We start from the raw sequence: 56,893 nt of genomic DNA, 5'->3' as shown, positions 1-56,893 counted from the left end.
TCACCGCTGTTCTGCAGAGTAAGAATATCTTCTGGGCGGATCCCAAAGACCACGGCTTTACGCTGATACCCTGCGGCATGCAGTGACGCGAGCTTGTCTTCCGGGATCGCCAGACGCAGCGTTTCCGTGACGAAATAGCGGTCGTCGATAGCGCCACGAACAAAGTTCATGGCCGGCGAGCCGATGAACCCCGCGACAAACATATTTGCCGGTTCGTTGTATACCTGCTTCGGTGCGCCGACCTGCTGAATAATGCCGTCTTTTAAGATCACGATGCGGGTCGCCATCGTCATGGCTTCCGTTTGATCGTGGGTTACGTAAATCATCGTGGTGTTGAGCTTCTGGTGCAGCTTGCTGATTTCAGCCCGCATCTGCACGCGAAGCTTGGCATCAAGGTTGGAGAGCGGTTCATCCATCAGGAACACGCCCGCTTCCCGCACTATCGCCCTGCCCAGCGCCACGCGCTGACGCTGACCGCCGGACAGCGCGCCTGGCTTGCGCTTAAGGTACTCGCGTAACCCGAGGATCTGTGCCGCCCAGTTAACGCGTTCTTCGATAACCGCAGGCGCAATCTTTTGCATCTTCAGGCCAAACGCCATGTTGTCGTAGACCGTCATATGCGGGTAAAGCGCATAGTTCTGGAACACCATGGCGATATCGCGAGATTTGGCGGGCACGTCGTTCATGCAAACCCCGTCAATAACCAGTTCCCCCGCGCTGATCTCCTCCAGACCGGCAATCATGCGCAGCGTTGTGGACTTACCGCAGCCAGAAGGCCCGACGAAGACGATAAACTCCTTATCGTCGATTTCGAGATTGAAATCCTTCACCACGTGGACCTGGTTATCATAGATTTTCTGAATGTGTTTCAGAGACAGTTGAGCCATTGTTAATTCCTTATCAATACGCCCGGGATGCCCAAAACTCGGTCAGGCGTGTCCAGGTCAGTTCCCGCGTTGAATGAAGTTGTAATCCCGCATGTTTCAAGCCAGATCCAATCCCAACCGATAGCATTCCCGCGGCGTTGATCGCCTCGACGCCCGCAGGGGCATCTTCGATGCCGATAGCCTCTTCAGGACGGACATTCAGGCCTGCACAGGCGGCAAGGAAGATCTCCGGATCTGGCTTCGAACAGATAATGAGGGACGCATCGGCGCAAAAATCAAAAGCGTGCTGAATGCCAAGGGCACGCAATATGCCGGGGGCATTCAGGGAAACGGAGGCGAGCCCAATTTTGACGTTCGCCGCACGTATATCTGCCAGGAGGTTGCGAATGCCTGGCAGCAGTGAATCCTCCGTCAGTGACGCCAGAGACTGCACATAGCGCGCGTTTTTTTTCGTCGCCAGCGCGAGGCGCTGCTCATCGCTGAGCATCCCCTCTTTCCCGCCATGCTTCAGGATGCGCTGCAGGGAATCCATGCGGCTAATGCCCTTCAGCTGCTCGTTAAACACCTCGTCGATGGTGATGCCGATTTCCTCCGCCACCGCGCGCCAGGCCAGAAAATGGAGGTGTGCGGTGTCGGTGATCACACCGTCCAGATCGAATACAACGGCTTTAAGCGTCATGGCGCCCCTCCGTGGTAGCGGTCCCATTTATGGGTGCAAGAAAGTCCTTATAAGCGCAAACCTGATGTCCCGAGACGCGTAGCGTTTTGCCCCACAGCGTCAGCGTGACCGGAGCCGACGTCACAATGGTTAGCACCTCGCGTTCACAGGTGAAGCGCAGCGTTGCGTTCCGCCAGCGCAGGGGGAACGCCAGTCTTCGCCAGTGGGCTGGCAACCGTGGGGAAAGATGCAGCTCCCCTTCCACTATCTGCATGCCGGCAAAGCCCTGAATGACGCCGGACCAGATTGCGCCGGTCGCAGCGGCGTGAATTCCGTCATCGCAGCTGTGGGGATCGTCTCCAAGGTCAATGGCGACGCCATCACGCCAGAAGGCGTAGGCACCTTCGGTGTCACCACAGCGGGCGGTGACAATCCCGTGAATGGCCTTGCTCAGCGAAGAGTCGTGGATCGTGCGGGGCTCGTAGAACGCCAGATTGGCGGCGCACTGCTGCGGCGTAAACCGCTCCGGCAGCAGATAGGTCAGCATCACCACGTCAGCCTGCTTAAGGATCTGCATGTCGTTCACTTCCGCACGGGAATAATCGAGCAGAATGGTCTGCTTGCCCGCCTTCGCTTTATAGCGGCTCAGGTCAATGGCAGGCTTCGCCATGAAGGTATCATCCTGCGGGATCACGCCGTCTGAACCGGCTTCCGGCAGCCACAGGCGCGTCAGGAACCGTGTGGCATTCTGCGTAAAACCAACATCCTCCCGCCCAAACATCGCCATAAACCGGCGGGCGCAGGCAACGTTATGCCAGGCCAGGTAGTTGGTGTAAGCGTTGTTGTTCACATGCTCGGTGTATTCGTCCGGTCCGATGACGTCATGGATTTCGAGACGATCGTTGATTTCCGTTGCGCGGCCCATCCAGAACGTAGCGGTTTCCATCAGCAGCGTCAGGCCTTCATTGCGCATAAAGGCATCATCGTGCGTCGCCTGCCAGTAAGCGACGACGGCCCAGGCAATGTCCGCCACGATGTGGTGTTCCGCCAGCGCGGAGGCCACCTTCTGACGCGTGCCGGTGCGGATGTTGATAGCCGCGAACTCTGGCGTCTCTTCCTGACCGCTGGCGGCGCTTTCCCAGGGGAACAACGCGCCGGGCCAGCCGTTGCGACGGGCTTTTTCCCGCGCCCCGGCCAGGTTGAGCCAGCGATAGCGCAGCAGGCTTCGGGCGGTTTGGGGACGCGTGAAGAGATGGAAAGGCAGCAGGAAAATTTCGGTATCCCAGAAGACGTGGCCTTTGTACCCTTCTCCCGTTAGCCCTTTGGCGGCGATGCTGCTTCGCTCATCATGGGCAGGCGTCATGGCCGTCAAATGCCAGACGGCGTAGTCCAGCGCTATCTGATCCTGATGATCAAAAGAGTCCACCTCAACCCGCGCGTCACGCCAGACATCTTTCCAGGCATACGATGAGCTCTCAAGCAGCGCGTCATAGCCTCTTGCCGCACAGACCTTAAGATCGGCAAGCGCGTTGTGAGCGAAAGACGCCTGCGACAGCGCTTTATCACTGCGGTGGGTCACCCAAACGATTTTCTCAAGCGTGACGGTGTCACCCTTCGCGATCGTAAGCGAATGATGAACGCTGAGACGACGGTTTTTGGCGGTGAAGCAGCTGTCGCTCTTCGCGGAGAGCTGACAAAATGCCGAAATCACAACGTCTGACGCACGGTCCTGCGTTTCATACACGCCCTGCATGTACTGCTGGTCAAACACTCTGACCGATATTTCATCCAGATGCTGTCTGCCGCTGTTCGTTTGCGTGGCATCAATGCCGGTTTTCAGCACGGCCTGCGTGGCAGCATCAAGCGGGGTGATCGAAAGCTGCATGGCCACCAGGGGTAGCTGGTCCAGCGACACAAAACGTCGGCTCTCCAGCCGATACCGTTTTCCGTCAGGCGCGCGCCAGACGACGCTGCGACGAAGTTCGCCATTGGCAAACGCCAGCTCGCGCTGCCACTCAAGAATATCGCCTGACAGGAGCGTGAAGTTGACGCCATCCAGCTCAACATCCATACCGATGATATCCGGTAGATTGATGAGCTCAGTGGTCTCGTTACGCCCCGCCCGGTGATAGAGCCCCGCAAGATACATGCCTCTGGTTTGCCGGGTGTAATCTTCTTCGTGCGCAGCGCGGATCCCCATGTAGCCGTTACCGCAGGCCATAATGGAGCCGTATTTATCCAGGCTGTGTGGACAAAAGCCCGGGTCGGTTAATACAGACACGTTTAGCATAACGTCACGCTTTCCCCTGTTTCTGCTGATTCATACAGCGCGGCGACAAGCTGCTGGATAACCAGCCCCTGCTCTGCATCGGCGATCGTGACGGGCTCGCCCTGAACATGGCGCACGAAGGCATCCATGCTGCGCCTGTGACGCTGGTCGTCAGCCTCTTCACGCTGCGAGAGGGTGACTAAAGTTCCGGCTTCGTCGTGGTAGATGTGCGCCGGGAACAGCGTCGCCCCCGCCTTTTCCCCGCAGAACGCGACGTTCATGATCGACTGCTCGCGGATGTGGAGCGCAAACGACGTGTCGAGGCGCAGAATGCCGCCGTTGCAAAATTCAATCGTGCCAAACAGGGCATCCTCAACGGTAAACTGCGTCGGGTCCCATTCGCCAAACTGGCCGCTGCTTTTTCGGTTGCCCAGCCTTTGAAAGCTGTGTGCCGTCACCCGCTTAACCGCCGGGAACCCCAGCACGTACATCGCGGCATCGAGCATATGGATGCCGATATCAATCAGCGGCCCACCGCCCTGGAGCGTTTTGTTGGTAAAGACGCCCCAGCCGGGAACCCCGCAGCGCCGCAACGCCTGCGCCGAGGTGTAATAAATCTCCCCCAGCGCTCCCTTCATCACGGCCTCGCGCAGCAGTTGCGTATCGAGAGCAAAGCGATGGTGAAAATCATACGCCAGCACTTTCCCTGCCCTGCGTGCGGCCATGCGCATCCGGTCGGCCTCCTGCGGCGTCATCGCTGGTGGTTTTTCACACATCACGTGGCAGCCGGCTTCCAGCGCGGCCATGACGTGCTCGAAATGGAACCGGTTAGGCGAACAGACGCTCACCAGATCCGGCTTCGCCGCCTCGAGCATGTCTCGCGCATCCTGCCATACCGAGGGAATACCATGACGTTCCGCAAACGCCCGAGCCTGTTCAGGGTGGCTGTCCATGACGGCCACCATCTGAACATCACTGCGCGTGGCGTAATACGAGGCGTGCACTTTATCCGCGACCTGCCCGGCGCCAATGATGGCAACGCGCAGAGGCGAAGGTGTAGAAGCACTCATCACGCTCGTCATCCTTAGCATTTACGCAGATAGGTGAGTGAATCCCGGTATGCCCGAGCCGGATCCTCGGCGCGAACGCGGCACTCATACACCACGTAACCCTGGTAATTATCCGCACGCAGCCGATCGAACAGGCTGGCAAAATCGAGGCTGCCGCTGCCCGGCTGATAGCGGTGGTTATCCGCGATGTGCACATGGCCCAGCAGATCGCGATGCTGATGCAGCGCGTCCGTCAGCGAATCTTCTTCGATGTTCATATGATAGAAATCGCCGATGGTCTGCACGTGCTTGAGATGGTTCTCTTCAATGTAGCGACGCGCGTCTGCCAGGGTGTTAATCATGTGGTCCTGATAGCGGTTCAGCGGCTCCAGGTAGACGGTGGTGCCGGTGCGCGCGGCCACCTCATCCAGCCAGCGCAGCGACGCACTCACCGCTTTGCGGTCTCCTTCGAGACTGCGTGGTGAGGTCATTGGCGGCAAACGGAAGGTAAACATTCCCCAGGCTGCAGGCACGATAATGCCCTTGCCGCCCACTTCCGCCAGGGCTTCCAGAATGCGTTCAATCTGCTTTAACCCGTTCAGACGGCGCTCTTCGATGAAGTCGCCGATCCAGCCATCGTATCCGCCGCAGGCCGTCGTTACCGGCAGACCGGTGGCCTTAATCGCCGCCTTCACCTCGGCGAGGTTTTCCACCAGCAGCCTGCCGTCAATTTCATAGCCATCAAAACCCATCGCTTTGATGTACTCGAATTTTTCCATGATGTTGGCCGGGAAAAAGGCCTGGTTCTGTGTTGCAATTTTCATGATTTGCTCTCCTTAGCTTAAAAAGTGACGCCCATTTTGATGCTCAGTTCCGGATGCCGATCGACATATTTCATATAGCTTTCAGCGCAGGTAGAGAAGGTCACGACCGGGTCGATCAGATCGTCACAATTCAGATAACCGTTCATCAGCAGTTCCCAGCAGGTCTCTTCAATACGCTTGCGGCTCCAGCGCGGGTAGTCCGGGTTTGGCTCGCTGCACGCGCGGGAGAAGACAATCTTCGCGTTGTTAAAGTGCGCTTCGCGCCCCAGATTGAAGCCTTCCGCGAACGGTTTCGCGAACGCAACGTAGGAGATGGTGCCGCCGTAGGCGAGGCCGCGCAGCGCGGACTGGAGGGCATCTGCAAAGCCGCTAGTCTCGATGATCACGTCCGCGCCCTGCTTCCCGGTCAGCTTTTTGATTTCCAGACCGACGTCCGTGCCGATAGGGTTCAGGCAGTGGTCCGCACCATGACGGCGGGCGATCTCACAGCGGTGTTCGATAGGATCGACGCCGATGACGACTGACGCACCGGCTTTTTTCGCCAGCTGGATCGCTATCTGTCCGATGGCCCCCAGACCGACCACCACCACAAAGTCGCCCACGCGGACGTTGGCATCGCGCACGCCGCTCATGGCGAACTGCGCCGGATCGTAGCAAACGGCGTTTTTCCAGGAGGCGCCCTGCGGCATTTTGCGCAGCTTGTAGTTGTTCACCCCGTTGACGATAACCGTCTCCTGCAGCGGGCCATAGCAGCAGACGCGATCGCCGGGCTGGTATTCCATGACGTCAGCACCGCATTCAATAATGTCGCCGACGATCATGTTCCCGAGCTGGAACTTACCGAATTCGATCCCGCGCGCGGCGCCCTCTTCACGCGGGGTAAACATCTGCCACTCCGCGTTGAACTCTTCATCGATAAACGGACTGGCGGCGCGGAAATCCACCACTTCGGTACCGTGTTTCGGCGCGCCGAAGCGGGCGCGAATTTTCACTTCATGACCAGCAACCGGACGATCTTCATATTCCACCAGCGCCGCCACGCGCGGCGCTGTCGCAACTAACTTTTTCATGACTGACTCCTTGTTAAAATTGGCCGCCTCAGCCCTTCACGCCCCCGGCGGTCAAACCACTTTTAATAAAACGTTCAGACAGGGCGTACATGATGACCACCGGAAGTGCCGTCACCAGCGATGCCGCCATCATGCGACCCCAGATATAATCAGGTGTGCTAAAGAGCGTGTTCAGCCCGACCGGCAAGGTGAAATTGCTGGCGCTGGACAGGAAAATGGACGCAAACAGGTAGTCGTTCCACGCCACCATGAAGCAGTAGACAAACACCGATACCAGCCCGGAAATCGCCAGCGGTACGGTGATGCGAAAGATGATTTGCAGGCGGTTCAGGCCGTCCATCATCGCGGCTTCTTCGATTTCGTCCGGGATGGTGTCGAAATAGCTGCGCAGCATGAACACCGCTGTCGGTAACGTTTGGGTCACCATGGTGATAATCAGCGCCAGCTCGGTGTCGTAGATCCCAAGGGCAGTGATGATTTTGAACAGCGGCACCACCAGCAATATCCCGGAGAACATGTAGACGGTATAAAAACTCGCGTTGATCGTCGTGCGCCCCTTAAACCGCAGTTTGGACAGAGCGTAAGCCCCCAGCGTGCCGAGAAACACGGCAATCACCGAGGAGGTCAGCGACACCACCATGCTGTTTCTGAAATAGTCCACAAACGGAAAAATCAGCGGATTAAAGATGTCGACGTAATGCTGCAGCGTCCACGCCTGCGGCAAAATGGTCGGGCTAAGCGATATCGCCTCTTTCGCACTCTTAAACGACGTCATGAGCATCACGAAGAACGGAAACAGCGTGATGACCAGAAACACCGCCAGCCCCAGATAAAAACCAATACGGTTGAGGACGCGTTTATTTGTTGCCATTGAGGTTTACCCTTTTTCTGGTCAGCAGGATCACCGCGAAGATGATCACGAACAGCACCACAGAGATCGCCGCTGCTTTGCCTAAATCGTTGAACGCGAACGCGGTTTTGTAGAGATAGACGCCCAAAATATCGACCTTGGTCGTCAACAGATAGACATCCGCAAACATGTAGAACATCCAGATGGTTCGCAGCGTCACCACCGTTGCCAGCACCGGCATGATGGCGGGCAGCGTAACGATCCGAAAACGCTGCCAGGCGTTTGCCCCGTCCATTTCCGCCGCTTCGTAGAGTGACTTATCAATGGTCTGCAAAATCGCCAGGAATGAAATGAACGCGTACGGAAAGTAACGCCAGATCGCGAACAGCACCACCAGCACAAAGCTGCTGCCAGGATTGTCGAACCACAGCGGCGCCTGGTCATACAGATGCAGCAGATCGACGCCCAGATAGTTCACGATGCCGTAGCCGTTGTTGAACATGTATTTCCATGCAAACACCAGCGAAATGGACGGGGTGACGTAGGACAAAATCACCAGCGAACGCGCCGTTTTCCGCATGCGGAATTCACGGTTAAAGAAGATCGCCACCGCGAGCCCCAACCCCGTGCTGCCGATGACCACCAGCGCGGTGTACCAGAAGGTCATCCACAGCGAGTGCCAGAACGCGGCATCCCCGAGAATGCGGATGTAGTTATCCAGCCCGACGAACACCGCATCAATACGCGGGTTAAGCGGCAAACGTAAGAAACTGATTTCAATATTGGAAATCATTGGCCACGCCACCAGGCCCCCCAGCAAAATCAGGCTGGGGGCCAACAGCAGCATGGCGAAAGGCATATCTGAACGACCAGAAAACAACGTCTTCATAATTTCCTTCCGCAGAGCGCTCCTATCGTTGTGACATCAGGTCAGTCAGACGCTTCTGGCTGTCGCTAAGCGTGGCGCTGAGATCGTGTTTTCCCACCGTGACGTTATGCACCATCGAACTAATAATGCCGGACCCGGTGACATCGCCCATGCGCGTGAAGTTTTTGTCGCCCACGGCGCCAAACACCTGAACGTTCGGGAACTGCGCAATAAGTTCGTAAGGCAGTTGCCCAAACGCTTTAATGACCTCATTGTTTTTCCAGGTATCGGTGCCCACCACGAGCTTGTTCACCGGCAGTGCCGCGCCGGGCGACATCATGACCCAGTCGGTTGCGTTCTGAGCCTGTTCCATCCAGGTCACAAATTTTTCAGCCGCCTGAGTTTCCTCTTCGTTTTGACCCGTGGTAATCGTCAGCGACGTGACCATGCCGTAAACAGCGGAAGATGTTTCTGTTGGGACGACGAACCCCAGGTTGGCTGGGTTTCCATCCTGGAATACCGCCGGCAGGATGTAGGTTGAGTAAACCGCCATCGGCGCAGAGCCGTTCATGAAGGCATCTTTGATCTCCATGACGTCGTTTGAGCCCGGCATGGTGGTCGCGGCCAGAGCTTTATAAAACGCCAGGGCTTTTGCCATTTCAGGGGTATTGATGTCGACGTTCCCTTGGGCATCAAACACGTTCGCCCCGCCGGAAAGCGCAAACTGGGAGAATGCCTGCTCGGTCATCACGCTTTCCGCAGTGGGCAGCGCAATGCCGTAATGTTTTTTGGCCGGATCGTTCAGGCGCTGGCTGGCTTGCAGCAGCTGCTCCCAGTTATGCGGCTCCTGAATACCGGCGGCAGCAAGCACATCCTTGTGGTACCAGACGCCGGATAGCCAGGCGCTGACGGGTACCCCCGTCCAGGCAGAACCGTCTTCCGTGCGAACAACACGCAATATGCCGTCATAGAAGGTATTCTCCCCGACCGCTTTAATGGCTTCGCCAATCGCCTTGCGATCCAGCAGCTGTTCCTTATCCATGACTTTCGCGTAGTCATGGCTGACTTCAATCACCTCAGGCAGCGCGCCCGTTCTGGCGAGCGTAATGACCTTGGTGTTGTAGGCATCCTCTTCTACCGGCACCTGTTTCACCGTGATGCCAGGGTTCTCTTTCTCGAATTTTTCGATCAGCTTCGTGATAACCGCCTGACGCTCCTGCTCAACCGATGAATGCATAAACTCAATGGTGACAGCCGATTTTTTGTCATCCTTGCAGCCTGACAGCAAGGCGCACGAAACCAGTGCTGATATCAGCACAATTCGGGGCATTTTCATTTTTAAGGTCCTTTTTAGTTTTCTTTAATCCACAGCACCTGCCACGGATGTAGGGTCAGCGTTTTATCTGTAATATTTTTTCCCGTAATCAACTCCGTTCCGGATTGAATATCGGACTCCACCGTTTGAATGCCATCACTGAAATTAAACAGCGCCGTTATTTTTTCGCCACCATTCGCTACGCGAACGATTTTTAAAACATGGTCCCCCGAGGCGCTAAAATAAGCCTCGCTGGCAGGATGAAATGCTTTCTCCGCCCGACGCAGCGTGATTAACCGGCTTAATGAGGAATAAACCTGAGAACGCAGGCTATGTCTATCCTCAAGCGCGCTATCAATTTCTCCTGCCGCGTATTTCTCACGATTAATCGCGCGGTTGTATCCCAGGCGTTCAACACCGGCATAATCATTACGGGAACCGAGAATACTCTGGATATAAATCGCAGGCACGCCGGGGAAACTTAACAGAACGGCATGGGCCAGAATAAACCGGGCGATCCGATCGCTATCAAGACTGTCGCGCGTACTTAATGCATCCAGATAGGTCACATTAATTTCATAAGGGCTGCGCGTACCATCCGGGTTATTTTTCCAGTTAACCAGTGCCCCTTCAGCCTGAAGTTTCTCGACCAGCGAAAGGATGTCCGACTCGGGTAAAATGCCGCGTAACGGATTCAGCCCAATCCCGTCATGCGAGGCCAGGAAGTTAAACCAGGTGGTTTTTGTGGAAGGCAACGCAAGCGACGCGGCCCACTGGCTCAGCGTCCGAACGTCCTGAGAATGCACCGCATGCAGCACCAGCGGGGGCAATGAGAACTGATAAACCATCTGCGCTTCATTTTGACCGTCACCGAAGTAAGAGACGTTATCTTTATGCGGCACGTTCGTCTCGGTGATGATTACCGTTCCCGGCGCGACAGCCTCGGTAATGGCACGGAAAAGCTGGATGAGCCGATGGGTTTGCTCAAGGTGGATGCAGCTGGTTCCGGGTATTTTCCACATGAAGCCCACTGCATCCAGGCGAATGTATCGCGCCCCTTCAATCAGGTAATGCAGCAGCACGTCGACCATTGCGATCAGCACCTGCGGAGAGGCGAAGTTGAGATCAATCTGGTCCTCGCTGAAGGTGGTCCACAGGTGTCGCACGCTGCCATCATGCATCGTAAAAGGCGTAAGCAGCGGTAAGGCACGCGGACGCGTTACTGCGGATAAGTCTGTTTCAGGGTCGACAGAAATAAAGAAATCGTCATACCCAGGCGTTTGATTCAGGTAATTAGCAAACCATTTGCTTTTGGCCGACATGTGGTTGCACACGAAATCAAACATCAAACTGGCTGACTGTTTTAATTCAGCAATATCTCGCCACGTTCCGGTTTCCGGTGCAACCTCATGATAATCGATGACAGAAAAGCCATCATCTGAAGACCACGGATAAAAAGGCAAAAGATGGACATGCGAAAAAGAATGAGAAAGCCATTTGTTATAAAAACGGGTAAAAACCGGCAGCGCCTTCTCGCCTTTCGCGGAAAACTGATCGGCATAGGTAATCAGAACAACATCTTTTTCATCCCAGCCTGCTTTACGTTTTTCAGTAATAACAGACGCGGCCTTTCCAATATTTTCCAACAGCACATTGAGTTGGGCTTCAGAAAACGTTTTTCCATAAACAAGATTAATGAGTGCTTTAATTTTTTCGTTCACTTTATTTTCCATGGTAGCGGTCCCACGGAGTGGCAATCTACTCCCATGAAAAATATCTGTCAACGGACCGGGCAGGAGAAAAATGCGATAGCAAAGCAGCTCAGTACAATAGTGTGAGCTGCCGCAAAGAAAGGACGGGGAAAAGAAAAATAAGGTTAAGGGCCAGCCCCTCTCCCGGAGGGGAAAGGGCTAGCGCCAGCGGGGATCATTGGGATAAGTAGCGGCGAGAAAGCCGCTTTGCCACCTTTTGCAACAGCGGTTCGAGCGCCACGGCCAGCACCATTCTGACCGGCTTGCGGGCAACGGATTTTATCGCCCAACCCGCCACGCCTGCCGGGCCGAAACGTAACGCGGTCAGCAGGACCAGTTTACCTGCGATTTTCAGGCCGGGTTTTACCTTCTGACCGGCCTGTTGCCAGTGTTGTTTCATCTCATTTCTCTCTTAAAGCTGACGGAAACGACTTCTCAGCGTAAAGGTATCGGATGTGACATAGCGTTCCATTTCCCGTAGCCGCTTCTCACCGGCGGCGAGTTGTTCATCGACGGCATTGAGAAGATCGCTGCTGGTGGGGGCACCTTCCGCAGTCAGTTCCCCTTCCGGCATCGGATCCAGAACAAACGACAGGACGATATATGCCACCAGGGTAATAAAGGCCAGACCAAAGAAGATCGACAGCACCGTCACCACCCGCACCAGCTTAACCGGGACATCAAGATAATGCGCCAGCCCGGCACAAACGCCGCGCACCATGCCCTGCTGGGGAATACGCCACAGCTTTTTGTTCAGATTCAGTCCAGACATTAGCGGTCCCTCCAGTTTGGATGCTCAGCATCCAGGATAGCTTCCAGCGCCTGAATGCGTTCGCGCATTTTGTTCGCCTCATCGGAGAGCTGTACCAGACGCTGTTGTTCACTCTGGGAAAGTTCGCCCCGTGAAGAACGGCTGCTGTAGTGCAGCCATAGCCAAATCGGCAAAACGAACAGCACGAAAATTGTCAGGGGAATGGCCAGAAAAAGCGCGCTCATGTGTACTCCTTGTCTTACGATGCGGCACGCTCAGGTGCCGCAGGCATTATTATTGGTTGTCTTGCTTCATTTTGGCTTTCAGGGCCGCCAGCTGTTCGCTGATTTCATCATCGGCCTTCAGATCGGCAAACTGCTGATCCAGCGACTTCTGCTTGCCGATGCCGTGGCTCTCGGCTTCCGCTTCCATCTGGTCGATGCGACGTTCAAATGATTCAAAACGCGCCATCGCTTCATCAAGCTTACCGCTGTCCAGCTGACGACGCACGTCGCGGGATGAGCTTGCCGCCTGGTGACGCAGGGTCAGCGCCTGCTGACGCGCGCGGGTTTCGCTCAGCTTGTTCTCCAGCTCGCCAATCTCTTTCTTCATGCGAGTGAGCGTATCGTCCACCAGCGTCACTTCATGTTCCAGCGTCGCGACCATATCCGCCAGCTTCTGTTTTTCGATTAGCGCCGCGCGGGCCAGATCCTCTTTATCTTTGCGCAGCGCAAGCTCCGCTTTTTCCTGCCATTCGTTCAGCTGAGCGGTGGCCTGTTCAATACGACGCGTAAGCTGTTTTTTCTCCGCCAGCGCGCGGGCGGAGGTAGAACGCACTTCAACCAGCGTGTCTTCCATCTCCTGAATCATCAGGCGTACCAGCTTCTGCGGATCTTCCGCTTTCTCAAGCAGCGAGTTGATGTTGGCGTTCACGATGTCGGCAAAACGAGAAAAAATACCCATAATCAAATCCTCATAGTTCTGTTATCGGGCGATGCCCTGCTGAACAGATTATACAAACATCATGCCAACTTTTTATCTTATTGATTTCAATGGGTCTGATTGATTTTCAGGCAATGAAGAACTATTCTTGCCTGGTGAATATCGCTAAGGAGTGGTTAATTTCATCATGCCTGGATACAAAGACAATTTACTCGGCGAAGCGAACAGCTTTCTCGAAGTGCTGGAACAGGTTTCTCGCCTGGCGCCGCTCAATAAGCCGGTGCTAATCATCGGCGAGCGCGGTACGGGGAAAGAGCTGATAGCCAACCGCCTGCATTACCTATCCGGGCGCTGGGACGGTCCCTTCATTTCCCTCAACTGCGCGGCGCTGAATGAAAACCTGCTCGACACCGAGCTGTTCGGCCATGAAGCGGGCGCCTTTACCGGCGCCCAGAAACGCCATCCCGGACGCTTTGAGCGCGCCGACGGCGGGACGCTGTTTCTTGATGAACTGGCCACCGCGCCCATGCTGGTGCAGGAAAAACTGCTGCGCGTGATTGAGTACGGCGAGCTGGAGCGCGTCGGCGGCAGCCAGCCGCTGCAGGTCAACGTGCGCCTGGTGTGCGCCACGAACGCCAACCTGCCGGAAATGGTGGCACAGGAGAAATTCCGTGCCGACCTGCTCGACCGCCTGGCCTTTGACGTCGTGCAGCTTCCTCCGCTGCGCGAGCGAAAAAGCGACATCATGCTGCTGGCAGACCAGTTTGCCATTCAGATGTGCCGCGAGCTTGGCCTGCCTCTGTTCCCCGGCTTTAGCGATTATGCGCGGGAGACGCTGCTGGCTTACCACTGGCCGGGCAATATCCGCGAGCTAAAAAACGTCGTGGAGCGTTCCGTCTATCGCCACGGCAGCAGCGATACCGAGCTGGACAACATCATTATCGATCCTTTTCAGCGCAGCGCATCGCCGCCGTCCGCCCCTGCGTCTTCTGGCGACGCCCCCACTCTCCCCCTTGATTTGCGCCAGTTCCAGCACGACCAGGAGAAACAGCTGCTGGAGCAAAGCCTTAAGATCGCGAAATATAACCAGAAACGGGCGGCTGAACTGCTGGGTCTGACCTACCATCAGTTAAGGGCATTGCTCAAAAAGCATCAAATGCGCTGACAATATCAGCACTTACCCGCAGACATTTTTACGAAGCAGGCGTAAGTGCGATACACTTTGCAGATCGAACCTAAAAACCTTAAAAATTATGCGTCTGGTTTTATCGTCCTTTTTTGCACTCGGTCTGTTTAGCAGCCTGGCCTTCGCCGCGCCCGGGCAAACGCCGCAGCCTGATATTCGTGACAGCGGCTTCGTCTATTGCGTAAGCGGCCAGGTAGATACCTTCAACCCGCAAAAAGCGGGCAGCGGCCTGATCGTGGATACCCTGGCCGCACAGCTTTACGATCGCCTGCTTGACGTTGACCCGTACACCTACCGCCTGGTACCCGAGCTTGCGGAAAGCTGGGAAGTCCTGGATAACGGCGCAACCTACCGTTTTCACCTGCGCGATGACGTTGCGTTTCAGCGCACGCCGTGGTTTACCCCCACGCGCAAGCTAAACGCGGACGACGTGGTCTTTACCTTCCAGCGCATCTTCAACCGCAATCACCCGTGGCATAACGTTAACGGCAGCAACTTCCCCTATTTCGACAGCCTGCAGTTTGCCGATACCGTCAAGAGCGTGCGCAAGCTGGATAGCCGGACGGTAGAATTTACGCTGACGCGAGCGGATGCCTCCTTCCTCTGGCACCTTGCGACCCACTATGCGTCGGTCATGTCTGCGGAATATGCGGCGAACCTGACGAAAAAGGATCGTCAGGAGCTGCTCGATCGTCAGCCTGTCGGCACCGGGCCGTTCCAGCTGGCTGAATACCGCGCCGGGCAATATATTCGTTTGCAGCGTCATGAGCATTTCTGGCGCGGCACCCCGCTGATGCCGCAGGTGGTGGTCGATCTCGGTTCGGGCGGAACGGGACGCCTGTCGAAACTGCTTACCGGCGAATGCGACGTGCTTGCCTGGCCCGCCGCCAGCCAGCTCACCATTTTGCGCGACGATCCGCGTCTGCGCCTGACGTTACGCCCCGGCATGAATATCGCTTATCTGGCCTTTAACACGGATAAGCCGCCGCTGAATAACCCTGCCGTTCGTCATGCGCTGGCGCTGGCGATCAACAACCAGCGCCTGATGCAGTCGATTTATTACGGCACGGCGGAAACCGCCGCCTCAATTTTACCGCGCGCCTCGTGGGCCTATGACGGTGAGGCTAAAATTACGGAATACAATCCGGCGAAAGCGCGTGAACAGCTGAAGGCGCTGGGGGCGGAAAACCTGACGCTGCAGCTTTGGGTGCCGACCAGCTCCCAGGCGTGGAACCCGAGCCCGCTCAAGACCGCCGAACTGCTGCAGGCGGACATGGCGCAGGTGGGCGTTAAGGTGATTATCGTACCGGTTGAGGGCCGTTTCCAGGAGGCGCGCCTGATGGACATGAATCATGATTTGACCCTGACCGGCTGGGCCACGGACAGTAACGATCCGGACAGCTTCTTCCGACCGCTGCTGAGCTGCGCGGCGATAAACTCGCAGACCAACTACGCCCACTGGTGTAATCGGGAGTTTGACGCCGTGCTGCAAAAAGCGCTGTCTTCCCAACAGCTGGCCTCACGCATCGACGCCTATGATGAAGCGCAGAAGATCCTCGCCGAGGAGCTGCCCGTGCTGCCGCTGGCCTCTTCCCTGCGTCTTCAGGCGTATCGTTATGATATTAAAGGCCTGGTGCTGAGCCCGTTCGGCAACGCTTCGTTCGCCGGCGTGTCGCGTGAAAAAGAACAAGAGGTGAAAAAACCATGATTATTTTTACCTTACGTCGGCTCCTTTTACTGCTGGTGACGCTCTTTTTCCTGAACTTTGTCGGCTTTAGCCTGAGCTACTTCACGCCCCATGCGCCGCTCCAGGGGTCGTCGCTGTGGGATGCCTGGCTCTTCTGGTTTAACGGGCTGCTGCACTGGGACTTCGGCGTGTCCAGCATTAACGGGCAGCTGATTTCTGACCAGCTGAAAGAGGTTTTTCCGGCAACGATGGAGCTGTGCATTCTGGCGTTCGGCTTTGCCCTGATGGTCGGGATCCCCGTGGGCATGCTGGCCGGGATCTATCGCAATAAATGGCAGGATAAGTTTATCAGCGCCCTCGCCCTGTTCGGCTTCTCCATCCCGGTATTCTGGCTGGCGCTCCTGCTGACGCTGTTCTTCTCCCTGACGTTGGGCTGGCTGCCGGTGTCTGGCCGTTTTGACCTGCTCTACACGGTTAAATCGGTGACCGGCTTTGCCATCATTGACGCATGGCTGTCCGATTCGGTATGGCGGCATGAGATGATCGTCAGCGCCCTGCGCCATATGGTGCTGCCGGTGCTGACGCTGGCGGTTGCGCCGACGACAGAAGTGATCCGCCTGATGCGCCTGAGCACCATCGAGGTGTTTGAGCAGAACTATATCAAAGCCGCCGCCACGCGCGGACTGTCGCGCCTGACCATACTGCGCCGCAACGTCCTGCACAACGCGCTGCCGCCGGTTATTCCCCGTCTGGGATTACAGTTTTCCACCATGCTGACGCTGGCCATGATCACCGAGATGGTCTTTAGCTGGCCCGGCCTGGGACGCTGGCTGATTAACGCCATTCGCCAGCAGGACTACGCCGCGATTTCCGCAGGCGTGATGGTGATTGGTTCGCTGGTGATTATTGTTAACGTGTTGTCCGATATTCTGGGTGCCATGGCTAACCCATTGAAGCATAAGGAATGGTATGCCTTACGATAGCGTATACAATGAAAAGCGCACGCCCGGTGTGCTGCGTACCGTGTGGCGTAAATTCTATGGCGATACCACGGCGATGATCGGCCTTTATGGCTGCGCCGGCCTGGTGTTGCTGTGCGTCTTTGGCTCGTGGTTTGCGCCGTATGGCATTGACCAGCAGTTCCTTGGCTATCAGCTGCTGCCGCCGTCCTGGTCCCGCTACGGAGAAGTCTCTTTCTTCCTGGGCACGGACGACCTCGGGCGTGACGTGCTGAGCCGCCTGCTGAGCGGTGCTGCCCCGACGGTGGGCGGCGCGTTTGTGGTGACGCTCGCGGCAACGATCTGCGGGCTGGCGCTCGGCATTTTTGCAGGCTCCACGCATGGCCTGCGCTCGGCGGTGCTTAACCACATTCTGGATACGCTGCTGTCGATTCCGTCTCTGCTGCTGGCGATCGTTGTGGTTGCCTTTGCCGGTCCGCATCTTTCGCATGCCATGTTTGCCGTCTGGCTGGCTATCCTGCCCCGCATCGTGCGTTCGGTTTACAGCATGGTGCATGATGAGCTGGAAAAAGAGTACGTTGTTGCCGCCCGTCTGGACGGCGCGACGACCTTCAACATTCTGTGGTTTGCCGTGCTGCCGAACATCGCGGCCGGGCTGGTCACCGAGATCACCCGCGCCCTGTCGATGGCGATTCTGGACATCGCGGCGCTCGGCTTCCTCGACCTTGGCGCGCAGCTGCCGTCGCCTGAATGGGGCGCTATGCTCGGCGACGCGCTGGAACTTATCTACGTCGCGCCGTGGACGGTTATGCTGCCGGGTGCGGCCATTATGGTGAGCGTGCTGCTGATTAACCTGTTGGGCGACGGTATTCGCCGTGCAATTAACGCGGGGGTGCAATAATGCCGCTTCTTGATATTCGCAACCTCACCATTGAATTTAAAACCGGCGAAGGCTGGGTTAAGGCCGTCGACCGCATCAGCATCACCCTCGCGGAGGGGGAGATACGCGGGCTGGTGGGGGAATCCGGCTCGGGAAAAAGCCTGATTGCCAAAGCCATCTGCGGCGTGGCGAAAGACAACTGGCGCGTTACCGCAGACCGCATGCGCTTCGACGATATCGACCTGCTGCGCCTCTCCCCCCGCGAGCGGCGCAAGCTGGTCGGGCATAACGTCTCGATGATTTTCCAGGAGCCTCAGTCCTGTCTCGACCCGTCCGAACGCGTGGGCAAACAGCTGATGCAGAACATCCCCGGCTGGACCTATAAAGGCCGCTGGTGGCAGCGTTTCGGCTGGCGCAAACGTCGCGCCATCGAGCTTTTGCACCGCGTTGGCATCAAAGATCACAAAGATGCGATGCGCAGCTTCCCGTATGAGCTGACCGACGGTGAATGCCAGAAGGTGATGATTGCCATCGCGCTGGCCAATCAGCCGCGTTTGCTGATTGCAGATGAACCGACGAACGCGATGGAACCTACCACGCAGGCGCAAATTTTCCGCCTGCTGTCGCGTCTCAACCAGAATAACAACACCACCATTTTGCTCATCAGCCATGACCTGCAGATGCTCAGCAAATGGGCGGATAAGATTGACGTGATGTACTGCGGGCAAACGGTCGAAACCGCGCCGAGTGAAGATCTGGTCACCGCGCCGCATCATCCGTACACTCAGGCGCTTATCCGCGCCATTCCGGATTTTGGCAGCGCGATGCCGCATAAGAGCCGCCTGAATACCCTGCCAGGGGCAATTCCGCTGCTGGAATCTTTGCCGATAGGCTGCCGTCTGGGGCCGCGATGCCCCTATGCGCAGCGTAAGTGTATCGAGACGCCGCGCCTGACCGGAGCCAAAAATCATCTTTACGCCTGTCATTTCCCGCTGAACATGGAGAGAGAGTGAAATGGTCGAAACCTTGCTTGAAGTCCGCAACCTGAGTAAGACCTTTCGCTACCGCACGGGGCTGTTTCATCGTCAGACCGTCGACGCGGTGAAACCGCTGAGCTTTACGCTGCGCGAAAAACAGACCCTGGCGATCATCGGCGAGAACGGCTCAGGGAAATCCACCCTGGCGAAAATGCTCGCCGGCATGGTTGAACCGACCGCAGGGGAAGTATTGATTGACGATCATCCTCTGACGTTCGGCGATTACTCTTTCCGCAGCCAGCGTATTCGCATGATCTTCCAGGATCCGTCTACCTCGCTCAATCCACGCCAGCGCATCTCGCAGATCCTCGATTTTCCGCTGCGTCTGAACACCGACCTGGAGCCAGAGGCGCGCCGTAAGCGCGTAGTTGAAACCCTGCGCATGGTGGGTCTGTTACCGGATCACGAAAGCTACTACCCGCATATGCTGGCCCCTGGCCAGAAACAGCGTCTGGGTCTGGCGCGTGCATTAATCTTGCGGCCAAAAGTGATCGTTGCGGATGAAGCGCTTGCCTCGCTGGATATGTCTATGCGCTCACAGCTGATTAACCTGATGCTGGAACTGCAGGAAAAACAGGGGATTTCGTATATTTACGTAACCCAGCATCTGGGCATGATGAAACACATCAGCGATCAGGTGATGGTCATGCACCAGGGCGAAGTGGTCGAGCGCGGCAGCACCGCGGATGTGATGGCTTCCCCGCTTCATGAACTGACCAAACGATTGATCGCCGGTCATTTCGGTGAAGCATTGACCGCCGACGCATGGCGAAAAGATCGGTAAACAAACGCTGCATCGTTCAATAAGGATTAAATAGTCTTTATGCGCTGTTTAATCCTTTACTTTTTTATCTCCATCCCTGCTCCATATTTCACGCAATATCAATCAACAGTTCTTCTCCAGAATAACCGGACATTACGGAGGAGAAGAAATGAACACCACCACTTACGTTCTAAAATATACAGAGTATCTCATCAGAAGATGCCGCTCATTGCTAATAACTGACCTGCACTTTCATACCGAGAGGCTTAAGAAAGCATCCGGGAAAATGCCTGACATCAAATCGCCCACGACGTTGAGCGAGAAAATATGTCATCGTCTGGTCTATGACCATAATAACTTCTACACGATGCTTGCCGATAAACTCGCCGTTCGGGCATATGTTTCCGCCAGAACAACGCGCGTGAAAACGGTGCCATTAATTGGCGTTTATGCGAAGACGTCGCAGATTGATTTTTCAGCCCTCCCGGACAAATTTGTCCTTAAGTGCAACCATGACAGCGGCAGCACTGTAATATGTACTCATAAAGCTCAGTTTAATGTCAGAGAAGCGTGTAAAAAACTGAGTCTCGCGTTAAAGAAAAATTTGTACTACACCACGCGTGAATGGCAGTACAAAAACATTACGCCAAGTATACTTTGCGAGCCGTATATCGATCTCTTTGATGACGCAGACAGGAACTCAACCCCCGAAATGCTGAGGATCCATTGCTTTCATGGCGTCGCGCACTATGTTGAAGCGGATTTTACGGATGATAACGGCAACGGTTTCATCAACGTTTACGACAGACACTGGAATTTACAGCCCTTCCGGATGGAATATCCGAATACGACAGCCGTTGCAGCCGAGCCGCTCTTATTCCGACAGGCATTGTTGGCCTCCCAGGAGCTGGCTGAAGGAATCGACTACTGCCGCGTCGACCTGATGCTAAAAAAGGATGAGATCTATTTCAGTGAGATAACCTTAAGCCCGAAACGCGGTAAGCTGACGATTACCCCGCAGGAATGGGATGCCAGGTTAGGAAAAATGTGGCATTTATCGCCGGCAGGCGCATTTGACCTGCCGCTGAACCTCACGAGTCGGGCCAGGTGAGTTTAAATATCGAGTGGTTTTGCGTCGATAAGGTATAGGTAACATCGCCACCATGCGCCAGCATGATGGCTTTTACCACCGACAAGCCCAACCCACAGCCTTCCGGGTTTAGCTGTCTGGCCCCCGTGTCGCGCTGAAAGGGCTGAAATAAGAAATCATGAAACTCTCTGGGGATGCCCGGCCCCTCGTCCTGAATAAGAATAAAATTGCCGCTATCCGAAACGCCATTTTTCACGATGAGTTTGCGCGAGGTGGAATAGTGTAAGGCATTGTCAAATAACACGGTCAGGCACTGATTGATGCGTAACGGATCGAATACGCATTGCTGCTCCCTTAGGTCTGCACTGACGGTAAAGGCCTTACGGTTGAATTCTGGCATAAATGTATCGAGCGCATCCTGTATTGCCCCTTTTAGATCCCTTCTCGACGGATGGAGCGTGTATCCCGCTCCACCGTCCGAACTTATGACCCGCAGATCTTCAATCAGACGGGTTAACCCTTCCGTCTGTTTAAGAAGATTATGAAACAGAACCGGGTCCGGGGTAAAAACACCGTCAACCAGTCCCTGAAGCCGTCCGCGTAAGATCGTGACCGGGGTTCTCAGTTCATGTGCAATAGCGGCATTCCAGGTTTTCCTGTGCATATCCAGCGTCTGTAATTTTTCCGCCATTTCATTGAAATCCGTGACAAGGTGGTTGATCTCACCCAGCCGGGAACTGGCGCAGAACGCCCGTGCGTCCAGATCGCCCTGAGAAATCTTTTTCAGGCTGGACGCGACCGCGTTTAGCGGGGTGAGTATCCGCGACGAGAGTTTGACGGTGAAAAAGAGGGCAATAAACAGGCTGATCGTCGTCGCGGTGCCAATCCATACCCAGTCCCACATCGTCATCTGCTCGTCATCGCTCGAAATCGTCCCGCCCGGAAGGTGATCCAGAATGAAGGAGTAAAATAGCCAGGAGCCCAGTACGGCGATGGCAATTATCGTAAACGTCAGCAGCAGCATATACGTTAAGATCTGGCGACTCAGGACAGACTCTTTGTTCATTTCTTTTCCCCAAGCCGATAACCCATGCCTCTGATACTTTCGGGCACGCCGTAAAGACCGGCAAGCTCCAGTTTTTTTCGCAGCTTGCTCATATGGCTATCGACCGTTCTGTCGAGCGTATCACCTTCCGGCAGACACGCGTTGAGTAACTCTTCCCGGGAACAGACCTTTCGCGGATATCTCACCAGGTAAGTCAGTAATTTAAATTCGGTCGTCGTTAATACCGGGGAAATCGCCTCTGCGCCCACGGTGACTTCTACGTAAAAATCATCCGGATAGACCGTGATAAATGGCGTTCTGAGCGGCAGGGAACTCGCCTGCTGAAGCGCGGGTTTGGTTCTGCGCAGCACCGCCTCAACCCGTGCCACAACTTCAGACGGGTTGAAGGGTTTGATCACGTAATCATCCGCACCCAGTCTCAGCCCCATGAGCTTATCGACATCCTGATCGAGAGCGGAAACCATAATGACGGGGACAGTGCTTTCCTGACGAAGCGTGGTAAGTACGCTCCAGCCGTCACATACGGGGAGGTGAATGTCCAGCAAGATGAGATCCGGCTTATGGAGACGATTGAGCGTTATGGCCTGCTCGCCCTGCCTGGCCCTGAGCGTTTTCATTCCCGAGCGCTCTAAGTAGCTCATCAGTATATCGGCGATTTCGTCTTCATCTTCAACAACAAGGATCAGCGTATTTTTGTGCATGTTATCTCCGCGGGTGAAATCCCTTTAAGCACGCTATCAGATATCTTTAGCACAATAAGACATAGCCTCCGGGAAAAAGTGCCGTGGAAATGAAAATTTCCCGCCTGAATTTAATGCCCGGTTATTTCTCCATACAGTCTACACATTCAGTCAATAAAGACTCGACAATGTCCGTTCAAAATCGCTATTCAGGCACAAACCCCTTTCGCTGAGAGTGACTTATTAACACCGTCCCATCAAGACGCTCTGACGTTGGCTGAGATAACGATCATGGAACTTTCTAAATACTTCTCCCCTGGAAAAATTGGCATATATTCCCTGTTCCTGCTGCTGTCATGGGGATTACTTTATATCTGGCTGATGCTGATACACGGAATGGATGAGAAAGTCGCGTCGACGCTACCCTCTTCACCCATCATTTACGGCTGCATCGCATTGTCGGTTGCCTCTCTGATGCTGCAAAATAAAGCCGGCGCATTGCCTGAGCTAATTGTGATTGCCTTCTGGCTGATGGTGATTTTTGTTTATCTTATTATTACGTTCACCGTGCTGTTAAACGCGATGCCCGATATCGAGGATCTGGTCTTTTATTACGAGTGTTATTTGATCATTTTTTTTGGCGGCGCACCGCTGTACCTCATGATAAGAATGATATGATCGTCTGTAATAATAATCTTCGCGCTCCTGAACCTGCAGGTGCCCTGCTCTCGCTGAATAAACTCGCGGTGGGCCTCGATCATCCCGTATCAGACTCCTTCTCTGGTTGGATGAGGTGAAGCTGATGCCGGGTGATATAATGGACAGATGCTGAAATTTTGCGCCCCCGCGGGTTCGCGGCGCATTCTTCGGGGCAGGCGACTTCGGAGAAGTGCGAGAAATATCGTGACACAAGGGGCCGTGAGTGGGCTATAATTTCGAGCTAATTTCGAATGATTTTGAAATACTGCCTGTAACGCTATGAATTACAAGGCAAAATAAGCAATGAATATAAGGATTAAAGCTATGGGTTTTCTTTCCGGTAAGCGCATTCTGGTGACTGGCGTTGCCAGCAAACTGTCCATCGCATACGGCATCGCGCAGGCAATGCATCGCGAAGGCGCTGAGCTGGCGTTCACCTACCAGAACGACAAGCTGAAAGGCCGTGTTGAAGAGTTTGCCGCGCAGCTGGGTTCCAGCATTGTTCTGGAATGCGACGTTGCACAAGACGAAAGCATCGACGGCATGTTTGCTGAACTGGCAAAAGCATGGCCGAAATTCGACGGTTTTGTTCACTCCATCGGCTTCGCGCCCGGCGACCAGCTGGACGGCGACTACGTGAACGCGGTAACCCGTGATGGCTTCAAAATCGCTCACGACATCAGCTCCTACAGCTTCGTTGCGATGGCGAAATCCTGCCGCGCGATGCTGAACCCGGGTGCAGCCCTGCTGACCCTGTCTTACCTGGGCGCTGAACGTGCTATCCCTAACTACAACGTGATGGGTCTGGCTAAAGCGTCTCTGGAAGCGAACGTCCGCTACATGGCAAACGCAATGGGTCCTGAAGGCGTGCGCGTTAACGCCATCTCTGCCGGTCCTATCCGCACCCTGGCGGCTTCCGGTATTAAAGATTTCCGTAAAATGCTGGCACACTGCGAAGCGGTTACCCCGATTCGTCGTACCGTTACCATTGAAGATGTAGGTAACTCTGCAGCATTCCTGTGCTCTGACCTTTCCGCAGGCATCTCCGGCGAAGTGGTTCACGTTGACGGCGGCTTCAACATCGCTGCAATGAACGAGCTGGAAATTAAATAAGCTGTGACTCTCTTCCCGCCAGGGAAGAGAGTATTTCCCCCCGCGTCACCCCTTCGTTATTCCGTTCTGCTATTTGTTATCACCTAACAATATTTTTCCCTTTATCTGCCTTACGCCAGGATATTGATCGCCATTTTGAGATCAAGGAACGCACATGGAACAACGCCGTTTTTCCGGCAAAGGCCACTGGTATCACGAGACCCAGTCAAACCACGCGCAGAAGGATGTTCTGCCTCTGGTGCCCGAAGCCGCTAACGTCGACGATCGTTTTTTGCTCGATTTAGCCCTACCTGATGAGATTGTCGCCGCCTGTTCTGGCTGGCTTACCCCTGCCAGAGCCTTATGCCACCAGCTGTTTCCGCTCTCGATTCCCGTGAACCGCCTGCACACGCTCAGCGCCTACGATCGGCTTAGTACCGCGCTAACGGTCGCACAGGCCTGCGGCGTTCAGCGGCTCTGTAACCATTACGCCGCTCTCCTCGCCCCGCTTCCCGGCCCGGACTCCTCGCGTGAAAGTAACCGACGTCTGGCGCAAATCACCCAGTATGCCCGCCAGCTCGCCAGCTCTCCTGACGTCATTGATGATAAAGCGCAGAACCAGCTTGATGAGGTTGGGCTGTCAACGTATGACATCGTGGTGATTAACCAGATTATCGGCTTTATCGGTTTTCAGGCGCGCGTCGTCGCGATTTTTCAGGCGCTGCTGGGACACCCTGTTCGCTGGTTGCCAGGCCATCATATTCCGCCGCATACCCTTCCCGCACGTCACGCCGCGTGGGTGCCGCTCTTGCCCGTCGTCGAATTGCGCTATGCAAGTGCGCATCAGCTTGAGTCGCTGTCACGCTGGCAGGCAGAACCCGCGCTGGAGGCGCTAACGCCGGTCCTTTGCCATGAGCCGTCGCTGCTCGACCTGACCGGAGAAATCCTGCTAAACAGCCGCGCAGAGATCCCGCAAACCTCCCCCGCACTTTCGGCGGCGCTCGAACTGCTGACGCGCTCTCCGGACCGTTTCAGCGCCGCCCAGTTTACCCCTTTAACCGATCAAGGGCTCAGTGCCGAACACGCGATTGCCCTGCTGACCCAAAGTGCGTTTGACGGCTGGCTTAATCGTCTGAAAGTCGCGTTTGGTAAAGAGGAATAACCATACTAATTACCCAAAGACCGCTTGCTGAGACAGTGAGAATCGCGTAAAACTGTCAGCCGCTCAATGGCTACGAAAATAGAACATTATGTTTCAGGACAACCCGCTGCTAGCGCAGCTTAAACAGCAACTGCATTCCCAGACGCCGCGTGCAGAAGGGGTCGTAAAAGCCACGGAAAAGGGCTTTGGCTTCCTTGAAGTTGACGCGCAGAAAAGCTACTTCATTCCGCCACCGCAGATGAAGAAAGTGATGCATGGCGATCGCGTCATGGCGGTCATTCATACCGAGAAGGACCGGGAGTCCGCCGAACCGGAAGAACTGATCGAACCGTTCCTGACCCGTTTTGTGGGTAAGGTGCAGAGAAAAGACGATCGTCTTTCTATCGTGCCGGACCATCCCCTGCTGAAAGATGCTATTCCCTGCCGCGCCGCCCGTGGCGTTGAGCATGATTTTAAGGAAGGTGACTGGGCCGTAGCAGAAATGCGCCGTCATCCTCTGAAAGGCGACCGCGGTTTTTATGCTGAGTTGACCCAGTTCATCACCTTTGGCGCCGACCATTTCGTGCCATGGTGGGTCACGCTGGCACGCCACAATCTTGAAAAAGAAGCGCCGAACGGCGTGGCGACGGAGATGCAGGACGAAGGTCTGACGCGTCGCGATCTCACCGCGCTGGAGTTTGTCACCATCGACAGCGCCAGCACGGAAGATATGGATGACGCGCTGTACGCTGAAGAGAGCGCCGACGGCAAGCTGCACCTGACCGTTGCGATTGCCGATCCCACCGCCTGGATTGCCGAAGGCAGCAAGCTGGATGACGCGGCGAAAATCCGTGCCTTCACCAACTACCTGCCGGGCTTCAACATTCCGATGCTGCCGCGTGAACTGTCAGACGATCTCTGCTCGCTGCGTCCAAATGAAGTGCGCCCGGTCCTTGCCTGCCGCATGACCATTGCTGCCGATGGCACGATTGAAGACGATATTGAGTTCTTTGCCGCCACCATCGAGTCGAAAGCCAAGCTGGCCTACGATAACGTCTCCGACTGGCTGGAAAATACCGGCAGCTGGAAGCCTGAATCCAACGCCATTGCCGCGCAGATCCGTCTGCTGCATCGCATCTGCCTGAACCGCAGCGAGTGGCGTAAAACCCATGCGCTGGTGTTCAAAGATCGCCCGGATTATCGCTTTGTTCTGGGCGAGAAAGGCGAAGTGCTGGACATTGTGGCCGAACCGAGACGCATCGCGAACCGCATCGTTGAAGAGGCGATGATTGCCGCCAACATTTGTGCCGCACGCGTGCTGCGCGACAAGCTGGGCTTTGGTATTTACAACGTCCATACCGGGTTCGATCCGGCGAATACCGAAGCGCTGGCGGCCCTGCTGAAAAATCACGATGTGCACGTTGATCCGGAAGAAGTGCTGACCCTGCCGGGCTTCTGCAAGCTTCGCCGCGAACTGGACGCACAGCCGTCAGGTTTCCTCGACAGCCGCATTCGTCGCTTCCAGTCCTTCGCCGAAATCAGCACCGAACCTGGTCCGCACTTTGGCCTTGGCCTCGACGCCTACGCCACCTGGACCTCGCCAATCCGCAAGTATGGCGACATGGTTAACCACCGTCTGCTGAAAGCGATTATCAAAGGCGAAACGATTGCACGTCCTCAGGACGACACCACGCTGCAGATGGCCGATCGTCGCCGTCTGAACCGCATGGCGGAGCGTGACGTTGGAGACTGGCTGTACGCGAGCTTCCTGCAGGATAAAGCCGGAACCGACACCCGCTTCGCGGCGGAAATCATTGATATCAGCCGCGGCGGGATGCGCGTCCGCCTGGTCGATAACGGAGCTGTCGCGTTCATTCCTGCTCCATTCCTGCATGCGGTGCGTGACGAAATGGTCTGTAGTCAGGAAAACGGTACCGTGCAAATTAAAGGTGAAACAGTTTACAAAGTCACTGACGTGATTGACGTGACTATCGCCGAAGTTCGCATGGAAACCCGCAGTATTATCGCGCGCCCTGTCGCCTGATAACCGGTTCAATTGTCGGCCGTTTCCCCTCCGGAAAGGCCGACAATTTTTCTTTTTTATCCCCGCCACAAAATCATTATTTTTCCTTACTATTTTCAGTCTCGCTTCGCCCAAAACCGCCATAATTATCTACAGTAAAAGAGTGTTGTTATATTCGGTTACGTGAATTCCTATACGCTCGGTATCCTTTTTAACCTGACTCGTTTTATTATAAGAAAGCAGGGAAAAACAACAGGTTCACTTCGGTTTTACCGCCGTTTCTCAACGGAAAAGTCGACTGCAAATGAATAATTTGTGCGCTAATGAACAGCTGCGGGAGAAAACATGATGGACGATCTGGAGCAGAATTTGCTGTTTCGCTACATGGGCACTCACAGCCCGTGGTGGCGCTTGTCAGCTGACAGCAACGCTCTGCACCTTTCCACCAGCGAAAATGCCGATGCCACTCAGGTCGTGGCGCTGGACGATGAACAGGCCGATCTCATCCGTCAGTTAACCGTGATTACGTCCAGTATTTCCATGTCGCTCTCCCTGTACGGAGAAGATGTCCCGGTTCATCTTGTTGGCCGGAAAATTACCCGTAACGAGTGGGCCGGAACCGCTTCCGCCTGGAACGATACGCCCTCCGTGGCGCGCGATCTGGCACAGGGGCTCTCATTTGCGGAGCAGGTTGTCTCTGAGGCCAACTCCGTCATTGTTATTCTCGATCAGCACGGCAATATTCAGCGTTTTAACCGGCTTAGCGAAGAGTACACCGGCCTGAAAGAGCATGAAGTGATTGGCCAGAACGTGTTTAAGCTGTTTATGAGCCGTAGCGAAGCGGCAGCGTCAAAGCGCAATATTACCGGTTTCTTTCGCAACGGCAGCTCCTACGAAGTCGAACGCTGGGTCAAAACGCGTAAAGGACAGCGGCTGTTTCTGTTCAGAAACAAATTCGTGCACAGCGGCAGCGGTAAAAATGAAATTTTCCTTATCTGTTCCGGGACCGATATCACCGAGGAGCGCCGCGCTCAGGAGCGGCTGCGCGTGCTGGCCAACACCGATACCATCACCGGCTTGCCAAACCGCAATGCCATTCACGACCTGATTTCTGACGCCATCGACAACCGCGGCGACACGCAGGTGGGCGTGGTGTATCTCGATCTGGATAATTTTAAAAAGGTCAACGACGCTTACGGGCACATGTTTGGCGATCAGCTGTTACAGGCGGTCGCCCTCGCCATCCTGAGCTGTCTGGATAAGGAACAGGTGCTGGCGCGGCTTGGGGGTGATGAGTTTATCGTCCTGGCCACCAATACCTCTCAGGGCTCTCTGGAGGCGATGGCATCGCGCATTTTGACCCGTCTTCGCCAGCCGTTTCGAATCGGCCTGATTGAAATTTATACCGGCTGCTCCCTGGGTATCGCCCTCGCCCCGCAGCATGGCAACGACCGGGAAAGCGTTATTCGTAACGCGGATACCGCGATGTATACCGCCAAAGAGAACGGTCGGGGCAAGTTCTGCGTCTTCTCACCCGAGATGAACCAGCGCGTGTTCGAGTATCTCTGGCTGGATACCAACCTGCGTAAGGCCCTGGATAACGATCAGCTTCTGATCCACTATCAGCCAAAAATCACCTGGCGCGGGGAAGTCAGAAGCCTTGAAGCGCTGGTCCGCTGGCAATCCCCCGAGCGCGGCCTGATCCCGCCGCTGGAATTTATCTCTTATGCCGAGGAGTCGGGGCTGATTGTGCCCCTGGGCCGCTGGGTGATGCTCGACGTGGTTCGCCAGGTGGCAAAATGGCGCGATAAGGGCATAAACCTGCGCGTGGCCGTCAACGTCTCTGCCCGCCAGCTGGCCGATCAGACCATCTTCAGCGACTTAAAGCAGGCGCTGAAGGATCTGAATTTTGAATACTGCCCCGTCGACGTGGAATTAACGGAAAGCTGTCTTATCGAGAACGAAGAGCTGGCGCTGTCCGTGATCCAGCAGTTCAGCAAGCTCGGGGCACAGATTCATCTGGATGATTTTGGCACCGGCTACTCTTCCCTTTCGCAGCTGGCCCGCTTCCCTATCGACGCCATTAAGCTCGATCAATCCTTCGTCAAAGATATTCATAAGCAGTCCATTTCGCAGTCGCTGGTGCGCGCTATCGTCGCGGTAGCGCAGGCGTTAAATCTGCAGGTCATTGCCGAAGGCGTGGAAAGTGCAAAAGAAGACGCCTTTCTGACCAAGAACGGCGTCAACGAACGGCAGGGTTTTCTGTTTGCTAAGCCGATGCCCGCTGCCGCATTCGAGCGATGGCTAAAACGTTATCAAGCGCGAAATCAACGTTAACTGGCTTTACGCAGGCCCGCCGCGTGATGGCGATTTTGCAGCGTGACCAGACGCTCCATGTAGGCGATATCTTTCGGCTCCAGGCAGAAAGCAGCATCAACCCAGTCTTCCGTGATGTCCATCAGTTCACTGCGCGGCAGCTGCAGAACCCGCGTCCGGGCGCGCAGCATGGCTCTTATGCCGTTCAGCTTTGGCCGCAGCGTATCGATGAAGGTTCGGGTGGAGACATAGCTTTGTCCGGGCTCAAACAGCAGATCCACCAGTCCGTGCTGTGCATACCATTCCGCCGTGTGGGATTCCCCTTTATAGATGAGCTCCTCCGCCAGCTTCATGCCTGAACGGCGTGCTACAAGGGAATATCCCCCCATGCCCGGAAACAGGTTGAAGGCAATCTCCGGGAAGCCCAGACGGGCATCGCGCTGCGCCAGGACAAAATGATGCGCAAGCGCCGCCTCAAACCCGCCCCCTAACGCACTGCCTTCGACCATTGCCAGAGAGATGGCGCCCGTATCAAACCCCCGTGATGCCGCATGGACGCAGTCAACGCAGGCGCGAGCGTAAGCCCGCAATGCTTCCCGACGACCGTTCTGTATGCACTCGACGAAGAACTGTAAATCACCGCCCGCATTGTACATCTCGGGAACCAGCGATCCGGTTACCCAAAAATCAACCGCAAAACCTGACTGGCGAACCAGCCAGGAAAAGTTCATGATCTCCTCAATTAACGCATGGTTAAAGCAAGGACGCGGCTGCGCCCGCAGCATCATCCAGACGGTGTGACGCTCCGCCTCGTAATACCCTGACAGCTGCGTGAACCGTTCAGTATCGGTAAAGAGTGTGCAGGTAGGCTGATTGATAACTGTCATAGTCTAATTCCTCTTATAAAGAAGCGCCTTGCGCGCAGTTTTAGACTAATCCACCCATTAAGCCTGCTGTATGAGGGGGAATAAATTTATCACTTACGTTTATGTAATTTAGTTATTGCGTTTTTTCCCTTCTCTTTTGATCCTAATTTCTGCATCATTGAAAATATTAACTTTTCGCGCCTGGGGTGAGATGATGTCGACTATTGACGCACAAGCTGTAGCACAACGAATTGATACCGTCCTGGATATCCTGGTAGCGGGCGATTATCACTCTGCTATCCGTAATCTTGAGATCCTGAAGTCTGAACTTCTTGCGCAGAATGGTGCTGATAATGCACCCGAAAACCGACAGCCAAAAGCGCCGTGGGAAGTTTAACCCACCGCCTCCGACCTCGTTTCGCTTTATTAAATGGATGCTATGAATTCCCGACAACAACTCATTTTGCAGATGGTCATCGATCAGGGACGCGTAAGCGTCGTCGATCTCGCTAAAACCACCGGCGTGTCTGAAGTCACAATCCGTCAGGATCTTAATCTGCTGGAAAAACAGAGCTACCTGCGGCGCGCCCACGGGTATGCGGTTCCGCTGGACAGTGATGACGTTGAGACGCGCATGATGAACAACTACGCGCTCAAACGTGAACTGGCGGAATTTGCCGCTTCCCTGGTGAACAACGGCGAGACCGTCTTTATTGAAAACGGCAGCAGTAACGCCCTTCTGGCACGCACGCTAGCCGATCAAAAAGACGTAACCATTATCACCGTCAGCAGCTATATCGCGCATTTGCTCAAAGAGACGCGCTGCGAGGTGATTCTGCTCGGCGGCATCTATCAGAAGAAAAGTGAAAGCATGGTCGGCCCGCTGACCCGTCAGTATGTCCAGCAGGTGCATTTCAGCAAGGCTTTTATCGGAATTGACGGCTGGCAGCCGGAAACAGGTTTCACCGGCCGGGATATGATGCGCTCTGACGTCGTGAATGCCGTCCTGGAGAAAGAGTGTGAAGCCATCGTGCTCACCGACAGCTCTAAATTTGGCGCCGTTCACCCGTATACGATGGGCCCCGCTTCACGGTTTAGCCGCGTCATTACCGATGACCGTTTGAGCGAAGCGCACCGCAATAAGCTCGAAGACAGCGGTTTGATCGTCAATATTATTCAAACCAGCGCCTGATTTACCTCCGCGCCCAAATGTTGGGCGCATATATCCTTTCTCTGAGATGATTCTTAACCCTGCTTTAAGAGTTTTTACCTGTTTAACCCGCCTTAAAGTCGTAAAATTAATGTTAGCGATATAACAGGAAGTGACTATCACCTGCGTGATTACGTAACGCCTGCGCGACCAGCTTTCACGGAAAACAGAATTAAGTATTCGGCTCGTCTATACTTAAGGTGTCCACCTTTCCGTGAATCGATAATTCAGGAGAAAGTATTATGACCTTAACCAGCAAAAAATTAGCCGCCGCTGTTCTGGCAATCACTGTAGCAATGTCCCTGAGCGCATGCTCTAACTGGTCTAAACGTGACCGTAACACCGCTATTGGTGCGGGTGCCGGTGCTTTGGGTGGTGCAGTATTAACGGATGGTAGTACGCTGGGTACATTAGGCGGCGCTGCTGTCGGTGGTATTATCGGTCACCAGGTTGGCAAATAATTATTATCTGAGCCTTCCCCGATATTGCGATATTTGAACGCATTTATGGTCTGAAATACGCACGTATATAACACGAGCCACGGCATTTGCCGTGGCTCATTTATTTTAACCGCCTGCCAGTTTAACCTTCATCCCTTTGGCTTCCAGCAGGGATTTTATTAAATCGCGCTTATCTCCCTGGATTTCAATAATGCCGTCCTTCACGGCACCGCCGCAACCACATTTCTTTTTCAGTTCGGCCGCCAGCTTCGTCAGTTCCACATCGTCCAGGTCAATGCCGGAGATCAGACAAACCCCTTTGCCCTTTCGTCCACTGGTCTGGCGCTGGATGCGAACAATGCCGTCTCCCTTCGGGCGCTCCACTTTCGTTTTCGGTTCGTCGATTCGTCCGCTCTCGGTTGAGTAGACCAGACGGCTGTTGGAATCGGTCATTACGCCCCCTTTTTCAGCGATGCGTTGATAGCCTTTAACGTCTCTGCCGGGTTGGCAGACTGCGTCACCGGACGCCCGATAACCATATAGTCAACGCCAGCGGCCAGCGCCTGCTCAGGCGTCATAATACGGCGCTGATCGCCCACGTCGCTGCCCGCAGGACGGATCCCCGGCGTGACCAGTTTAAAATCCTGGCCCAGCGCTGATTTGAAACGTACCGCTTCCTGTGCGGAGCAAACAACGCCATCCAGGCCGCACTGTTTCGTCAGACGCGCGAGACGTTCTGCATGTTCGGCGGGTGACAACGTCACGCCCAGGTCGCGCAGATCGTTTTCGTCCATGCTGGTCAGCACGGTGACGGCGATCAACAGCGGGGCATCCTTACCGAACGGCAGGAGCGCCTCACGGGCGGCCGTCATCATTCTTGCCCCACCCGATGCGTGAACGTTGACCATCCATACGCCAAGCTCTGCGGCTGCGGCAACGGCGTGCGCCGTAGTATTCGGGATATCATGGAATTTCAGGTCGAGAAAAACGTCAAAGCCGCGCTGCTGCAGATCGCGAACGATTTGCGGTCCAAACAGCGTGAACATCTCTTTGCCAACTTTCAGACGGCAGTCGCGAGGGTCGATGCCGTCGACAAACGCCAGTGCAGCGTCACGCTTATTGTAATCAAGCGCTACAACAACAGGAGAATCCGTAATTATGCGGGAAGTGGAGGATGTAACAGACGTCATGACCAGCCCTTTTCGTCTATGGGCGCGCAGCGGCGCGGAACAGATAAACGGCCAGCATTCTACCTGCCGACGCCGCAAATTGACAGGATCCATTTATCCGCCTGCCAGGCCGACTAACCGCACTGGGGTCAAAAAGCGTTAAAAGCCATCAGTATGTTGTAACTAAAATGAGGGGTTTTAAAAAATCACTGCCCGTCCAGGCCACGAATTGGCTTGATAGTGGACCAGGCGCGGCAGGAAGGACAGTGCCAGTAGAGCGTATACGCCGTAAAACCACACTTCTGGCAACGGTAGCGAGGCTTGCTGCGCACCTGCTCGCCTACCATGTCGCGCAGCACCATCAGGCTCTCTTTCGCGCGCCCTTCTTCCGCATCGTTCAGGTGATAATCCATCAGCTTATGGAAGACCCGCATGGTCGGATGACGCTGCAGCTGACGCGTAATATACACCTGCGCGGTGTCGCTTCCCTCGTACTGCTCAACAACGTCGGAGAGCATCAGTTCGGCAGTGGCGCCGGTATTCTCTTCCACGCAGCGACGCAGGAAGGCGACCCACTCCTCCTGCTTGTCCAGCTGCTGATAGCAGGTTTGCAGCATCTCCAGCGTTTCACTGACCAGCTCTTTGTCCTGGTCAATAACGCGCAGCAGGCTTTCAACGGCTTTGGCGTAATCGCCACTCGCCATAAAGACGCGTCCCATCATGATGGAGATACGCGCGCTGTTGCGGTCCGCGGCGGCACCTTTCTTCAGCAGCGCCATGGCTTTATCCATGTCGTCGTTGCCCATCTGCTGAAGCGCAAGCTCGCAGTAGAAATGGGCTATCTCTACGCGCTGCTTATCTTTACCCAGCTTCACCAGACGCTCAGCCGTATCAATGGCTTTCTGCCAGTCGCTGGTGGCCTGATAAATCTGCAGGAGCTGCTGCAGCGCGCCGATGCGGAAATCGGTCTCATCCACCAGCTGCGAGAACATATCTTCAGCGCGATCGTAAAGCCCCGCAGCCATGTAATCACGACCCAGCTGCTGCACCGCAAGCAGACGTTGATCGTAGGTTAGCGAGGCGCTTTCCATCAGGGTCTGGTGAATACGGATGGCGCGATCGACCTCGCCGCGCGAGCGGAACAGGTTACCCAGGGTGAGATGCGCTTCAACCGTCCCCGTATCCTCTTTCAGCATATCGAGGAACAGGTCTACCGCTTTGTCCTGCTGATTGCTCAGAAGGAAGTTCACCCCCGCAACATAGTCGCGGGAGAGCCGGTTGGCCTCATCCTGTTTTGTTTGTTGCGCACTTCTGCGGCCCATATACCAGCCATAGGCTGCGGCTACAGGCAAAAGCAGAAACAACAACTCCAGCATAGTCGTTTATTCCTTCACGACCGGCACGCCAGAGCTTTCCGGAATGTCAGACGCAGGGGCAATGTTATTTTCGAGTCGCTTAATTTTACGTTCAGCGCGCGCAAGAGAAACACGGACTTTCAGCCAGAACAGACCGCAAACCAGCCACCCAATGGCAAAGCCGGCAGCAAATAAGACCGCCAGCAGGCTTGATACGCGATACTCACCCTGAGCCAGCAGATAGTTAAACGTCACCTGCTGATCGTTTTGTGCACCCAGCGTGACTGAAATGACAAAAATCGCCAATACCAGTAAGAAAATGAGTAAATATTTCACATGACTTCCCGTTATGTGGTTCAAGCGAATAAAGTGTGTTCAACTCACCGCAATCAGCCTTATAAACTACCATTTTAGCGACGGGCGCGAAACGGAAAAAGTGACGCGCCCGTCATGGATTTGTGGGCTAAATACGAAATATCAACCGTCAGGCGTCCGTTTGGTCCCTTTCAGCGATTTCTTCTTTCTCTTCCGGCGGCGGCGTTAGCGGCCCGCAGAACCGTTCAGCAAGCCAGGTCGCCAGCATGACCAGCAGCCATGAGATCAGCGTAGCGACGACAAGGTCCCGCGGCCAGTGCATTCCCAGCAGCAAGCGGCTGCCCATTACCCCCGTTGCCCAGACCAGTAAAATCGCAATAGTAATCGTCCTTCGTCTTGGCCAAAGCAGCCCAACGCCCAGCAATGCCCAGCTGGCCGCAAACATGGTGTGACCGGAAGGAAATGCGAATCCCGTCTCTTTCTGCCAGTGTTTACGCAAGAATTTCGGGATATCCTGCTGTTCCGCAAGCTGTTCTTTCACCAGCACTGCGCGATCTTGTCGTTTTAAAGTGTAGAACTCATCCACTGGAACATGATGCGTTTTTTCCAGCCAGACGACAAAAGGACGCGGCTCCTGAACGCGATCTTTCACCCAGGACTTCACGCCCTGACCGATAAGGATAGCGCCGCCGAGGATCGCAAAGAGCATCAGCGCCGCGCGCAGACGAAAGCGCAGGCACCACAGAAACCAGGCGCAGAGGATTACATGGGTAATAATTCCCCACGGCTGAGTGACCGTTTCCGTTATCCAGTATAACGTTTTCAGCCACAGGGCATTCTGCCCGGGCTGCCACATCCAGCCTGAAAGCCATACGGCCAGAGGCATAATCAGTAAAATGGCCGCGCCTGCTGCCGTACGTCTGGCGATTGAAAGCATGTCTTCTCCTTTTTTGCTAAGCGTCACAATCATAACTGAAATTCCGCCGCCGGGTGGAGATGTCGGATCGTGCGTTTAACGTTCATATAGCATGGTAGCCATTAGGCGAACCTGCCGAGCTTGTGGCAAAATGAATTGATACAGAAAGCAAAAACAGGGCAAAGGCACGAAACGTGTCAGCCTGGTCTGGAGAATCACATGCAGCTTAAACGTGTGGCAGAAGCCAAACTGCCAACCCCATGGGGCGATTTCCTGATGGTGGGTTTTGAAGAACTGGCAACCGGACAGGATCATGTCGCGCTGGTGTATGGCGACATTTCAGGGCAGACGCCGGTGCTGTCCCGCGTCCATTCAGAGTGTCTTACCGGCGATGCGCTGTTCAGCCTGCGCTGTGACTGTGGTTTCCAGCTGGAAGCCGCCCTGTCTCATATCGCAGAAGAAGGTCGCGGCGTGCTGCTTTATCACCGTCAGGAAGGCCGTAACATTGGTCTGCTGAATAAAATCCGCGCCTACGCGCTTCAGGATCAGGGCTATGATACGGTAGAAGCAAACCATCAGCTCGGCTTTGCCGCTGACGAGCGTGACTTCACCTTATGCGCCGATATGTTCAAGCTGCTGGGCGTGGACGAAGTTCGCCTGCTGACCAATAACCCGAAAAAGGTGGAGATCCTGACCGAAGCGGGGATCAACATCGTCGAGCGCGTACCGCTGATTGTCGGCCGTAACCCGAAAAACGCCCACTACCTTGATACCAAAGCCGCCAAAATGGGCCATCTGCTGAAAGAGTGATGCTAAAAAGCCCGGCACGCGTGCCGGGCACGCTTCATCAATCCAGCATCTTACGAATCACGTAATGTAAAATGCCGTCGTTCTGGTAATAGGTCAGCTCGGTTGCCGTATCAATACGGCACCGGCAGTCCAGCACCTCGGTTTTTCCGTCCGCCCGCGTTAGCTTCACCGGCACCGTTTTACCCGGCTGCAGGTTTTGCAGACCGCTAATCTCAATCTGCTCTTCCCCGGTCAGCCCCAGCGTTTTACGCGTTACGCCTTGCGGAAACTCGAGCGGCAGGATCCCCATACCAATCAGATTCGAGCGGTGAATACGTTCGAATGATTCGGCGATGACCACGCGCACGCCAAGCAGGCGCGGACCTTTCGCCGCCCAGTCACGGCTGGATCCGGAACCGTACTCTTTCCCGGCAATCACCGCCAGCGGCGTGCCTTCCTGCTGATATTTGACCGCCGCATCATAAATCGACACGACCTCCGTCCCCGGCAGATGGCGCGTCATGCCCCCTTCCACGCCCGGCACCATTTCGTTACGAATGCGGATGTTGGCGAACGTGCCGCGCATCATGACTTCATGGTTGCCGCGACGCGAGCCGTAGGAGTTAAAATCACGACGTTCGACGCCCCGGCTTTGTAGATAGCGGCCTGCCGGGCTATCGGCCTTGATGCTTCCCGCCGGAGAGATGTGGTCCGTTGTGACGGAATCCCCCAGCATCGCCAGTATGCGCGCGCCGTGGATGTCCTTAAGCGGAGCCGGCTCGGCCAGCATCTCATCAAAGAACGGCGACAGACGAATATACGTCGAGTCATCCTGCCAGTCATAGGTGTCGGAGCCCACCACGTTGATGGTTTTCCATTCCGGCGTGCCTTCAAAGACCTCTGCATACTCTTTGCGGAACATCTCGGTTGAGACCTTTTCAACGGCCAGCGCGATTTCACGCGAAGAGGGCCAGATATCTTTCAGGAAGACAGGGTCATTCTTACGGTCGTGGCCGATCGGATCGGTGACCAGGTTGATATTCATGTTCCCCGCCAGGGCATAAGCGACCACCAGCGGCGGCGAGGCGAGCCAGTTGGTTTTCACCAGCGGATGAATACGCCCTTCAAAATTTCGGTTACCGGAGAGGACCGCGCCTACCGTCAGGTCACCCTGCTTGATCGCCGTTTCAATGGGTTCAGGCAGCGGACCGGAGTTACCGATACAGGTCGTACAGCCGTAGCCCACGAGGTTAAAGCCCAGCTCGTCAAGGTACGGCGTCAGTTTGGCCTGGGCCAGATAATCCGAGACCACTTTTGATCCCGGCGCCAGCGATGCCTTGACCCACGGCTGAGGCTTTAACCCAAGCTCTACCGCCTTTTTCGCCAACAAACCGGCCGCCATTAATACGCTGGGGTTCGAGGTGTTGGTGCAGGAGGTTATGGCGGCAATAACCACCGCGCCATCCGGAAGCTGATATTGTTGCCCGTTCAGGACATAGTCGACGGGACGGTGATCTTTCTGCGCCACGTTGACCTCCAGCGCATTGCTGGCGGCAAAGGCTTTTGGCACGTCGCTTAACGCAACCCGATCCTGCGGACGTTTCGGCCCGGCGAGGCTCGCCTCGACGCTTCCCATATCGAGTTCAAGCGTGCTGGTGAAGACCGGTTCATCGCCTGGGTTTCGCCACATGCCCTGCGCTTTGGTATACGCTTCCACCAGTGCGACCTGCTCTTCGCTGCGCCCGCTGAGGCGCATGTACTCCAGCGTCACATCGTCAATGGGGAAAAAGCCGCAGGTCGCACCGTATTCCGGCGCCATATTGGCAATGGTGGCGCGGTCGGCCAGCGGCAGCGAATCCAGACCGTCACCGTAAAATTCAACAAACTTGCCCACCACGCCATGCTTGCGCAGCATCTGGGTAACGGTCAGCACCAGATCGGTCGCAGTAATGCCTTCAGACAGTTTGCCGGTGAGCTTGAAGCCCACCACGTCAGGGATAAGCATGGATACCGGCTGGCCGAGCATGGCCGCTTCCGCTTCGATACCGCCGACGCCCCACCCCAGCACGCCCAGACCGTTGATCATGGTGGTATGGGAATCCGTCCCCACCAGCGTGTCGGGATAAGCAACCCACTCTTTATCCTGCTGTTCGCTCCAGACGGCTTTACCGAGATATTCAAGGTTAACCTGGTGGCAAATACCTGTTCCAGGCGGGACCACGCTAAACCGGCTGAACGCCTGCTGCCCCCACTTCAAAAATACGTAGCGCTCGTGGTTACGTTCCATCTCGAGACGCACGTTTTCACCAAAGGCATCGTCATCGCCAAAGTGGTCAACGGTCACGGAGTGGTCAATCACGAGGTCAACCGGGGAAAGCGGGTTAACTTTTTCCGTATCCCCACCGAGGCGCTTAACGGCTTCACGCATCGCGGCTAAATCAACCACGGCCGGGACGCCGGTAAAGTCCTGCATCAGCACCCTTGCAGGGCGATAGGCGATTTCTCTGTCGGCATGGGCATGCTCAAGCCACCCTGCCAGCGCCTGGATATCATCAAGGGTGACAGAGTCACCGTCTTGCCAGCGCAATAGATTTTCCAGTAAAACTTTCAATGACTTGGGTAAACGCGAAATGTCCCCAAGCGTGTTGGCTGCCAGCGGCAGGCTGTAGTAGTGCCAGGTTTTATTTTCTGCCTGTAATGTATCCTTACTGGCTTCGCGTAGGGTTAACGACATAAGCTCCTCCTTAATCACAGAGATGCCCCGACAATCATCAGGGCCGTAATTAAAGATAACACAAAGATGTCGTAACGTTTTGATAACAACCCAAATTGATAAATTTAGGATTGGTCCAGATCGGAAAACAAAAAACCCCGCCGAAGCGAGGTTTTACAATTTAGTGGAGCGCCAGCCAGATGAGCTGGCTCCAGAACAGAATCGACACGGTAAAAACGCCGATCCATGACCAGTATTTGTGAGACGTCATGTTATTCATCATAGGGACACCAGGCATTATTTAAAAAAGTTCCGAGGTGAGTCCTCAGTGCTATATTGCTGATGTGTATTTATTAAAGAGTACAAAAGTGCAGAGTCGATATTCAGACTATTTGCACCATTACGCAATAAACTAAATTATTGTTTTTTGGGTTCGTCTTCCGCGAACACATCAATAAACGCTTGCTGCTGCGGCGTCAGTTTCCAGGACGCGGGTACAACAGTCGCAGGTGCTTTACGCCCTCTGTGGCCGTTGTCACGATGCTGACACATCTGTTTTACCGAAGCGGTACGTACCGTCACTGCCATATTTAACCCCAATATTTCCAGGCCAGGAGAGCAACCACTACCCAAAACAGGGTAGAGACGAGAAAGACCGCCAGCCAGGCTTTACGCTTGAGCGCAGGATCCCTTTGCGGTTCTTCACTTCCTGAAGGCATTGCTAACCTCATACAATCGACATCGCTTATCATTTAGGACCAAACAATTGGTACAATTAATCATCTGTTGAGATAAATCCTAAAGAAACTTTAGCCGAAAAGCCAGTGAATTTACGCACCGGGAGGTATGAAATATTCAATCTTTTGACCAGAAATAAATAATTGAAAAGAAAAATTTGCGAAGGCGTAAATTAGTTTCTACTTTTGTCGCCAATTCACGACATTATAACCTTACGGATTAAATGGATAATGACATTATATGACAGGGGACGTGTAGATGATGATAATTCTAATTTAGCTTTGAGGCGTTATTTCGGTATCTTTCCCTTAGGGAAAGATACCGGGTGTGATTATTTTTCCGGAAGTTTGATGTCTTTAAACATCTCTTCAATATCTTCGTTTGAACGTAATGCCACGGCGGTATCAACCACATCACGCGTTAAATGCGGGGCAAAGCGCTGAATAAAATCATACATATAGCTACGCAGGAATGTGCTGCGACGGAATCCAATCTTTGTGGTGCTGTGGCTGAAAACATCGTGCGCATCAAGGCGCACCAGGTCAGGGTCTGACACCGGATCCACCGCCATGCTGGCAATGACGCCCACGCCCAAGCCAAGCCGTACGTAGGTCTTAATGACGTCGGCATCCGTCGCGGTGAAGACAATACGCGGCGTTAACCCTGCCCGATTAAAGGCCGTGTCCAGCTCGGAGCGTCCGGTAAAACCAAACGTATATGTGACCAACGGATATTGGGCGAGCTCTTCAATCGTCACTGACCCTTTCCCCGCCAACGGGTGATCGGGCGTCACTACGATCGATCGGTTCCAGTGATAGCACGGAAGCATCACCAGATCGTCATACAGATGAAGCGCTTCGGTGGCAATAGCAAAGTCTGCATTTCCCTTGGAAACGGCTTCAGCGATTTGCGTTGGAGAGCCCTGGTGCATGTGCAAAGAGACGCGAGGATAGCGCTCGATAAAGCCTTTGATCACGCCGGGAAGCGCATAGCGCGCCTGGGTATGCGTTGTGGCAATATACAGGGAACCTTTATCCGGCCACGTGTGTTCCCCCGCCACAGACTTAATGGCATCCACTTTGGAGAGCACTTCCCGCGCGATGCGGATAATTTCCTGCCCCGCGGGCGTCACCTGGGTGAGATGCTTACCGCTGCGGGCAAATATCTGGATACCTAACTCGTCCTCCAGCATACGAACTTGTTTGCTGATGCCCGGTTGCGAGGTATACAGGCCCTCGGCGGTAGAAGAGACGTTGAGGTTATGATTCACCACCTCAACGATATAACGAAGCTGCTGTAATTTCATGCCAGACCATCCGATTTAGCGCATGCGGTCAATCGCTTAAGACGATTTAATAATAAGAAACGGGTTAACTATAACCACTATATCATTTATAGCCTGACTGTATAGTACGGAACAAAAAATAATAACAGGGCAATAAAAAAGGGCCGGAGATCCGGCCCTTTTACAGGTAAGTTACGGTAAGGGAAGATTATTTCTTGCCTTCAACCCATTTGCCATCGACAAAGAAGGCGGACCATCCCGTCGCTTTACCCTCTTTCTCGGCCGCAACATACTGCTGCTTGGTTTTACGGCTAAACCGCACCACGGTTTTGTTGCCTTCCGGATCCTGCTGTGGCGCATCGGCCAGATAGCGCAGCTTCTCAGGCAGACGATCGCGGAAGCGATAAAGCTCTTCCACCAGCGGGGCACGCGTTTCACGCGATTTCGGGAAGGTGTTGGCGGCCAGGAAGACACCCGCGGCGCCGTCACGCAGCACGAAGTACGCGTCGGATTTCTCACACGGCAGTTCTGGCAGCGGAACCGGATCTTCCTTCGGCGGAGCCACTTCACCGTTACGCAGAATTTTACGCGTGTTTTTACACTCATCGTTGGTGCACGCCATGTACTTGCCGAAACGCCCCATTTTCAGGTGCATTTCAGAGCCACACTTCTCGCACTCCACAATCGGGCCGTCATAGCCTTTAATGCGGAACTCGCCCTCTTCGATCTCATACCCGTCGCACGTTGGGTTGTTACCGCAGACGTGCAGCTTACGTTTTGGATCGATCAGGTAGCTGTCCATTGCCGTGCCGCATTTTTTGCAGCGGCGTTTGGCGCGCAGAGCGTTGGTTTCCGCATCGTCACCTTCCAGCACGTTGAGAACTTCGTTCTCCGGCACCAGGTTGATGGTGGTTTTGCAGCGCTCTTTTGGCGACAGCGCGTAACCGGAGCAGCCAAGGAACACGCCCGTGGTTGCGGTGCGGATCCCCATCTTGCGGCCGCAGGTTGGGCAGTCGATGCTGGTCAGAACCATCTGGTTAGGCAGCATCCCGCCTTCTTCAGGATCTTTTTCCGCTTTTTCAAGCTGGTCGGTAAAGTCGCTGAAGAAGCTGTCGAGGACCTTTTTCCATTCCGCCTGGTGGCTGGCAACCTGGTCAAGGCTGTCTTCCATTTGCGCGGTGAAATCGTAGTTCATCAGCTCGCGGAAGTTCGCTTCCAGACGGTCGGTGACGATCTCACCCATTTTTTCCGCATAGAAACGACGGTTTTCAACGCGTACGTAACCACGGTCCTGAATCGTCGAGATGATGGACGCGTAGGTCGACGGACGGCCAATACCGCGTTTCTCCAGCTCTTTGACCAGGGACGCTTCACTAAAGCGTGCAGGCGGTTTGGTAAAGTGCTGAGCCGGGAGCAGCTCAACCAGAGACAGTTCGTCACCTTTGTTCACCGCAGGCAGCGTTCGGTCCTCATCGCCTTTGCGCAGCGCAGGCATCACTTTCGTCCAGCCGTCGAAACGCAGGATACGACCGCGCGCCTTGAGACGGAAATCACCGGCGCCAACGGTCAGCGTGGTGGAGTCGTACTGCGCCGGAGTCATCTGGCACGCCACAAACTGACGCCAGATCAGCTGATACAGCTTCTGCGCGTCGGCTTCCATGTCTTTCAGCGATTCCGCTAACACAGAGACATCAGAAGGACGAATCGCTTCGTGTGCTTCCTGAGAATTCTCTTTGCTGGCGAACTGGTTAGCGCTCTCCGGCAGGTATTTCTTACCGAAATTGTCGCTGATATAGCCGCGCACCATGCTGACAGCGTCCTGGCTCAGGTTGGTTGAGTCGGTACGCATGTAGGTAATGTAGCCCGCTTCATACAGTCGCTGGGCCATCATCATGGTTTTCTTCACGCCATAACCCAGACGCGTGCTTGCAGCCTGTTGCAGCGTAGAGGTGATAAACGGCGCACCCGGCTTGCTGCTGGTCGGTTTGTCTTCACGTTCCAGCACCTGATAGCGCGCTTTTTCCAGCAGCGCTACGGCGGCCATGGTCTGGTCGCGGTTTTCTGGACGGAAAGGCTTATCGTTGTGATGGCTTACCTGCAGCGGCAGAGCGTCACCGCCCGGCGTGGTCACATTGGCGTCTACTTCCCAGAACTCTTCCGGCACGAAGGCTTTAATTTCGCGCTCACGCTCAACGACCAGACGCACGGCGACGGATTGCACACGACCGGCGGACAGGCCACGGGCAATCTTCTTCCACAGCAGCGGAGAAACCATGTAGCCCACAACGCGGTCCATAAAGCGACGTGCCTGCTGGGCGTTTACACGGTCAATATTCAGCTCGCCCGGCTTCTCAAACGCCTGACGAATCGCATTCTTCGTAATTTCGTTAAACACTACGCGGCTGTAGCGTTTGTCATCACCCCCGATCACTTCCCGCAGGTGCCAGGCAATGGCTTCCCCTTCGCGGTCAAGGTCGGTTGCGAGATAGATGTGGTCTGCTTTTTCAGCAAGCTGCTTCAGCTCGTTAACGACTTTTTCTTTCCCGGGCAGCACTTCATATTGTGCATCCCAGTTATGCCATGGGTTAACACCCATGCGGTTGACAAGCGCGCTACGTTCATCCTTTTTAGGCTTTTTAGCCCCTTTGGTGGAGGTAGAGTCTGCGCTCTTTTTGCTGGCTGAGCCACTGGTCGGCAAATCGCGGATATGACCGACGCTGGACTTAACCACGTAGTCATTACCCAGATACTTATTGATCGTTTTGGCTTTTGCCGGGGACTCAACGATGACGAGAGCTTTACCCATATTCACCTTTACCTAATTTAATTCTTCCAGGAATACGCCGCACGTTGATTTCCCTTCCGCTGACGACGAGCCAATGATATTGCGACTGTGTCAGGAGATATCAACCCCTTTGTCTTACCGGGCGTTAAAGAAAAGACACCCAGGTGATTGAGTTTTCGGGTATTTTTCTCACATCTTGTGTAATTCGTGACGAATTCCCGGTTGAATGTCAAGCAATTCTGTTGCCAGAATGACGAAAGCGCACACTCTACCTGATAAAATCCGTTACGCAACTTTATTAGCATGCAAAAGCAAATCCCGCCAGCCAGGCCCCTGTCCCTTACCCCCTCACATTACAGGGAAAATTTGCCCCCAAAGCGCCCTCGGCGTAGACTATTGTCACTGTTTAAGGAGTGGATTATGCAGAATACGACCCAACCTATTGACCGAGCCTCTCTGCTTATCGAAGCAAACAAGCTTATCCGTGATCATGAAGATACCCTGGCAGGCATCGAAGCCACCGGCGTAGAGCAGCGTAATGGCGTGCTGGTTTTCAGCGGCGAATACTTCCTTGACGAACAGGGGTTACCGACCCCGAAAAGCACCGCCGTGTTTAACATGTTTAAATACCTGGCGCATACGCTTTCCGAGAAATATCACCTGGTCGATTAATGCAAAACGCGAGGCATGTGCCTCGCGTTTTTGTTTAGAGCAGCGGTTTTTGTCCGCGCTGGAGCCAGCGCAGCAGCAGGCGGTCCGCGCTTTCCGCCGCGCTGTTGGTAAAGCGGTCAAGCAGGCGCTTGCGCTGGGTAAAGCGCACGCCCACCAGTTCACGACCTTCCATCAGGCTGAGTAGCAGATCGTCACTGGTTCCGACCTCATCCACCAGCCCTTTCTCCTGTGCCTGAACGCCGTACCAGTGCTCACCCGTCGCGACCTGTTCAATATCGAGCGTCGGGCGCATCCGGTGCACAAAATCTTTAAAGAGGTGATGCGTTTCGTTGAGGTCTTCACGGAATTTCTGGCGCCCTTCTTCCGTGTTTTCCCCCAGCAGCGTCAGGGTCCGTTTGTACTGACCCGCCGTGTGAAGTTCGATATCAATCTCTTTGTTTTTCAGAAAGCGGTTAAAGTTCGGAATTTGCGCGACCACGCCAATCGAACCAATAATGGAGAACGGCGCAGCAACAATTTTGTCCGCCACGCAGGCCATCATGTAGCCACCGCTGGCCGCCACTTTATCCACTGCCACGGTGAGCGGGATCTGTTTTTCACGCAGACGCTGCAGCTGTGAGGCGGCCAGCCCGTAACCGTGAACCACCCCTCCCGGGCTTTCAAGACGCACGACAACCTGATCCTGCGGCGTTGCCACGGCCAGAACGGCCGTCACCTCCTCCCGCAGAGAAGCAACTTCATGCGCGTCCATGCTGCCCTTAAAATCGAGCACATAGACGCGTGGCGCGGCCTTATCCTGCGGCGCATTAAGCTTTGCTTTTGCCTTAGCCGCTTTGGCTTCCTGCTTATGCTTTTTCTTCTGCGCTTTCAGCCACAGTTTCTGTTGATGACTGTCAAGCAGCGCCAGAGACATCTCTTCCTGCATCTCTTTATACTGCTCGCTCAGGCGGGTGATGCGTAACTCCCCACGCTGACGCTTGCGCTGCGTCAGGTTGACAATCAAAACGGCAACCACCGCAATGGCGATCACCACCGTCGCGATTTTGGCCAAAAACAACCCATATTGAGAAAGTAATTCCACGCGTTCCACCTTGATTTAACCACGAATCTTTCACGGCAGTGTACAACAGCGCTGCCCATGCGTCTCGCTCGTGACATTACCTCTGCGAGCCGCCTTCAGGAATCCCCGGCCTGACGTTTAAATATTTGCAAATTGTTAATTTTACGGCAATGCGTCCTGTAGACTGATTGAATTATTAGGCTATTTCGGGCATAAAGCCGAAAAGTCATCACAAAGGCACCATTGCGTCATCGGTCGCCTGAGGAGTCACCGTGCATTATCAACCGCAAAAAAATCTGCTGCAAAACCGGATTATTCTCGTCACCGGTGCCAGCGACGGGATTGGCCGCGAGGCGGCCCTGACCTACGCCGACTATGGCGCAACCGTTATTCTGGTCGGGCGCAACGAAGAAAAACTGAAAAACGTCGCTCACGAGATTGAGACGGTATCCGGCAAGCCGGCACCGTGGTATACGCTCGATTTACTGACCTGCACGCCCGCCGTGTGTCAGGAATTAGCCCAACGCATCAGCGCCCACTACCCAAGGCTGGACGGCGTGCTGCACAACGCCGGTCTGTTGGGCGAAGTGCGTCCGATGGATGAACAGGATGCTGATATCTGGCAGCAGGTCATGCAGGTTAACGTTAACGGCACCTTCTTTCTTACCCAGGCATTGCTTCCTTTATTACTGAAATCCGAGTCAGGGTCGCTGGTCTTTACTTCATCCAGCGTTGGCCGTGAAGGACGTGCAAACTGGGGAGCCTATGCCGTATCAAAATTCGCGACCGAAGGCATGATGCAGGTGCTGGCGGAGGAGTACCAGAGCCGCCATCTGCGCGTAAACTGCATTAACCCGGGCGGTACGCGCACCAGGATGCGCGCCAGCGCCTTCCCGACGGAAGATCCGCAGAAGCTGAAAACCCCGGCAGACATTATGCCGCTCTATCTCTGGCTGATGGGCGACGACAGCCGCCGCAAAACCGGGATGACCTTTGATGCCCAGCCGGGCCGTAAGCCGGGAATTTCGCAATGAGTGAAGAACGTCATCAGCAGCGCCAGCAGCGCCTGAAGGAACAGGTTGATGCACGCGTCGCGGCAGCCCAGGACGAGCGTGGGATCGTCATCGTCTTTACCGGCAACGGCAAAGGGAAAACCACCGCCGCGTTTGGTACTGCCACCCGCGCGGTCGGCCACGGGCAGAAGGTCGGCGTTATCCAGTTTATTAAGGGTGAATGGCCCAACGGCGAGCGTAATTTGCTTGAGCCTCACGGCGTCGAGTTTCAGGTGATGGCGACCGGCTTTACGTGGGACACCCAGAACCGCGAAACCGACACCGCAGCCTGTCTCGCCGTCTGGGAGCACGCGAAAAGAATGCTGGCCGATCCCTCACTGAATATGGTTCTGCTGGATGAGATCACCTATATGGTCGCCTACGACTACCTGCCGCTGGACGCCGTGCTGGATGCGCTGAAAAATCGTCCAGCCCACCAGACGGTGATTATCACGGGGCGCGGGTGTCATCGGGATATTCTGGAGCTGGCCGATACCGTCAGCGAGCTGCGACCGGTGAAACATGCGTTTGATGCGGGCATCAAAGCGCAAATCGGAATTGATTACTAAACAAAAAAGCCCGGTGTCTTCACCGGGCTTTTAGATTAACCGTTGTTATTACGGCTGCCGGAGCGGCGGCTGCTGTTCACCTGGCTGTGACGCTTCACCGCACGACGAATCTGGTTCGCCTTCATGCGACGACGGTCTTTTTCAACCGCCACTTTAGAGGTGGTTTCCGGCGTCAGGCCGACCAGCTCGCGCAGGTAGTTGGTTTGGGTCAGATCCAGTTCAGTATACCCCCCGCGTGGCAGACCTTTCGGCAGCAGGATGTCGCCGTAACGGACACGGATCAGGCGGCTCACCTGGACGCCTACCGCTTCCCAGAGACGACGCACCTCGCGGTTACGGCCTTCGGTCAGGGTTACGTTGTACCACTGGTTAATGCCTTCCCCACCGGTAAATTTGATGGTTTTGAACGCCGCAGGACCGTCTTCCAGCTGAACGCCACGCGACAGATCGCGCAGTTTATTCTCGTCAACCTGGCCGAACACACGCACGGCGTATTCACGTTCCACTTCACGGCTTGGGTGCATCAGACGGTTGGCCAGTTCACCATCGGTGGTAAACAGCAGCAGACCGCAGGTGTTCACGTCCAGACGACCAACGGCAATCCAGCGCGCACCGCGCAGCTTAGGCAGACGGTCAAACACCGTCGGACGACCTTCCGGGTCGTTGCGGGTACACAGCTCGCCTTCCGGCTTGTAGTAAGCCAGCACGCGACAGATTTGTTCGGCAGACTCTTTCACGGAGATAAGATGACCGTCGATGCGGATCTTCAGCCCCGGAACAATTTCAACGCGGTCACCCAGCGTGGCGATTTTACCGTCCACACTCACGCGGCCCGCTTCAATAATGGCTTCGATTTCACGGCGTGAGCCGTGGCCGGCACGCGCCAGCACTTTCTGTAACTTCTCGCTCATTGAGCTTCCTCAGGTGTCGCCTTCACAGGCGTCGAATCAGGTCAAAAGAGGGCTGAGCCCTGCTTTGATGGCCGCGTAGTATATCTGCTTATACCGTTACAAGAAAGGCTTTACATCGCCCACGCCTTCACGAATCACTTCCGGTGCATCTTCGGTTAAGTCGACCACGGTGGTCGGCTGCTGGCCGAGATAGCCGCCGTGAATAATCAGCTCGACCACCTTCTCGAGACGATCTTTGATCTCTTCCGGATCGGACTCGGTAAATTCACTTCCCGGCAGCATCAGCGAGGTAGAGAGCATCGGTTCGCCGAGGGTTTCCAGCAGCGCCTGCGCAATCGGGTTCGACGGCACGCGCATCCCGATGGTTTTACGTTTTTCCTGCAGCAGGCGGCGCGGCACCTCTTTCGTCCCCTTCAGGATGAAGGTGTAGTTGCCCGGCGTGTTGTTCTTAATCAGGCGAAACGCCACGTTATCCACATACGCATAGGTCGACAGCTCGGAGAGATCGCGGCACATCAGGGTAAAGTTATGGCCGTCCGGCAGCTGGCGAATACGGCAGATGCGTTCCATCGCCCCTTTATCTTCAATTTTGCAGCCGAGCGCGTAGCCTGAATCGGTCGGGTAGACAATCACGCCGCCTTTGCGGACGATCTCCACGGCCTGGTTAATCAGACGTGGCTGCGGGTTATCCGGATGGATATAGAAAAACTGACTCATACTTCCCTCTCTTCAATTTGCTGCGGCTGTTCCCAAAGCTGCCAGACCGGCTCAACGCCAGCGGGCAGCCAGAGCTTGCGCCCCAGTTCGATCCACGCGCAGGGCTGATGGAAATCAGACCCCTGTGACCCAAGCAGGCCGAACTGGCGGGCGTAGGTCGCGAGCTGCGCGCGCTCGTTGGGCGCCTGCTGACACTGGGCGACTTCCATCGCCTCACCGCCGCATTCGGCAAAGTGTGCCAGCAGTCTTTTCAGCCATTTAGCAGAAAGATTATACCGCCCCGGATGGGCCAGTACGGCCTTACCGCCAGAATGATGAATCACATCAATAGCTTGTTTTATTGTACACCACTGTGGCGGAACGTATCCGGTTTTCCCGCGCGCCAGATACTTTTTAAAAACATCCGCCATGGTCGTCGCTTTGCCCGCTTCGACCAGAAAACGGGCGAAATGACCGCGCGTGACCGCCCCGCCGTTCGCCAGCTTTTGCGCGCCTTCCAGCGCGCCCGGAATATGCGCCTTTTCGAGACGCTCGCCGATCATCTCTGCACGCTGGTTGCGGCGCGTTTTTTGTTCTTGCAAAAATGCCGTAAGTGCCGGATGGTCTATATCGATGTTCAGGCCAACGATATGAATCTCATGGTTTTCCCAAACGGTCGAAATCTCGACGCCGGAGACCAGTTCCAGCGCCAGCCCGCTGCGGGCAATCTCAGCGCGGGCCGCCGGAATGGCATCGGTCGTATCATGATCGGTTATCGCCAGCGTGCCGACGCGCATTTCAACGGCACGATGAACCAGGGCTTCGGGTGTCAGCAGGCCATCAGAGGCCTGAGTATGGCTGTGTAAATCATAAATAATGGCGTAGGTGGTATCGCTCAAAGCACTTCCCATAACAGGTTGGAGACATCCGAAACCACCATGATACCGACTTAACGCGAAATTCTGAAATCAAGGGTTGACAACTTGCCATTGAACTAGTTAACTAGTACGCAAGTTCACACGAGAAAGGTATCTGAAAATGACAGCACATTTCACTCTGCACGGCTGGTGGCGTACTTCCTGATTATCGGGCAGTGTCACGCGTCTGCGAAATGCAAACAGATACCCGCCCGCTACCCAGCGGGCTTTTTTTTGAACAGAATAAATGAGAACAACAACATGCAAACAGCCAAACCCCATCTCGAGCTGCTGACCTGCGAGGCGGCCTATCGCCACAACCCGACAGCGCTGTTTCATCAGGTGTGCGGGGCTCGTCCGGCAACGCTTCTGCTGGAGTCTGCGGACATCGACAGTAAGGACGATCTGAAGAGCCTGCTGCTGGTCGACAGCGCGCTGCGCATTACCGCCTTAGGTGACACTGTCACTATTAAGGCACTGTCAGACAATGGCGCATCGCTGCTGCCGCTGCTGGACGCCGCCCTGCCTTCAGGCATTGAAAACGAACGTCATCCGGAAATGCGCATTCTGCGCTTCCCGCCCGTGAGCCAGCTGCTGGATGAAGACGCCCGCCTCTGCTCGCTGTCCGTGTTCGATGCCTTCCGTCTGCTGCAGAACCTGGTCACCGTGCCGGAAGACGAGCGTGAAGCGATGTTCTTTGGCGGGCTGTTTGCTTACGACCTGGTCGCCGGATTTGAAGATTTACCGGAAACCGAGCAGGGCAATCGCTGCCCGGACTACTGTTTCTATCTGGCCGAAACCCTGCTGGTGATCGACCATCAGAAACAATACACCCGCATCCAGGCGAGCCTGTTCACCCCTTCGACGGCTGAGAAAAATCGCCTTGAGCACCGCATCGCGCAGCTTCAGCAGCAGATGACGGAAGCGCCCCCGGCGCTGCCGGTACAGCGCGTCGAGCAGATGACGTGTGAGGTTAATCAGAGCGACGATCGATACGGGGCCGTGGTTCGCCAGATGCAAAAAGCGATTCGCGCCGGGGAAATTTTCCAGGTGGTGCCTTCCCGTCGCTTCTCTCTGCCCTGCCCGTCGCCGCTCGCGGCCTACGACGTGCTGAAAAAGAGTAACCCAAGCCCGTATATGTTCTTTATGCAGGACAACGAATTCACGCTGTTTGGCGCCTCGCCGGAAAGCTCGCTGAAGTACGACGCCACCAGCCGTCAGATTGAGATCTACCCGATCGCCGGAACCCGTCCACGCGGACGTCGCGCAGACGGCTCGCTGGATCGCGATCTCGACAGCCGTATCGAACTGGAAATGCGTACCGATCACAAAGAGCTCTCTGAGCACCTGATGCTGGTTGACCTGGCGCGTAACGACCTGGCGCGTATTTGCACCCCGGGCAGCCGCTACGTGGCGGACCTGACCAAAGTTGACCGCTATTCGTTCGTGATGCACCTGGTTTCACGCGTGGTGGGTGAACTACGCCACGACCTCGACGTGCTGCACGCCTACCGTGCCTGCATGAACATGGGCACCCTGAGCGGCGCGCCGAAAGTGCGCGCCATGCAGCTGATTGCCGAAGCGGAAGGACGTCGTCGCGGCAGCTACGGCGGCGCGGTGGGTTACTTCACCGCCCACGGCGATCTTGATACCTGCATCGTCATCCGCTCCGCCTATGTTGAGGACGGGATTGCCACCGTCCAGGCTGGCGCCGGAATTGTTCTTGATTCTGTTCCGCAGTCTGAAGCTGACGAAACGCGCAGCAAAGCCCGTGCGGTCCTTCGCGCCATTGCAACCGCACACCATGCACAGGAGATTTTCTGATGGCTGACATTTTGCTGCTCGATAATATCGACTCCTTTACCTATAACCTGGCAGATCAGCTGCGTGCGAATGGCCATAACGTCGTTATCTACCGCAACCACGTTCCGGCGCAGACCCTGATTGACCGTCTGGCAACCATGCAAAACCCGGTGCTGATGCTCTCCCCGGGGCCGGGCGCGCCGAGTGAAGCGGGCTGTATGCCGGAGCTGCTGACGCGCATGCGCGGCAAGCTGCCGATTATCGGCATCTGCCTGGGCCACCAGGCGATCGTGGAAGCCTACGGCGGCTACGTCGGTCAGGCGGGCGAGATCCTGCACGGTAAAGCGTCCAGCATCGAACATGACGGCCAGGCGATGTTTGCCGGGCTGCCAAATCCGCTTCCGGTTGCGCGCTACCATTCGCTGGTCGGCAGCAACATTCCTGCCGGATTGACCATCAACGCCTCGTTTGAAGGGATGGTGATGGCGGTGCGTCACGATGCGGATCGCGTCTGCGGAATGCAGTTCCACCCGGAATCGATCCTGACCTCCCACGGCGCCCGCCTGCTGGAGCAGACCCTCGACTGGGCGCTGCAGAAGCTGGAGCAGACCAACACCCTGCAGCCTATTCTGGAAAAACTGTATCAGGCGCAAACCCTGAGCCAGCAGGAGAGCCACCAGCTCTTCTCCGCCGTGGTGCGCGGCGAGCTGAAGCCGGAACAGCTGGCGGCCGCGCTGGTGAGCATGAAGGTGCGCGGCGAAAGCCCGCAGGAGATCGCCGGTGCCGCTACGGCCCTGCTGGAAAATGCCGCCCCGTTCCCGCGCCCGGACTATCCGTTTGCGGATATCGTCGGCACCGGCGGCGACGGCAGCAACAGTATCAATATTTCAACCGCCAGCGCCTTTGTGGCGGCGGCGTGCGGGCTGAAGGTCGCGAAGCACGGCAACCGCAGCGTGTCCAGCCGGTCAGGCTCGTCCGATTTGCTCGCCGCGTTCGGCATTAATCTCGATATGAACGCCGAGCGCTCCCGCGAAGCGCTGGATGACCTGGGCGTCTGCTTCCTGTTTGCGCCGAAGTATCACACCGGTTTCCGCCACGCGATGCCGGTCCGTCAGCAGCTTAAAACCCGCACGCTGTTTAACGTGCTCGGCCCGCTGATCAACCCGGCGCACCCGCCGCTGGCGCTGATCGGTGTTTACAGTCCAGAACTGGTTCTGCCGATTGCCGAGACGCTGCGCGTGCTGGGTTACCAGCGTGCCGCCGTAGTGCACAGCGGCGGTATGGATGAGGTTTCGCTGCATGCGCCGACGCTGGTAGCCGAACTGCGCGACGGTGAAATCCTGAGCTACCAGCTCGAAGCCGCTGACTTTGGTTTAACCCCGTATCATCAGGAAGCGCTGGCTGGCGGTACGCCGGAAGAAAACCGTGACATTCTGACGCGCTTATTACAAGGTAAGGGAGAGGTAGCCCATGAGGCCGCCGTGGCTGCCAACGTCGCCATGCTGATGCGTTTGCACGGCGAGGAAGACCTGAAGGCCAACGTTCAAAAAGTTCTGGATGTACTGCGCTCCGGTGCAGCTTACGACCGCGTTACCGCACTTGCGGCAAGAGGGTAAAGAATGCAGACCGTTTTAGCGAAAATCGTTGCCGATAAGGCCATCTGGGTGGAAGCCCGCAAACAGCAGCAGCCGCTTGCAAGTTTCCAGAACGACGTCGTCCCGAGCAGCCGTCGCTTCTATGACGCCCTGCAGGGTGCGCGCACCGCGTTTATTCTTGAGTGCAAAAAAGCGTCCCCGTCCAAAGGCGTTATCCGTGACGATTTCGACCCGGCGCGCATTGCCGGTATTTATAAGCATCATGCGTCAGCCATCTCCGTGCTGACGGATGAAAAATATTTCCAGGGCAGCTTCGATTTTCTGCCGATCGTCAGCGGCATCGCGCCGCAGCCGATCCTGTGCAAAGACTTTATTATCGACCCATATCAGATCTGGCTGGCGCGTTTTTACCAGGCCGACGCCTGCCTGCTGATGCTCTCGGTGCTCGACGACGAGCAGTATCGCCAGCTCGCTGCCGTGGCGCACAGCCTGAATATGGGCGTGCTGACCGAAGTAAGCAACGAAGAAGAACTTGAGCGCGCGATTGCGCTTGAAGCCAAAGTGGTTGGCATTAATAACCGCGATCTGCGCGATCTGTCGATTGACCTGAACCGCACGCGCCAGCTTGCACCGCGTCTGGGGCCTGGCGTCACGGTGATCAGCGAATCCGGCATTAACAGCTACGCCCAGGTACGCGAGCTGAGCCACTTCGCCAACGGTTTTCTGATTGGCTCCGCCATGATGGAGCATGACGATCTCAACGCCGCGGTGCGTCGCGTGCTGCTGGGGGAAAACAAAGTCTGCGGCCTAACCCGTGAACAGGATGCCCAGGCCGCGTATGAGGCCGGGGCGATTTATGGCGGGCTGATCTTTGTAGATTCCTCACCTCGCGCGGTCAGCGAAGCGCAGGCGCGTCAGGTCATCTCAGCGGCTCCGCTGAGCTACGTGGGCGTATTCCGCAATGCCGATATTGCAGACGTTGCGGCCAAAGCCGACGCATTATCCCTGAGCGCGGTGCAGCTCCACGGCAGTGAAGACCAGATCTATATCGATGCCCTGCGCGCCGCGCTGGCCCCGCAGGTGCAAATCTGGAAAGCGCAAAGCGTTGGCGATACGTTGCCCCCGCGTAACCTTAACCACGTGGATAAATACGTCCTCGATAACGGCCAGGGCGGTACCGGCCAGCGTTTTGACTGGTCGCTGCTGAACGGCGAAAAGCTGGACAACGTCCTGCTGGCGGGCGGATTAAGCCCGGATAACTGCGTAGAAGCGGCAAAAGCCGGCTGCGCGGGCCTCGATTTCAATTCAGGCGTAGAGTCCCAGCCGGGCATAAAAGATGCCAGCAAACTGGCCTCGGTTTTTAAAACTCTGAGTGCATATTAAGGAAGAGAAGATGACGACATTACTTAACCCGTATTTTGGTGAATTCGGCGGGATGTACGTTCCGCAAATCCTGATGCCCGCCCTGCGCCAGCTGGAAGAGGCCTTCGTCAGCGCGCAGAAGGATCCGGCGTTTCAGTCGGAGTTTACCGACCTGCTGAAAAATTATGCGGGCCGCCCAACGGCGCTGACCAAATGCCGCAACCTGACGGAAGGCACCAAAACCACGCTGTACCTCAAGCGTGAAGATCTGCTGCACGGTGGTGCCCATAAAACCAACCAGGTTCTTGGTCAGGCGCTGCTCGCGAAGCGTATGGGTAAAACCGAAATCATTGCCGAAACCGGCGCGGGCCAGCACGGCGTGGCCTCGGCGCTTGCCAGCGCCCTGCTCGGCCTGAAGTGCCGCATCTATATGGGGGCAAAGGACGTTGAGCGCCAGTCTCCAAACGTTTTCCGCATGCGCCTGATGGGGGCAGAAGTGATCCCGGTGCACAGCGGCTCCGCGACGCTGAAAGATGCCTGCAACGAAGCGCTGCGCGACTGGTCCGGCAGCTACGAAACCGCGCACTACATGCTCGGCACCGCGGCGGGTCCGCACCCGTTCCCGACCATCGTGCGTGAATTCCAGCGCATGATCGGGGAAGAGACCAAAGCGCAGATCCTTGAAAAAGAGGGTCGTCTGCCGGATGCGGTCATCGCCTGCGTCGGCGGCGGGTCTAACGCCATCGGCATGTTTGCCGATTTCATTGACGACACCAGCGTGGGTCTGATTGGCGTCGAGCCTGCCGGTCACGGTATTGAATCCGGCGAGCACGGCGCACCGCTGAAGCATGGTCGCGTGGGGATCTACTTCGGCATGAAGTCTCCGATGATGCAAACTGACGAAGGCCAGATTGAAGAATCTTACTCCATTTCTGCCGGTCTCGACTTCCCGTCCGTTGGGCCACAGCACGCGTATCTGAACAGTACCGGACGCGCGGATTATGTCTCGATAACCGATGACGAAGCGCTGGAAGCCTTCAAAACGCTGTGCCGCAGCGAAGGGATTATCCCGGCGCTGGAGTCTTCTCACGCGCTGGCGCACGCCCTGAGAATGATGAAAAAGAACCCGGAAAAAGAACAGCTGCTGGTGGTAAACCTTTCCGGTCGCGGTGACAAAGATATCTTCACCGTTCACGATATTCTGAAAGCACGAGGGGAAATCTGATGGAACGCTACGATAACGTATTTGCCGAACTGAAATCCCGCCAGGAAGGCGCCTTCGTTCCCTTCGTTACGCTGGGCGACCCGGGCCCGGAACAGTCGCTGAAGATCGTCGACGCCCTGATTGAGGCCGGTGCCGACGCGCTGGAGCTGGGCATTCCATTCTCTGACCCGCTGGCGGATGGCCCGACCATCCAGAACGCCACCCTGCGCGCGTTTGCCTCGGGCGTGACGCCAACCCAGTGCTTCGAGATGCTGGCGGCGATTCGCCAGAAGTACCCGACCATTCCGATTGGCCTGCTGATGTACGCCAACCTGGTGTTTAACCGCGGTATTGATGAATTTTACGCCGAGTGTGCGCGCGTCGGCGTTGACTCGGTCCTGGTGGCTGACGTACCAGTTGAAGAGTCCGCACCGTTCCGCCAGGCCGCGATGCGCCACAACGTCGCCCCGATTTTCATCTGCCCGCCAAACGCGGATGACGCGCTGCTGCGCCAGATAGCCTCTTACGGGCGCGGGTATACCTACCTGCTTTCCCGCGCAGGCGTGACCGGTGCCGAGAATAAAGCCGCCCTGCCGCTGCATCATCTGGTGGAAAAGC

The 56,893-nt window shown here is 55.6% G+C and carries 57 protein-coding genes and 1 other annotated feature (2 of these 58 only partly in view); of the genes, 25 read left to right on the top strand and 32 right to left on the bottom strand.

The window, feature by feature from the left end; all coding sequences use genetic code 11:
• The 14 genes from ACJBF3_RS05860 to pspA all read right to left on the bottom strand — a co-directional run.
• Positions 1-887 carry the 5' portion of an ABC transporter ATP-binding protein gene (locus ACJBF3_RS05860; protein ID WP_045331171.1) on the bottom strand. The gene continues 196 nt to the left of window position 1, outside the view, so 887 of the gene's 1,083 nt are visible here — the first part of the coding sequence; its start codon is at positions 885-887; its stop codon lies beyond the left edge, outside the window.
• Between the two features lie 13 nt (positions 888-900).
• On the bottom strand, positions 901-1,566 hold the full coding sequence (pgmB, locus tag ACJBF3_RS05855) for a beta-phosphoglucomutase (RefSeq protein WP_045331173.1): 666 nt from the start codon (positions 1,564-1,566) through the stop codon (positions 901-903).
• On the bottom strand, positions 1,556-3,835 hold the full coding sequence (locus ACJBF3_RS05850) for a glycoside hydrolase family 65 protein (protein WP_045331177.1): 2,280 nt from the start codon (positions 3,833-3,835) through the stop codon (positions 1,556-1,558). The genes pgmB and ACJBF3_RS05850 overlap by 11 nt, the downstream gene beginning before the upstream one ends.
• Entirely contained in the window at positions 3,829-4,887 is a 1,059-nt protein-coding gene (locus tag ACJBF3_RS05845) for a Gfo/Idh/MocA family protein (RefSeq protein ID WP_045331196.1), read from the bottom strand. Before ACJBF3_RS05845 ends, ACJBF3_RS05850 begins: the two co-directional genes overlap by 7 nt.
• 11 nt (positions 4,888-4,898) lie before the next feature.
• Entirely contained in the window at positions 4,899-5,687 is a 789-nt protein-coding gene (locus ACJBF3_RS05840) for a sugar phosphate isomerase/epimerase (RefSeq protein WP_045331178.1), read from the bottom strand.
• A 17-nt stretch (positions 5,688-5,704) separates the two neighbouring features.
• Entirely contained in the window at positions 5,705-6,757 is a 1,053-nt protein-coding gene (locus ACJBF3_RS05835) for a zinc-binding alcohol dehydrogenase (RefSeq protein WP_045331181.1), read from the bottom strand.
• 28 nt (positions 6,758-6,785) lie between these two features.
• Positions 6,786-7,628: a carbohydrate ABC transporter permease gene (locus tag ACJBF3_RS05830; protein WP_032640920.1), complete on the bottom strand. Its 843-nt coding sequence runs from the start codon at positions 7,626-7,628 to the stop codon at positions 6,786-6,788.
• A complete protein-coding gene (locus ACJBF3_RS05825; protein ID WP_022648300.1) occupies positions 7,615-8,496 on the bottom strand; it encodes a carbohydrate ABC transporter permease in 882 nt (293 codons plus the stop codon). Before ACJBF3_RS05825 ends, ACJBF3_RS05830 begins: the two co-directional genes overlap by 14 nt.
• Positions 8,497-8,518: 22 nt before the next feature.
• Positions 8,519-9,811, bottom strand: a complete 1,293-nt coding sequence (locus ACJBF3_RS05820; protein WP_045331185.1) for an ABC transporter substrate-binding protein — start codon at positions 9,809-9,811, stop codon at positions 8,519-8,521.
• Positions 9,812-9,825: 14 nt separating this feature from the next.
• Positions 9,826-11,523, bottom strand: coding sequence for an alpha-amylase family glycosyl hydrolase (locus tag ACJBF3_RS05815; protein WP_045331187.1), 1,698 nt, complete (start codon positions 11,521-11,523; stop codon positions 9,826-9,828).
• 193 nt (positions 11,524-11,716) lie between these two features.
• Positions 11,717-11,941 carry a phage shock protein PspD gene (pspD, locus tag ACJBF3_RS05810; protein WP_023312043.1) on the bottom strand — a complete coding sequence of 75 codons (225 nt, stop codon included), beginning with the start codon at positions 11,939-11,941 and terminating at the stop codon, positions 11,717-11,719.
• Positions 11,942-11,953: 12 nt separating this feature from the next.
• On the bottom strand, positions 11,954-12,313 hold the full coding sequence (gene pspC, locus ACJBF3_RS05805) for an envelope stress response membrane protein PspC (protein ID WP_045329333.1): 360 nt from the start codon (positions 12,311-12,313) through the stop codon (positions 11,954-11,956).
• Positions 12,313-12,537 (bottom strand): envelope stress response membrane protein PspB, encoded by a 225-nt coding sequence (gene pspB, locus ACJBF3_RS05800; protein ID WP_045329334.1) that lies wholly within the window; start codon positions 12,535-12,537, stop codon positions 12,313-12,315. Before pspB ends, pspC begins: the two co-directional genes overlap by 1 nt.
• A 49-nt stretch (positions 12,538-12,586) precedes the next feature.
• Positions 12,587-13,255: a phage shock protein PspA gene (pspA, locus tag ACJBF3_RS05795; RefSeq protein WP_023617933.1), complete on the bottom strand. Its 669-nt coding sequence runs from the start codon at positions 13,253-13,255 to the stop codon at positions 12,587-12,589.
• Positions 13,256-13,421: 166 nt separating this feature from the next.
• Between pspA and pspF the strand changes: the two genes are divergently transcribed.
• From pspF to ACJBF3_RS05760, 7 genes are all read left to right on the top strand, one after another.
• Complete coding sequence (gene pspF / locus ACJBF3_RS05790) at positions 13,422-14,399, top strand: phage shock protein operon transcriptional activator (protein WP_045329335.1); 978 nt, start codon at positions 13,422-13,424, stop codon at positions 14,397-14,399.
• An 88-nt stretch (positions 14,400-14,487) separates the two neighbouring features.
• A complete protein-coding gene (gene sapA, locus ACJBF3_RS05785) occupies positions 14,488-16,128 on the top strand; it encodes an ABC transporter substrate-binding protein SapA (protein WP_045329336.1) in 1,641 nt (546 codons plus the stop codon).
• On the top strand, positions 16,125-17,090 hold the full coding sequence (sapB, locus tag ACJBF3_RS05780; RefSeq protein ID WP_045329338.1) for a putrescine export ABC transporter permease SapB: 966 nt from the start codon (positions 16,125-16,127) through the stop codon (positions 17,088-17,090). Before sapA ends, sapB begins: the two co-directional genes overlap by 4 nt.
• Positions 17,077-17,967: a putrescine export ABC transporter permease SapC gene (gene sapC / locus ACJBF3_RS05775; protein ID WP_047716637.1), complete on the top strand. Its 891-nt coding sequence runs from the start codon at positions 17,077-17,079 to the stop codon at positions 17,965-17,967. Before sapB ends, sapC begins: the two co-directional genes overlap by 14 nt.
• Positions 17,967-18,959 (top strand): peptide ABC transporter ATP-binding protein SapD, encoded by a 993-nt coding sequence (gene sapD, locus ACJBF3_RS05770; RefSeq protein WP_032640940.1) that lies wholly within the window; start codon positions 17,967-17,969, stop codon positions 18,957-18,959. The genes sapC and sapD overlap by 1 nt, the downstream gene beginning before the upstream one ends.
• Before the next feature lies 1 nt (position 18,960).
• Positions 18,961-19,767, top strand: coding sequence for a putrescine export ABC transporter ATP-binding protein SapF (gene sapF / locus ACJBF3_RS05765; RefSeq protein WP_045329342.1), 807 nt, complete (start codon positions 18,961-18,963; stop codon positions 19,765-19,767).
• 148 nt (positions 19,768-19,915) lie between these two features.
• Entirely contained in the window at positions 19,916-20,857 is a 942-nt protein-coding gene (locus ACJBF3_RS05760; protein ID WP_047716639.1) for an ATP-grasp fold amidoligase family protein, read from the top strand.
• On the opposite strand, the gene ACJBF3_RS05755 is transcribed toward ACJBF3_RS05760, so the two are convergent.
• Positions 20,838-21,902, bottom strand: a complete 1,065-nt coding sequence (locus ACJBF3_RS05755; RefSeq protein WP_045329346.1) for an ATP-binding protein — start codon at positions 21,900-21,902, stop codon at positions 20,838-20,840. The two genes, ACJBF3_RS05760 and ACJBF3_RS05755, sit on opposite strands and share 20 nt — an antisense overlap.
• Positions 21,899-22,603, bottom strand: coding sequence for a response regulator (locus ACJBF3_RS05750; protein ID WP_045329348.1), 705 nt, complete (start codon positions 22,601-22,603; stop codon positions 21,899-21,901). The genes ACJBF3_RS05755 and ACJBF3_RS05750 overlap by 4 nt, the downstream gene beginning before the upstream one ends.
• A 270-nt stretch (positions 22,604-22,873) precedes the next feature.
• On the opposite strand from ACJBF3_RS05750, the gene ACJBF3_RS05745 reads away from it, so the two are divergent.
• The 5 genes from ACJBF3_RS05745 to pdeR all read left to right on the top strand — a co-directional run bounded on the left by ACJBF3_RS05745 (position 22,874) and on the right by pdeR (position 29,874).
• The gene (locus tag ACJBF3_RS05745; protein ID WP_045329349.1) at positions 22,874-23,260 is read left to right on the top strand and encodes a hypothetical protein; all 387 of its coding nucleotides are present in this window, start codon (positions 22,874-22,876) and stop codon (positions 23,258-23,260) included.
• A gap of 345 nt (positions 23,261-23,605) precedes the next feature.
• Positions 23,606-24,394: an enoyl-ACP reductase FabI gene (gene fabI, locus ACJBF3_RS05740; protein ID WP_003856831.1), complete on the top strand. Its 789-nt coding sequence runs from the start codon at positions 23,606-23,608 to the stop codon at positions 24,392-24,394.
• A 154-nt stretch (positions 24,395-24,548) separates the two neighbouring features.
• Positions 24,549-25,535, top strand: a complete 987-nt coding sequence (locus ACJBF3_RS05735) for an oxidoreductase (RefSeq protein WP_045329350.1) — start codon at positions 24,549-24,551, stop codon at positions 25,533-25,535.
• Positions 25,536-25,623: 88 nt separating this feature from the next.
• A complete protein-coding gene (locus ACJBF3_RS05730; RefSeq protein WP_045329351.1) occupies positions 25,624-27,558 on the top strand; it encodes an exoribonuclease II in 1,935 nt (644 codons plus the stop codon).
• A 324-nt stretch (positions 27,559-27,882) separates the two neighbouring features.
• Positions 27,883-29,874 carry a cyclic di-GMP phosphodiesterase gene (gene pdeR, locus ACJBF3_RS05725; protein WP_045329352.1) on the top strand — a complete coding sequence of 664 codons (1,992 nt, stop codon included), beginning with the start codon at positions 27,883-27,885 and terminating at the stop codon, positions 29,872-29,874.
• Here pdeR and ACJBF3_RS05720 read toward each other — a convergent pair.
• Positions 29,871-30,740 (bottom strand): crotonase/enoyl-CoA hydratase family protein, encoded by an 870-nt coding sequence (locus tag ACJBF3_RS05720; RefSeq protein ID WP_045329353.1) that lies wholly within the window; start codon positions 30,738-30,740, stop codon positions 29,871-29,873. The genes pdeR and ACJBF3_RS05720 overlap by 4 nt on opposite strands.
• Positions 30,741-30,933: 193 nt before the next feature.
• On the opposite strand from ACJBF3_RS05720, the gene ACJBF3_RS05715 reads away from it, so the two are divergent.
• The 3 genes from ACJBF3_RS05715 to osmB all read left to right on the top strand — a co-directional run bounded on the left by ACJBF3_RS05715 (position 30,934) and on the right by osmB (position 32,390).
• Entirely contained in the window at positions 30,934-31,116 is a 183-nt protein-coding gene (locus tag ACJBF3_RS05715) for a hypothetical protein (RefSeq protein WP_024907126.1), read from the top strand.
• Positions 31,117-31,158: 42 nt separating this feature from the next.
• Positions 31,159-31,911 carry a DNA-binding transcriptional regulator YciT gene (locus ACJBF3_RS05710; protein WP_045329355.1) on the top strand — a complete coding sequence of 251 codons (753 nt, stop codon included), beginning with the start codon at positions 31,159-31,161 and terminating at the stop codon, positions 31,909-31,911.
• Positions 31,912-32,171: 260 nt separating this feature from the next.
• Positions 32,172-32,390, top strand: a complete 219-nt coding sequence (gene osmB, locus ACJBF3_RS05705) for an osmotically-inducible lipoprotein OsmB (protein ID WP_008501216.1) — start codon at positions 32,172-32,174, stop codon at positions 32,388-32,390.
• Positions 32,391-32,495: 105 nt separating this feature from the next.
• Here the strand turns inward: osmB and yciH are convergent, their stop codons facing one another.
• The 5 genes from yciH to pgpB form a co-directional block, all read right to left on the bottom strand.
• On the bottom strand, positions 32,496-32,822 hold the full coding sequence (yciH, locus tag ACJBF3_RS05700) for a stress response translation initiation inhibitor YciH (protein ID WP_045329356.1): 327 nt from the start codon (positions 32,820-32,822) through the stop codon (positions 32,496-32,498).
• Entirely contained in the window at positions 32,822-33,559 is a 738-nt protein-coding gene (gene pyrF / locus ACJBF3_RS05695) for an orotidine-5'-phosphate decarboxylase (RefSeq protein WP_045329455.1), read from the bottom strand. Before pyrF ends, yciH begins: the two co-directional genes overlap by 1 nt.
• 185 nt (positions 33,560-33,744) lie before the next feature.
• A complete protein-coding gene (lapB, locus tag ACJBF3_RS05690) occupies positions 33,745-34,914 on the bottom strand; it encodes a lipopolysaccharide assembly protein LapB (RefSeq protein ID WP_045329357.1) in 1,170 nt (389 codons plus the stop codon).
• 6 nt (positions 34,915-34,920) lie between these two features.
• Positions 34,921-35,229, bottom strand: coding sequence for a LapA family protein (locus tag ACJBF3_RS05685; protein WP_023312067.1), 309 nt, complete (start codon positions 35,227-35,229; stop codon positions 34,921-34,923).
• A 148-nt stretch (positions 35,230-35,377) separates the two neighbouring features.
• The gene (pgpB, locus tag ACJBF3_RS05680; RefSeq protein ID WP_045329456.1) at positions 35,378-36,145 is read right to left on the bottom strand and encodes a phosphatidylglycerophosphatase B; all 768 of its coding nucleotides are present in this window, start codon (positions 36,143-36,145) and stop codon (positions 35,378-35,380) included.
• Positions 36,146-36,343: 198 nt separating this feature from the next.
• Here pgpB and ribA point away from each other — a divergent pair, with 198 nt between their 5' ends.
• Entirely contained in the window at positions 36,344-36,934 is a 591-nt protein-coding gene (ribA, locus tag ACJBF3_RS05675) for a GTP cyclohydrolase II (RefSeq protein ID WP_008501210.1), read from the top strand.
• A 37-nt stretch (positions 36,935-36,971) separates the two neighbouring features.
• On the opposite strand, the gene acnA is transcribed toward ribA, so the two are convergent.
• The 6 genes from acnA to topA all read right to left on the bottom strand — a co-directional run bounded on the left by acnA (position 36,972) and on the right by topA (position 44,455).
• Positions 36,972-39,647 carry an aconitate hydratase AcnA gene (acnA, locus tag ACJBF3_RS05670; protein WP_406544803.1) on the bottom strand — a complete coding sequence of 892 codons (2,676 nt, stop codon included), beginning with the start codon at positions 39,645-39,647 and terminating at the stop codon, positions 36,972-36,974.
• Between the two features lie 160 nt (positions 39,648-39,807).
• Positions 39,808-39,906: a small membrane protein YmiC gene (gene ymiC / locus ACJBF3_RS05665; RefSeq protein WP_032623144.1), complete on the bottom strand. Its 99-nt coding sequence runs from the start codon at positions 39,904-39,906 to the stop codon at positions 39,808-39,810.
• A gap of 137 nt (positions 39,907-40,043) precedes the next feature.
• Positions 40,044-40,214, bottom strand: coding sequence for a hypothetical protein (locus tag ACJBF3_RS05660; protein WP_021240301.1), 171 nt, complete (start codon positions 40,212-40,214; stop codon positions 40,044-40,046).
• A gap of 2 nt (positions 40,215-40,216) precedes the next feature.
• Positions 40,217-40,357, bottom strand: coding sequence for a YmiA family putative membrane protein (locus tag ACJBF3_RS05655; protein WP_213327741.1), 141 nt, complete (start codon positions 40,355-40,357; stop codon positions 40,217-40,219).
• Positions 40,358-40,695: 338 nt separating this feature from the next.
• Positions 40,696-41,670, bottom strand: coding sequence for an HTH-type transcriptional regulator CysB (cysB, locus tag ACJBF3_RS05650; protein WP_008502814.1), 975 nt, complete (start codon positions 41,668-41,670; stop codon positions 40,696-40,698).
• A 187-nt stretch (positions 41,671-41,857) separates the two neighbouring features.
• Entirely contained in the window at positions 41,858-44,455 is a 2,598-nt protein-coding gene (gene topA, locus ACJBF3_RS05645; protein ID WP_045329359.1) for a type I DNA topoisomerase, read from the bottom strand.
• 399 nt (positions 44,456-44,854) lie between these two features.
• Between topA and ACJBF3_RS05640 the strand changes: the two genes are divergently transcribed.
• Positions 44,855-45,106, top strand: coding sequence for a YciN family protein (locus ACJBF3_RS05640; RefSeq protein ID WP_003856804.1), 252 nt, complete (start codon positions 44,855-44,857; stop codon positions 45,104-45,106).
• Between the two features lie 34 nt (positions 45,107-45,140).
• Here ACJBF3_RS05640 and sohB read toward each other — a convergent pair whose 3' ends face one another.
• Positions 45,141-46,187, bottom strand: a complete 1,047-nt coding sequence (gene sohB, locus ACJBF3_RS05635; RefSeq protein WP_045329360.1) for a protease SohB — start codon at positions 46,185-46,187, stop codon at positions 45,141-45,143.
• A gap of 251 nt (positions 46,188-46,438) precedes the next feature.
• Between sohB and ACJBF3_RS05630 the strand changes: the two genes are divergently transcribed.
• Both ACJBF3_RS05630 and cobO read left to right on the top strand, forming a co-directional pair.
• Positions 46,439-47,200, top strand: coding sequence for a YciK family oxidoreductase (locus ACJBF3_RS05630; protein ID WP_045329361.1), 762 nt, complete (start codon positions 46,439-46,441; stop codon positions 47,198-47,200).
• Positions 47,197-47,787 (top strand): cob(I)yrinic acid a,c-diamide adenosyltransferase, encoded by a 591-nt coding sequence (cobO, locus tag ACJBF3_RS05625; protein WP_045329362.1) that lies wholly within the window; start codon positions 47,197-47,199, stop codon positions 47,785-47,787. Before ACJBF3_RS05630 ends, cobO begins: the two co-directional genes overlap by 4 nt.
• 35 nt (positions 47,788-47,822) lie before the next feature.
• Here cobO and rluB read toward each other — a convergent pair whose 3' ends face one another.
• From rluB to rnm, 3 genes are all read right to left on the bottom strand, one after another.
• Positions 47,823-48,698: a 23S rRNA pseudouridine(2605) synthase RluB gene (gene rluB, locus ACJBF3_RS05620; protein ID WP_032640985.1), complete on the bottom strand. Its 876-nt coding sequence runs from the start codon at positions 48,696-48,698 to the stop codon at positions 47,823-47,825.
• Between the two features lie 96 nt (positions 48,699-48,794).
• A complete protein-coding gene (locus ACJBF3_RS05615; RefSeq protein WP_003856793.1) occupies positions 48,795-49,415 on the bottom strand; it encodes an L-threonylcarbamoyladenylate synthase in 621 nt (206 codons plus the stop codon).
• On the bottom strand, positions 49,412-50,293 hold the full coding sequence (gene rnm, locus ACJBF3_RS05610; protein ID WP_045329363.1) for an RNase RNM: 882 nt from the start codon (positions 50,291-50,293) through the stop codon (positions 49,412-49,414). Before rnm ends, ACJBF3_RS05615 begins: the two co-directional genes overlap by 4 nt.
• Positions 50,294-50,432: 139 nt before the next feature.
• Between rnm and trpL the strand changes: the two genes are divergently transcribed.
• From trpL to trpA, 6 genes are all read left to right on the top strand, one after another.
• The gene (gene trpL / locus ACJBF3_RS05605; protein WP_106993556.1) at positions 50,433-50,477 is read left to right on the top strand and encodes a trp operon leader peptide; all 45 of its coding nucleotides are present in this window, start codon (positions 50,433-50,435) and stop codon (positions 50,475-50,477) included.
• Positions 50,454-50,547, top strand: a sequence feature (Trp leader region). Its footprint overlaps the gene before it by 24 nt.
• Positions 50,548-50,572: 25 nt before the next feature.
• Positions 50,573-52,135: an anthranilate synthase component 1 gene (locus ACJBF3_RS05600; protein ID WP_045329364.1), complete on the top strand. Its 1,563-nt coding sequence runs from the start codon at positions 50,573-50,575 to the stop codon at positions 52,133-52,135.
• Positions 52,135-53,730, top strand: coding sequence for a bifunctional anthranilate synthase glutamate amidotransferase component TrpG/anthranilate phosphoribosyltransferase TrpD (trpD, locus tag ACJBF3_RS05595; RefSeq protein ID WP_008502806.1), 1,596 nt, complete (start codon positions 52,135-52,137; stop codon positions 53,728-53,730). Before ACJBF3_RS05600 ends, trpD begins: the two co-directional genes overlap by 1 nt.
• Positions 53,731-53,733: 3 nt before the next feature.
• Positions 53,734-55,092: a bifunctional indole-3-glycerol-phosphate synthase TrpC/phosphoribosylanthranilate isomerase TrpF gene (trpCF, locus tag ACJBF3_RS05590; protein WP_047723183.1), complete on the top strand. Its 1,359-nt coding sequence runs from the start codon at positions 53,734-53,736 to the stop codon at positions 55,090-55,092.
• Positions 55,093-55,102: 10 nt separating this feature from the next.
• Positions 55,103-56,296 (top strand): tryptophan synthase subunit beta, encoded by a 1,194-nt coding sequence (gene trpB, locus ACJBF3_RS05585; RefSeq protein ID WP_406544799.1) that lies wholly within the window; start codon positions 55,103-55,105, stop codon positions 56,294-56,296.
• Positions 56,296-56,893, top strand: the 5' portion of a protein-coding gene (trpA, locus tag ACJBF3_RS05580; RefSeq protein WP_045329368.1) for a tryptophan synthase subunit alpha. The gene runs 212 nt beyond the window's last position; 598 of the gene's 810 nt are visible here — the first part of the coding sequence; its start codon is at positions 56,296-56,298; the stop codon falls past the right edge of the window. Before trpB ends, trpA begins: the two co-directional genes overlap by 1 nt.

Origin of the sequence: Enterobacter sp. PP-008-ECC_S150, assembly GCF_045257065.1 — a bacterium.
Lineage (GTDB): Bacteria > Pseudomonadota > Gammaproteobacteria > Enterobacterales > Enterobacteriaceae > Enterobacter > Enterobacter chengduensis.
This window is presented reverse-complemented; position numbering and strand designations above follow the sequence as displayed.

Bases quoted from the DNA above. Each gene is read 5' to 3' on its own strand.
- pgmB (WP_045331173.1), bottom strand. From the start codon at position 1,566: ATGACGCTTAAAGCCGTTGTATTCGATCTGGACGGTGTGATCACCGAC.
- ACJBF3_RS05850 (WP_045331177.1), bottom strand. From the start codon at position 3,835: ATGCTAAACGTGTCTGTATTAACCGACCCGGGCTTTTGTCCACACAGC.
- ACJBF3_RS05840 (WP_045331178.1), bottom strand. From the start codon at position 5,687: ATGAAAATTGCAACACAGAACCAGGCCTTTTTCCCGGCCAACATCATG.
- ACJBF3_RS05835 (WP_045331181.1), bottom strand. From the start codon at position 6,757: ATGAAAAAGTTAGTTGCGACAGCGCCGCGCGTGGCGGCGCTGGTGGAA.
- ACJBF3_RS05830 (WP_032640920.1), bottom strand. From the start codon at position 7,628: ATGGCAACAAATAAACGCGTCCTCAACCGTATTGGTTTTTATCTGGGG.
- ACJBF3_RS05825 (WP_022648300.1), bottom strand. From the start codon at position 8,496: ATGAAGACGTTGTTTTCTGGTCGTTCAGATATGCCTTTCGCCATGCTG.
- ACJBF3_RS05820 (WP_045331185.1), bottom strand. From the start codon at position 9,811: ATGAAAATGCCCCGAATTGTGCTGATATCAGCACTGGTTTCGTGCGCC.
- ACJBF3_RS05815 (WP_045331187.1), bottom strand. From the start codon at position 11,523: ATGGAAAATAAAGTGAACGAAAAAATTAAAGCACTCATTAATCTTGTT.
- pspD (WP_023312043.1), bottom strand. From the start codon at position 11,941: ATGAAACAACACTGGCAACAGGCCGGTCAGAAGGTAAAACCCGGCCTG.
- pspC (WP_045329333.1), bottom strand. From the start codon at position 12,313: ATGTCTGGACTGAATCTGAACAAAAAGCTGTGGCGTATTCCCCAGCAG.
- pspB (WP_045329334.1), bottom strand. From the start codon at position 12,537: ATGAGCGCGCTTTTTCTGGCCATTCCCCTGACAATTTTCGTGCTGTTC.
- pspA (WP_023617933.1), bottom strand. From the start codon at position 13,255: ATGGGTATTTTTTCTCGTTTTGCCGACATCGTGAACGCCAACATCAAC.
- pspF (WP_045329335.1), top strand. From the start codon at position 13,422: ATGCCTGGATACAAAGACAATTTACTCGGCGAAGCGAACAGCTTTCTC.
- sapA (WP_045329336.1), top strand. From the start codon at position 14,488: ATGCGTCTGGTTTTATCGTCCTTTTTTGCACTCGGTCTGTTTAGCAGC.
- sapB (WP_045329338.1), top strand. From the start codon at position 16,125: ATGATTATTTTTACCTTACGTCGGCTCCTTTTACTGCTGGTGACGCTC.
- sapC (WP_047716637.1), top strand. From the start codon at position 17,077: ATGCCTTACGATAGCGTATACAATGAAAAGCGCACGCCCGGTGTGCTG.
- sapD (WP_032640940.1), top strand. From the start codon at position 17,967: ATGCCGCTTCTTGATATTCGCAACCTCACCATTGAATTTAAAACCGGC.
- sapF (WP_045329342.1), top strand. From the start codon at position 18,961: ATGGTCGAAACCTTGCTTGAAGTCCGCAACCTGAGTAAGACCTTTCGC.
- ACJBF3_RS05760 (WP_047716639.1), top strand. From the start codon at position 19,916: ATGAACACCACCACTTACGTTCTAAAATATACAGAGTATCTCATCAGA.
- ACJBF3_RS05755 (WP_045329346.1), bottom strand. From the start codon at position 21,902: ATGAACAAAGAGTCTGTCCTGAGTCGCCAGATCTTAACGTATATGCTG.
- ACJBF3_RS05750 (WP_045329348.1), bottom strand. From the start codon at position 22,603: ATGCACAAAAATACGCTGATCCTTGTTGTTGAAGATGAAGACGAAATC.
- ACJBF3_RS05745 (WP_045329349.1), top strand. From the start codon at position 22,874: ATGGAACTTTCTAAATACTTCTCCCCTGGAAAAATTGGCATATATTCC.
- fabI (WP_003856831.1), top strand. From the start codon at position 23,606: ATGGGTTTTCTTTCCGGTAAGCGCATTCTGGTGACTGGCGTTGCCAGC.
- ACJBF3_RS05735 (WP_045329350.1), top strand. From the start codon at position 24,549: ATGGAACAACGCCGTTTTTCCGGCAAAGGCCACTGGTATCACGAGACC.
- ACJBF3_RS05730 (WP_045329351.1), top strand. From the start codon at position 25,624: ATGTTTCAGGACAACCCGCTGCTAGCGCAGCTTAAACAGCAACTGCAT.
- pdeR (WP_045329352.1), top strand. From the start codon at position 27,883: ATGATGGACGATCTGGAGCAGAATTTGCTGTTTCGCTACATGGGCACT.
- ACJBF3_RS05720 (WP_045329353.1), bottom strand. From the start codon at position 30,740: ATGACAGTTATCAATCAGCCTACCTGCACACTCTTTACCGATACTGAA.
- ACJBF3_RS05715 (WP_024907126.1), top strand. From the start codon at position 30,934: ATGTCGACTATTGACGCACAAGCTGTAGCACAACGAATTGATACCGTC.
- ACJBF3_RS05710 (WP_045329355.1), top strand. From the start codon at position 31,159: ATGAATTCCCGACAACAACTCATTTTGCAGATGGTCATCGATCAGGGA.
- osmB (WP_008501216.1), top strand. From the start codon at position 32,172: ATGACCTTAACCAGCAAAAAATTAGCCGCCGCTGTTCTGGCAATCACT.
- yciH (WP_045329356.1), bottom strand. From the start codon at position 32,822: ATGACCGATTCCAACAGCCGTCTGGTCTACTCAACCGAGAGCGGACGA.
- pyrF (WP_045329455.1), bottom strand. From the start codon at position 33,559: ATGACGTCTGTTACATCCTCCACTTCCCGCATAATTACGGATTCTCCT.
- lapB (WP_045329357.1), bottom strand. From the start codon at position 34,914: ATGCTGGAGTTGTTGTTTCTGCTTTTGCCTGTAGCCGCAGCCTATGGC.
- pgpB (WP_045329456.1), bottom strand. From the start codon at position 36,145: ATGCTTTCAATCGCCAGACGTACGGCAGCAGGCGCGGCCATTTTACTG.
- ribA (WP_008501210.1), top strand. From the start codon at position 36,344: ATGCAGCTTAAACGTGTGGCAGAAGCCAAACTGCCAACCCCATGGGGC.
- acnA (WP_406544803.1), bottom strand. From the start codon at position 39,647: ATGTCGTTAACCCTACGCGAAGCCAGTAAGGATACATTACAGGCAGAA.
- ymiC (WP_032623144.1), bottom strand. From the start codon at position 39,906: ATGAATAACATGACGTCTCACAAATACTGGTCATGGATCGGCGTTTTT.
- ACJBF3_RS05660 (WP_021240301.1), bottom strand. From the start codon at position 40,214: ATGGCAGTGACGGTACGTACCGCTTCGGTAAAACAGATGTGTCAGCAT.
- ACJBF3_RS05655 (WP_213327741.1), bottom strand. From the start codon at position 40,357: ATGAGGTTAGCAATGCCTTCAGGAAGTGAAGAACCGCAAAGGGATCCT.
- cysB (WP_008502814.1), bottom strand. From the start codon at position 41,670: ATGAAATTACAGCAGCTTCGTTATATCGTTGAGGTGGTGAATCATAAC.
- topA (WP_045329359.1), bottom strand. From the start codon at position 44,455: ATGGGTAAAGCTCTCGTCATCGTTGAGTCCCCGGCAAAAGCCAAAACG.
- ACJBF3_RS05640 (WP_003856804.1), top strand. From the start codon at position 44,855: ATGCAGAATACGACCCAACCTATTGACCGAGCCTCTCTGCTTATCGAA.
- cobO (WP_045329362.1), top strand. From the start codon at position 47,197: ATGAGTGAAGAACGTCATCAGCAGCGCCAGCAGCGCCTGAAGGAACAG.
- rluB (WP_032640985.1), bottom strand. From the start codon at position 48,698: ATGAGCGAGAAGTTACAGAAAGTGCTGGCGCGTGCCGGCCACGGCTCA.
- ACJBF3_RS05615 (WP_003856793.1), bottom strand. From the start codon at position 49,415: ATGAGTCAGTTTTTCTATATCCATCCGGATAACCCGCAGCCACGTCTG.
- ACJBF3_RS05600 (WP_045329364.1), top strand. From the start codon at position 50,573: ATGCAAACAGCCAAACCCCATCTCGAGCTGCTGACCTGCGAGGCGGCC.
- trpD (WP_008502806.1), top strand. From the start codon at position 52,135: ATGGCTGACATTTTGCTGCTCGATAATATCGACTCCTTTACCTATAAC.
- trpCF (WP_047723183.1), top strand. From the start codon at position 53,734: ATGCAGACCGTTTTAGCGAAAATCGTTGCCGATAAGGCCATCTGGGTG.
- trpB (WP_406544799.1), top strand. From the start codon at position 55,103: ATGACGACATTACTTAACCCGTATTTTGGTGAATTCGGCGGGATGTAC.